The organism is Parvimonas parva (genome assembly GCF_016552165.1).
GTDB classification, from domain to species: Bacteria; Bacillota; Clostridia; order Tissierellales; family Peptoniphilaceae; genus Parvimonas; species Parvimonas parva.
Genome location: NZ_JACVDA010000017.1, coordinates 1 through 43324, shown reverse-complemented (window position 1 = coordinate 43324; position 43324 = coordinate 1). Strand labels below are relative to the sequence as shown.

39 protein-coding genes are annotated in these 43324 nt (G+C 29.0%); 2 read left to right on the top strand and 37 right to left on the bottom strand.

Annotation, left to right across the window (positions count from 1 at the left end; all coding sequences use genetic code 11):
- Positions 1-72: 72 nt before the first annotated feature.
- The 9 genes from purD to IBJ83_RS06395 all read right to left on the bottom strand — a co-directional run bounded on the left by purD (position 73) and on the right by IBJ83_RS06395 (position 11841).
- Positions 73-1314 carry a phosphoribosylamine--glycine ligase gene (gene purD / locus IBJ83_RS06435; protein ID WP_201275824.1) on the bottom strand — a complete coding sequence of 414 codons (1242 nt, stop codon included), beginning with the start codon at positions 1312-1314 and terminating at the stop codon, positions 73-75.
- 9 nt (positions 1315-1323) lie between these two features.
- Complete coding sequence (gene purH / locus IBJ83_RS06430) at positions 1324-2853, bottom strand: bifunctional phosphoribosylaminoimidazolecarboxamide formyltransferase/IMP cyclohydrolase (protein WP_201275823.1); 1530 nt, start codon at positions 2851-2853, stop codon at positions 1324-1326.
- Position 2854: 1 nt separating this feature from the next.
- Positions 2855-3478, bottom strand: coding sequence for a phosphoribosylglycinamide formyltransferase (gene purN, locus IBJ83_RS06425; protein WP_201275822.1), 624 nt, complete (start codon positions 3476-3478; stop codon positions 2855-2857).
- 57 nt (positions 3479-3535) lie between these two features.
- Positions 3536-4981 (bottom strand): amidophosphoribosyltransferase, encoded by a 1446-nt coding sequence (purF, locus tag IBJ83_RS06420; protein ID WP_201275821.1) that lies wholly within the window; start codon positions 4979-4981, stop codon positions 3536-3538.
- Positions 4968-5675, bottom strand: coding sequence for a phosphoribosylaminoimidazolesuccinocarboxamide synthase (gene purC / locus IBJ83_RS06415; RefSeq protein ID WP_201275820.1), 708 nt, complete (start codon positions 5673-5675; stop codon positions 4968-4970). Before purC ends, purF begins: the two co-directional genes overlap by 14 nt.
- Position 5676: 1 nt before the next feature.
- Complete coding sequence (locus IBJ83_RS06410) at positions 5677-9345, bottom strand: phosphoribosylformylglycinamidine synthase (RefSeq protein ID WP_231698893.1); 3669 nt, start codon at positions 9343-9345, stop codon at positions 5677-5679.
- 17 nt (positions 9346-9362) lie between these two features.
- Complete coding sequence (purM, locus tag IBJ83_RS06405; RefSeq protein WP_201275818.1) at positions 9363-10388, bottom strand: phosphoribosylformylglycinamidine cyclo-ligase; 1026 nt, start codon at positions 10386-10388, stop codon at positions 9363-9365.
- Between the two features lie 15 nt (positions 10389-10403).
- Positions 10404-10883: a 5-(carboxyamino)imidazole ribonucleotide mutase gene (gene purE / locus IBJ83_RS06400; RefSeq protein WP_068472107.1), complete on the bottom strand. Its 480-nt coding sequence runs from the start codon at positions 10881-10883 to the stop codon at positions 10404-10406.
- 280 nt (positions 10884-11163) lie between these two features.
- On the bottom strand, positions 11164-11841 hold the full coding sequence (locus tag IBJ83_RS06395; RefSeq protein ID WP_201275817.1) for a phosphoribosylaminoimidazolesuccinocarboxamide synthase: 678 nt from the start codon (positions 11839-11841) through the stop codon (positions 11164-11166).
- A 418-nt stretch (positions 11842-12259) separates the two neighbouring features.
- Between IBJ83_RS06395 and IBJ83_RS06390 the strand changes: the two genes are divergently transcribed.
- Positions 12260-14020, top strand: a complete 1761-nt coding sequence (locus IBJ83_RS06390) for a glycerophosphodiester phosphodiesterase family protein (protein WP_201275816.1) — start codon at positions 12260-12262, stop codon at positions 14018-14020.
- A 69-nt stretch (positions 14021-14089) separates the two neighbouring features.
- Here the strand turns inward: IBJ83_RS06390 and glyA are convergent, their stop codons facing one another.
- Entirely contained in the window at positions 14090-15328 is a 1239-nt protein-coding gene (glyA, locus tag IBJ83_RS06385) for a serine hydroxymethyltransferase (protein ID WP_201275815.1), read from the bottom strand.
- A gap of 240 nt (positions 15329-15568) precedes the next feature.
- Between glyA and IBJ83_RS06380 the strand changes: the two genes are divergently transcribed.
- The gene (locus IBJ83_RS06380) at positions 15569-16501 is read left to right on the top strand and encodes a selenium metabolism-associated LysR family transcriptional regulator (RefSeq protein WP_068472099.1); all 933 of its coding nucleotides are present in this window, start codon (positions 15569-15571) and stop codon (positions 16499-16501) included.
- Between the two features lie 49 nt (positions 16502-16550).
- On the opposite strand, the gene IBJ83_RS06375 is transcribed toward IBJ83_RS06380, so the two are convergent.
- The 27 genes from IBJ83_RS06375 to IBJ83_RS06245 all read right to left on the bottom strand — a co-directional run bounded on the left by IBJ83_RS06375 (position 16551) and on the right by IBJ83_RS06245 (position 43276).
- Positions 16551-17948, bottom strand: a complete 1398-nt coding sequence (locus tag IBJ83_RS06375) for a hypothetical protein (RefSeq protein WP_201275814.1) — start codon at positions 17946-17948, stop codon at positions 16551-16553.
- Positions 17938-19416, bottom strand: a complete 1479-nt coding sequence (locus tag IBJ83_RS06370) for a sensor histidine kinase (protein WP_201275813.1) — start codon at positions 19414-19416, stop codon at positions 17938-17940. The genes IBJ83_RS06375 and IBJ83_RS06370 overlap by 11 nt, the downstream gene beginning before the upstream one ends.
- A complete protein-coding gene (locus tag IBJ83_RS06365) occupies positions 19401-20084 on the bottom strand; it encodes a response regulator transcription factor (protein WP_068472091.1) in 684 nt (227 codons plus the stop codon). Before IBJ83_RS06365 ends, IBJ83_RS06370 begins: the two co-directional genes overlap by 16 nt.
- A gap of 130 nt (positions 20085-20214) precedes the next feature.
- Positions 20215-22968 (bottom strand): formate dehydrogenase subunit alpha, encoded by a 2754-nt coding sequence (gene fdhF / locus IBJ83_RS06360; protein ID WP_201275827.1) that lies wholly within the window; start codon positions 22966-22968, stop codon positions 20215-20217.
- Between the two features lie 25 nt (positions 22969-22993).
- A complete protein-coding gene (locus IBJ83_RS06355) occupies positions 22994-24589 on the bottom strand; it encodes an NADH-ubiquinone oxidoreductase-F iron-sulfur binding region domain-containing protein (RefSeq protein ID WP_201275812.1) in 1596 nt (531 codons plus the stop codon).
- A 10-nt stretch (positions 24590-24599) separates the two neighbouring features.
- Complete coding sequence (locus IBJ83_RS06350; protein WP_068472085.1) at positions 24600-25085, bottom strand: NADH-quinone oxidoreductase subunit NuoE family protein; 486 nt, start codon at positions 25083-25085, stop codon at positions 24600-24602.
- Between the two features lie 664 nt (positions 25086-25749).
- Entirely contained in the window at positions 25750-26025 is a 276-nt protein-coding gene (locus tag IBJ83_RS06345; RefSeq protein ID WP_068472083.1) for an HPr family phosphocarrier protein, read from the bottom strand.
- Positions 26026-26220: 195 nt separating this feature from the next.
- The gene (rplA, locus tag IBJ83_RS06340; RefSeq protein ID WP_068472081.1) at positions 26221-26916 is read right to left on the bottom strand and encodes a 50S ribosomal protein L1; all 696 of its coding nucleotides are present in this window, start codon (positions 26914-26916) and stop codon (positions 26221-26223) included.
- Positions 26917-26961: 45 nt separating this feature from the next.
- Positions 26962-27387, bottom strand: a complete 426-nt coding sequence (gene rplK / locus IBJ83_RS06335) for a 50S ribosomal protein L11 (RefSeq protein WP_201275811.1) — start codon at positions 27385-27387, stop codon at positions 26962-26964.
- Positions 27388-27485: 98 nt separating this feature from the next.
- A complete protein-coding gene (gene nusG, locus IBJ83_RS06330; RefSeq protein ID WP_068472077.1) occupies positions 27486-28025 on the bottom strand; it encodes a transcription termination/antitermination protein NusG in 540 nt (179 codons plus the stop codon).
- 34 nt (positions 28026-28059) lie between these two features.
- The gene (secE, locus tag IBJ83_RS06325; RefSeq protein WP_201275810.1) at positions 28060-28263 is read right to left on the bottom strand and encodes a preprotein translocase subunit SecE; all 204 of its coding nucleotides are present in this window, start codon (positions 28261-28263) and stop codon (positions 28060-28062) included.
- 22 nt (positions 28264-28285) lie between these two features.
- Positions 28286-28435: a 50S ribosomal protein L33 gene (gene rpmG / locus IBJ83_RS06320; protein ID WP_009372623.1), complete on the bottom strand. Its 150-nt coding sequence runs from the start codon at positions 28433-28435 to the stop codon at positions 28286-28288.
- A 291-nt stretch (positions 28436-28726) separates the two neighbouring features.
- Entirely contained in the window at positions 28727-29398 is a 672-nt protein-coding gene (locus IBJ83_RS06315) for an ABC transporter ATP-binding protein (RefSeq protein ID WP_231698892.1), read from the bottom strand.
- A 1-nt stretch (position 29399) separates the two neighbouring features.
- Entirely contained in the window at positions 29400-30605 is a 1206-nt protein-coding gene (locus IBJ83_RS06310; RefSeq protein ID WP_201275808.1) for an ABC transporter permease, read from the bottom strand.
- Positions 30606-30628: 23 nt separating this feature from the next.
- Complete coding sequence (locus IBJ83_RS06305; RefSeq protein ID WP_201275807.1) at positions 30629-31087, bottom strand: DUF4418 family protein; 459 nt, start codon at positions 31085-31087, stop codon at positions 30629-30631.
- A gap of 22 nt (positions 31088-31109) precedes the next feature.
- On the bottom strand, positions 31110-31511 hold the full coding sequence (locus tag IBJ83_RS06300) for an FMN-binding protein (protein ID WP_068472069.1): 402 nt from the start codon (positions 31509-31511) through the stop codon (positions 31110-31112).
- A 121-nt stretch (positions 31512-31632) separates the two neighbouring features.
- The gene (locus IBJ83_RS06295; protein WP_068472067.1) at positions 31633-32310 is read right to left on the bottom strand and encodes an ABC transporter ATP-binding protein; all 678 of its coding nucleotides are present in this window, start codon (positions 32308-32310) and stop codon (positions 31633-31635) included.
- 3 nt (positions 32311-32313) lie between these two features.
- Positions 32314-33513 carry an ABC transporter permease gene (locus IBJ83_RS06290; RefSeq protein ID WP_231698891.1) on the bottom strand — a complete coding sequence of 400 codons (1200 nt, stop codon included), beginning with the start codon at positions 33511-33513 and terminating at the stop codon, positions 32314-32316.
- Between the two features lie 7 nt (positions 33514-33520).
- Positions 33521-34801 carry an ABC transporter permease gene (locus tag IBJ83_RS06285; protein WP_201275805.1) on the bottom strand — a complete coding sequence of 427 codons (1281 nt, stop codon included), beginning with the start codon at positions 34799-34801 and terminating at the stop codon, positions 33521-33523.
- Between the two features lies 1 nt (position 34802).
- Complete coding sequence (locus tag IBJ83_RS06280; protein ID WP_231698890.1) at positions 34803-36128, bottom strand: Fe-S-containing protein; 1326 nt, start codon at positions 36126-36128, stop codon at positions 34803-34805.
- 152 nt (positions 36129-36280) lie between these two features.
- Positions 36281-36997 (bottom strand): iron transporter, encoded by a 717-nt coding sequence (locus IBJ83_RS06275; protein WP_068472061.1) that lies wholly within the window; start codon positions 36995-36997, stop codon positions 36281-36283.
- A gap of 75 nt (positions 36998-37072) precedes the next feature.
- Positions 37073-38239: an FTR1 family iron permease gene (locus IBJ83_RS06270; protein WP_201275804.1), complete on the bottom strand. Its 1167-nt coding sequence runs from the start codon at positions 38237-38239 to the stop codon at positions 37073-37075.
- Positions 38240-38762: 523 nt separating this feature from the next.
- Positions 38763-39515 carry a TPM domain-containing protein gene (locus tag IBJ83_RS06265; protein WP_201275803.1) on the bottom strand — a complete coding sequence of 251 codons (753 nt, stop codon included), beginning with the start codon at positions 39513-39515 and terminating at the stop codon, positions 38763-38765.
- A 9-nt stretch (positions 39516-39524) separates the two neighbouring features.
- Complete coding sequence (locus tag IBJ83_RS06260; RefSeq protein ID WP_201275802.1) at positions 39525-40592, bottom strand: hypothetical protein; 1068 nt, start codon at positions 40590-40592, stop codon at positions 39525-39527.
- A 30-nt stretch (positions 40593-40622) separates the two neighbouring features.
- A complete protein-coding gene (locus IBJ83_RS06255; RefSeq protein ID WP_201275801.1) occupies positions 40623-41960 on the bottom strand; it encodes an SPFH domain-containing protein in 1338 nt (445 codons plus the stop codon).
- A gap of 127 nt (positions 41961-42087) precedes the next feature.
- Positions 42088-42711: a response regulator transcription factor gene (locus IBJ83_RS08525; protein ID WP_269902526.1), complete on the bottom strand. Its 624-nt coding sequence runs from the start codon at positions 42709-42711 to the stop codon at positions 42088-42090.
- Positions 42689-43276 (bottom strand): sensor histidine kinase, encoded by a 588-nt coding sequence (locus IBJ83_RS06245; RefSeq protein WP_201275800.1) that lies wholly within the window; start codon positions 43274-43276, stop codon positions 42689-42691. The genes IBJ83_RS08525 and IBJ83_RS06245 overlap by 23 nt, the downstream gene beginning before the upstream one ends.
- Positions 43277-43324: the final 48 nt, after the last annotated feature.

Below are 43324 nucleotides of genomic sequence, written 5' to 3'. Positions count from 1 at the left end.
CTATCCTAAAAAAATATTCAATTACAAAACGCCTAGAGAATTATTTTTATGTGGCTAATTTATTCTTGCAATTTAGTTTTTTCCGATATCTTTTCTATATTGTTTTGTTTCAAATATTATTTTTTCAATGTTTTTATAAACTTTTTCTCTTATTTCATCATAAGTATTTCCAAATCCTGTAACAGATAAAACTCGACCTCCATCAGTCAATATTTTGCTTCCGTTAACCTTAGTGTTATTATGGTAAACATAAATATCTTCATCAACTGAATCAATTCCTATTATTTCTTTTCCTTTTTCATAATTTTTAGGATAACCTCTAGAAGTTAAAATAACTGTTAAACATTTTTCACTTTTCCATTTTAAATCTTCTTTTTTAAGTGTTCCATCTAAAGATTTTTCTATCGCTAAAAGTAAATCACTTTTCATTCTAGGTAAAACAACTTCAGTTTCCGGATCTCCAAATCTTACATTAAATTCTAAAACTTTAGGCTCTTCATCAATCATAAATCCGATAAAAAGTATTCCTGAATAATCTAATTTTTCTTTTTTCAATCCTTCTGAAATTTTCTCTAAAGTTTTTTCTATTTTTAATTTTAATTCATCATTGAATAATTCACTTGGAGAATAGCAACCAACCCCTCCAGTATTTTCACCTTCATCATTATCAAAAATTCTCTTGTAATCTCTTGCACTTTCCATAGGAATTAAATTTCCTTTTGATACAAAACAAAGTAAAGATGCCTCTTTCCCTTTTAAAAATTCTTCTATGACAACAGTAGTTCCCTCTTGTCCAAAAATTTTATCTTCAAAAAGTTCTGTAAAATATTCCAAAACTTCCTCTTTAGAATTACAAATTCTAACACCCTTTCCTGCACAAAGTCCATCAGCTTTTATAACTATTGGATATGAAAAACTTTCGATAGCTTTAATTCCCTCTTCTTTTGATTTTATAGTTTCATATTTTGCAGTTGGAACATCATATTTTTTCATAAATTCTTTTGCAAAATTTTTACTTCCTTCAAGTCTTGCGCTTTTTTTATTAGCTCCAAAAACTTTTATATTACTTTCAGAAAATAAATCAACTATTCCCTCACAAAGAGGTGCTTCAGGTCCAACTACTACAAGGTCGATATTATTATTTTTTGAAAATTCAAAAATTTCTTCATTAGAATTTAATACTATATTTTTAGCATATCTAAGAGTTCCTGCATTTCCTTTTGAACAGAAAAGTTCAGTACATTTACTACTTTCAGATATTTTTTTACAAATGGCATCTTCTCTCCCACCATTACCAACAACTAAAACTTTCATATCTTCCTCCTAATGTCTAAAATGCCTTGTAGATGTAAATACCATTGCTATTCCATATTCATCACATAATTTTATTACATTTTCATCTTTTATAGAACCACCCGGTTGAATTACAGCCTTAATTCCATTTTCTTTTAGTAATTCAACAGTATCTTCAAAGAAGAAAGCATCTGATGCTAAAACTGCATCTTTAAGATTTTCTTTCGCTCTTTCCAATCCCTCTTGGACTGCCCAAGAACGTCTAACTTCTCCTTGGCCGATTCCAATAGTTGCATTATCTTTTACAATTACAATACCATTTGAACAAACTGTTTTACAAGCCTTAAAACCAAAAATTAAATTTTTTAATTCTTCTTCAGTAGGTTTTCTCTTTGTAACAAATTTTAATTCTTTAGTTAATAAAGTATCGTCATAATTTTGAACAACCAATCCATTTAAAACTTCTTTAGTCATAATGTTTGGAAGTTTAAATTCTGATATATTTTCAACTTCGATTAATCTAATATTTTTCTTTTTAGTCAAAATTTCAATAGCATCTTTTGAAAACTTATTTGCAATTACAATTTCAACAAAAAAGCTATTTATTTTTTCGGCAATATACTTAGTAACTTCTCTATTCAAAGCAATGATCCCACCAAAAATTGAAACAGAATCGCAAGCATAAGCCTTATCATAAGCATCATCAATATTTTCAGCTATTGCAAGTCCACAAGGATTGTTATGCTTAACAGCAACAACACAAGGTTCTTCAAACTCTTTTACAATTTTTATAGCAGAATACATATCTGTTAAATTATTGTAAGATAATTCTTTTCCATGTAATTGTTTAAACTCAGTTTTTTCTTCATCTTTAACATAAACTTTTTCATAAAAAGATGCTTTTTGGTGTGGATTTTCTCCATATCTTAAATCACTAACTTTTTTATAAGTTGTAGTTAATTTTTCAGGAAATTCAATATTTAATAAATCATTGAAATAACTTGAAATTAATGCATCATAATAAGCTGTATAATTAAAAGCCTTACAAGATAGATATAATCTAAAATCTTTATCCAATCTATCTTCTTTTAGTCTTTCAATAATTTCAGAATAATCACTAGGGTCAACAACGATAGAAACATCATTATAATTTTTAGCAGCAGCTCTAATCATTGAAGGTCCACCAATATCAATATTTTCAATTAAATTTTCATGTGTTTTATTTTCGCTATTTAAAACTTTTTCAAAAGGATATAAATTATTTACAACCATATCTATTGAAGAAATACCAATTTTTTCAATAGTTTCAACATGACTTTTTTCATCACGTCTATATAAAATTCCTCCATGAATAAATGGGTGTAAAGTTTTTACACGTCCATCTAAAATTTCCTTAAAATTAGTTACCTCATCAACTTCAATAACATTAAGTCCACTTTCTTTTAAAATTCTATAAGTTCCACCGGTTGAAATAATTTCCCAACCTAAATTTACAAGTTCACTTGCAAATTCAACTATATTATCTTTTTCAAAAACACTAATCAATGCTCTTTTTGTCATTTTATTCCCCCACTATGAATGCTCTATTTTCTTTAAAAACAATTTTATTTTCACAAAATGCTTTTATCGTCTTTACCAATATTCTATGCTCAACATCTAAAACTCTTTTAGCTACAATTTCAAAATCATCATCTATAAAAACAGGCACAATATCTTGTAAGATTATAGCTCCAGTATCTACATTTTCATCAACAAAATGAGTAGTAGCTCCGGTGAATTTTACTCCCGATTTAATAACGGCTTTATGAACATTTTCCCCGTGAAATCCCATTCCACAAAATGAAGGAATTAAAGAAGGATGAATATTAATTATTTTTTTAGAATATTTAGAAATCAACTTTGATGATAAAATATTTAAGTAACCTGCAAGAACTATTAAATCAATATTTCTTTTTTCAAGCTCCTCAATAAGCCTTTCATCATATTTTTCATTACTTGAAAATTCTTTTTTATTCAAATAAAATGTATCAATATTTTCATTTTTCGCCCTTACAAGACCATAAGCGTTTTTTCTATTAGAAAAAACCAACTCTATCTTTCCATTAATTTTATTTTCTTTAACAGCATCAATTATGGCTTGTAAATTTGTTCCTCCACCGGAAATAAAAACAGCTATATTTAACATAATTTACCTTTCTATAACAAAATTTACCACAGCTCTAAAAAGAGCTATGGTATAAAATTATTTATTTTTTCTTTTCAAAAATTCTTTTTGAATTTCAGTTAATGAATTATTAAAATCTTCTTCATAATCATATAATCCGGCAGAATAATCTCCATTGAAACAGTCCATACACAAACCACTATACGGTGCATCAAATTTAAGTCCTATTGAATCTATAAGACCCTGTTCACTTAAATATCCCAATGAATCCGCTCCGATTATCTCTCTTATTTCTTCTAAAGTTTTATTAGCAGCAATAAGCTCTCCTGAAGTAGAAATATCTATTCCATAAAAACTTGGAAAAACAAAAGGTGGTGATGCAATTCTAACATGAACTTCTAAAGCTCCTGCATCTTTTAAAAGTTGAACTATTCTTCTGGAAGTAGTACCTCTAACGATAGAATCATCAACCATTACAACTCTTTTTCCTTTAACAACACCTTTTACTGCTGATAATTTCATTCTAACACCTTGTTCTCTAAGCTCTTGAGTAGGTTGAATAAAAGTTCTTGCAACATATTGATTTTTAATCAATCCCATTTCATAAGGCAGACCACTTTCTTCAGCATATCCACTTGCAGCAGAAAGCGAAGAATTGGGAACCCCTATTACTATATCTGCCTCAGCAGGGCACTCTCTTGCAAGAGTTTTTCCCGTATTTTTTCTTGCAGTATGAACATTAACACTTGCAATATTTGAATCCGGTCTTGCAAAATAAACATATTCCATAGCAGCGATAGAAATTCTTTCAGGAGTTGTATAGTTTTCTATTCTAAGACCATCTTTATCTATAATAGCTAATTGACCTGCCTTTACATTACAAACAAATTCTGCACCAATAGTATCTATTGCACAAGTTTCACTTGCCATAACATAAGCACCATTTTTTGTTTTACCAATTACAAGTGGTCTTAATGAGTTAGGGTCAACAGCTCCATATAAAGTATCTTTAAGTAAAACTAAGTAAGTAAAACCACCTTTTACTGTATTCAAACTCTCTTTCAATTTTTCTTCAAAAGTTGCTTTTTCACTTCTTCTAATCAAATGAATCAAAACTTCAGTATCTGATGAAGAATGAAAAATTGCTCCCTTTTTCTCTAATTCAAATCTTAAAGTTTTTGCATTTACCAGATTTCCATTATGACAAATACCAACACTCATATCATAAAAATCAAATAGAAAAGGTTGAACATTTCTAACACTATTATCTCCAGCTGTTGCGTATCTAACATGACCAATAGCCGAACTTCCAACTAAATTATAAAGTAATTCTTTATCCTTAAAAACTTCAGAAACCAATCCTAAATTTCTATAACTGTATAAATTTTCTCCGTCAGAACTTACAATACCTGCCCCCTCTTGACCTCTATGTTGTAAACTATGAAGTCCAAAGTAAGTTAATTTTGATGCATCATTATGATTGAAAATTCCAAAAACTCCACATTCTTCATTAATTCCACGCAATTGTTATTCTCCTTAAAACTTCTTCATAAGCATCCATTACTGAACCTAAATCTCTACGGAAACGGTCTTTATCAAGTTTATCCATAGTTTCTATGTCCCACAATCTACAAGTATCCGGAGAAATTTCATCAGATAAAATTATCTTTCCATCACTTGTTTTACCAAATTCTATTTTAAAATCTACTAAAATCAAACCTGCCTTTAAGAAAAATTCTTTTAAAAGCTCATTAATTTTTGCTGTTTCTTTTTTTATAAAAGCAAGTTCTTCTTCAGTAACTATTTCTAAAGCAATAGTATGGTCATCATTTATCAACGGGTCATTAAGCTCATCATTTTTATAACTTAATTCAAAAACAGGTTTTTTTAATTTTCTTCCCTCTTCTAAACCATATTTTTTAGCCATTGAACCTGCAACAATATTTCTTGTAATTACTTCTAAAGGAATTATTTTGACATGTTTACAGATTTGGTCTGTATCATTTACTTTTTTTATAAAATGAGTTTCTACTCCGTTTTTTTCCAAATATTCAAAAATAAATGAAGTAATTGCATTATTTAAAACACCCTTTTTATTAAATTCTTCTTTCTTTTTCCCATTGAATGCAGTTGCACTATCTTTGTAATGAACATATATTTCTTCATTATTTTCACATTCAAATAATTGTTTTGCTTTTCCTTCATATAAAAGTTTCATACTATTTTTCTCCTTTAAAATAATTTACACCATTTTTAAATATATTTTGTATTCCTTTTACAGTTTTAGTTTTATACAAATCAGTTCCATAACGTTCGCTATGTCCCATCTTACCTAAAACCAATCCATCTTCACTTACTAATCCCTCAATAGCATACAATGAACCATTTGGATTGAACTTTCCGTTACTAGTTGCATTTCCTTCAAAATCACAATATTGAAAAGCACATAAATGTTTGAATTTTTCAATATTTTCTCCAACAAGTTTTCCTTCTCCATGGCTAAACATTACTTCATGTAATTCTCCAATTTCAAAATCCCATGTCCAAGGAGAATTTACATTTGCAACACGAGTTATTGCACTTGTTGAAATGTGGTGATAACTATCATTTCTATACAATGTTAAATCGTCTTTTGTTAAATCTTTTATTCTTCCATAAGGTAAAAGACCTGACTTAATTAAAGCTTGAAATCCGTTACAAATTCCTAAAATTAATTTTTTATCATCTAAATGTTTATGAATTGCATTTTTTACTTTTTCATTCTTCAAAACATTTACAATAAATTTTGCACTTCCGTCAGGTTCATCTCCACTTGAAAAACCTCCTGGTATCATAATGATATGTGCATCTTTTATTCCATTTACTAAATCTTCTATTGACTTTTCAATATCATCTTCTTTTTTATTTCTAAATACAATAGTTTTTGTTTTAGCTCCTGCATCAATAAATGCTTTTTCTACATCATATTCACAGTTTGTTCCAGGGAATACAGGAATAAGAACATTTACATCTTCAACATATTCCTTGTAATATCTCTTTTCTGCCTTTCCACTAGATAAATTTTCATACCTTCCCTTATCTTTATTTTGATATAAAGGATAAATTTTATCTAAAGTATTAGTATAAGCATTGTAAATTTCATCATATTCAAAAGTAATTCCATTTACAACAATCTTTTCACTTACTTCACCAATTTTTTCAAAAGGTAATTTGGAGTTTGACTCAATAACCATTGATGCTGGGTCAAAGTTTAAAATATTCTCTTTATTAACTGTAAAACCTAAACCATTACCAACAGCCATTTTTACTAGAGAACTTACAACACTTCCCTCTTCTTGAACATATACAGATAAAACTTTTTTATCTTTTATAAGTTCATTTACTAATTCATAATTCTTCAAAGTTTCTTTGATATTTGGATATCCTTTTGAATCTTTAACAACTGGAATATAGTATAAATAATTTCCAACTGATTTTAATTCAGGAGAAATTACATTTTTAATTTTTACCGGAGTACAAGCAAAAGAAATTAAAGTTTCAACTACATTTAAGTCGTTAAATGTTCCGGACATACTATCCTTCCCACCAATACTTGCACAACCAATTTCATTTTGCGCATAAATACTTCCAAGTAAACTTTGAGTAACTTTACCCCACTTTTTACTATCTTTTCCAAGTTTTTCAAAATATTCTTGGAATGAAAGATATAAATTACTTCTATCTCCACCAATAGCATAAACCTTAGCAACAGATTCTAAAACGGCATATATAGCTGATAAGAATGGTGAATAATGAGAAATTTTAGGAATAAATCCATAACTCAAAATCGTAGCAGTATCACTTGTTGAATGAATTGTTGGCAACGCTTGAACTCCTGCTTGAACAGGTGTTAATTGATTTTTACCTGAAAATGGCATTAACACAGTAGTAGCTCCAATTGAACCGTCAAATCTTTGAGCAATACCCTTTTGACAAGTTACATTTAATGAAGATAATTCATTCAATACATTTTCTTTAGAAAATTCTTTATTTTCAAAAGGATTTACTCCATTATTATCTACTAAAGTACTATTTGAATGCTGTCTAACTCCACTTGTTGCTAAAAAGTCTGCGCTTAAATCCATAACTTTTTCATCATAGTAATACATTTCAAGTCTTCTTCTATCAGTAATAGTTGCAACTTTCGAATATTCTATATTTTCTTTTTCACACTCTTTAACAAAAAATTCATAATCATTTGGAGAAATCACAATCGCCATACGTTCTTGAGATTCACTTGTTGCAATTTCAGTCGGATTCAAACCTTCATATTTTAGCAAAACTTTATCTAAATGAATTTCTATTCCTTCAGATAATTCTCCGATAGCAACACAAACACCGCCCGCACCAAAGTCATTACATTTTTTAATTAACTTTGTGACTTCAGGTTTTCTAAATAATCTTTGAATTTTTCTCTCTTCAATGGCATTTCCCTTTTGAACTTGACTTGATGCAGTTTCTAACGAATCATTTGTATGAACTAAACTTGAACCGCTTGCACCTTGAATACCATCTCTACCAGTTCTTCCACCGATTAACATTACAATATCATCTTTAACAGGTGTTTCTCTTTTAAAATCTCCATACTTAACAGCACCTACAACAGCACCTACTTCCATATGTTTAGCAACATAAGAATCATCATAAAGTTCTTTTACATAAGTTGTTGCAAGTCCGATTTGATTACCATAAGATGAATAACCACTTGTAGCCTTTGTTGAAATATCAACTTGTGGTAACTTATGCTCTAAAGTTTCTTCCCTACTTTGTAAAATATTTCCGCAACCGCTTACTCTCATCGCTTGATATACATAACTTCTTCCGGACAATGGATCACGAATAGCTCCACCAACACAAGTACTTGCACCGCCAAAAGGTTCAATTTCTGTTGGGTGATTATGTGTTTCGTTTTTGAATTGAATTAACCATTTTTCAGTTTTTCCATTATTTTCTATATCTGTAAAAAATGAGCAAGCATTTATTTCTTCACTAACTTCAATATTTTGGTCATTCAATATTCTTCTATGATATTTTCCGATTACACTTGCCATATCCATTAAAGTTATTGGCTTTGTAATATTCAATTCTTTTCTGATATTTAAATAAATATCGAAAGCATCTTGCATTTCTTTTTGGAAAAGTTCAGATTCAATCTTAACTTCATCTAATATAGTTTCAAAAGTTGTATGCCTACAATGGTCGCTCCAATAACAATCTAAAACATAAATTTCTGTTTCAGTAGGAGTTCTTCCCTCTTCTTTAAAATAATTTTGAATAAAAATCAAATCTTCAATATCCATAGCTAAAGACATTTCTTTTTTCAAAGAAATCAATTCTTCCTTTGAAAAGTTAGAAAATCCTGTTAAGTCTTTCATTTCTTTCATTTCAGAATTCATTGAAAAACTTAAAACACTCATATCCTTAACTCTTGATTCAATAGGATTTACTAAATATTTTTTTACATTTTCAAGTTCATTTTGACTTAAAACTTTATCAAAAATAACAAGTTTCCCACTTCTTACAGTTATCTTTGAAGAATTATCTAAAAGAGATACACATTGAACAGCACTATCTGCTCTTTGGTCATATTGAGCAGGTAATGTTTCATAAGCAAAATATTTTCCATCCTCTAATTTAATATCTTCAACAACTTCATCAATCATAACTTCTGAAAAAACAGAATTTTTAGCTAATTCATAAGTTTTTTCATTGATATCATAAATATCATATATTATATAAACTTCTAAATCATTTATTCCTAAATTATATTCTAAATTTAAACTATCTTTTAAATCTAAAGCCTCTTTATTGTATCTGGCTCTTTTTTTAACAAAAATCCTCTTATCCATAATTCCTCCAAAATTCACTAGCATAAAATTACTTTGGAACTTCCTTCAACAACTTTTCCAACTTCATAAATCTCTTCATTCATTTCTTTGAATAATTCTTTTATTCCGTTTACATCATCTTTTTCAACAAAAAGCAACATTCCTATTCCCATATTAAAAGTTCCATACATTTCTTCTTTTGAAATTTCTCCCCATTTTTGAAGAAGTGAAAAAATTTCTTTTGTTGGAATATTTTTTTCAAAAATTTTAGCATCAACATCATCGCCTAAAACTCTTGGTACATTTTCGTAAAGACCTCCACCTGTTATATGGCAAAGTCCATTTACATTAAATTTTTCTAATAAAGCCACTACTTGTTTTGCATAAATTCTTGTAGGAGTTAAAAGCTCTTCTCCTAAAGTTTTTCCAGTTTCAATAACATCATCTAACGAAAAGTTTTTGTGGTCAAAAATTATTTTTCTAACCAAAGAAAAACCATTACTATGAACTCCGGAAGATGGTAAAGCTAAAATAACATTACCTTTTTTAACATTTTTCTTTCCGTCAATTATTTTATCCTTTTCAACAACACCAACACAGAAACCTGCAATATCATAATCTTCTTCTTTATATATTCCAGGCATTTCGGCAGTTTCTCCACCAATTAAAGCACTACCTGCTTGAATACAACCCTCTGCAACACCTTCAACAATACTTGCCATTTTTTCAGCAACAAGTTTTCCTGTTGCAATATAATCTAAGAAAAATAGAGGTTTAGCTCCTTGACACAAAATATCATTAACACACATTGCAACACAATCTATCCCAACAGTATTATGAACGTCCATCATTTGTGCTAATTTTACCTTAGTTCCAACTCCGTCAGTTCCGGAAACTAAAACAGGATTTTTCAAATCTTTTCCCAACTCAAAAAGTCCGGAAAATCCTCCTAAATCTGAAAGCACTCCATCTGTATAAGTATTTTTAATAAATTTTTTGATTAAATTTACCTCATTATACCCTTCGTGTTTATTTACTCCTGCTGATTCATAAGTTAATGCCATTAAAATATCCTCCATTTATAAACTAAGTTCATTATCCATTTGTTTAACTTGTTCTTTCATTTTTACTTTATACTCTTTAAGTTTTATCTTTAATTCATCATACTTTAATGAAAGAATTTGTGCTGCTAAAATTCCGGCATTTTCTGCCCCGTCTATTGCAACTGTAGCAACAGGAACCCCCTTTGGCATTTGAACAGTTGAAAGTAAAGCGTCAAGTCCGTCAAGAGTTGATGCCTTTACAGGAACACCGATAACAGGTGTAGTTGAAATACCGGCTAATACCCCTGCTAAATGAGCAGCCTTACCTGCAAACGCAATTATTAATTCTATATTTTTTTCTTCCATACTATTTACAAAATCTACTGCAAAATCTAAAGAACGATGAGCAGAAATAACTTTTGCCTCATATTCTATTCCAAATTCTTTTAAAACATCACAAGTCTTTTTAGCAATATCTTTATCAGAAATGCTACCCATAATAACAGCTACTTTCATAATTACCTCCAAAAATCAAATAAAATAAAACTAATTACTGACTAAACTTTCAAAAAAACAACCAAAACATCATCTTTAGCGAAGTGCGTAGCACGAAGTCAATCTAGCCCTAACTTGTTTGCTTTAAAACATAGTAGGTCTGACGCAAAGATTGTCCAAATCTTTGATTTGGGAACAATCGACTGTGAACATCTTCACGCATCGTACTTTACTTAATTTTAGCAATTTTAATTAGTGTTTAGTATAAAACAAAAAGCCGGGATATTCTTCCCGGCTAAAATTATTTAAGCAAAAAAGAATATAAATCAGTTGGTGCAACAATTTCATCTCCGTTATAAACTCTCATATTGCCACCAGATATTTCATCAATCAATACAACTTCTCCACAAGTTTTACCAAACTCCAATTTAATATCGTACAGAGTAAGTCCCTTTTCTTTTAAAACATCTCTAATAATAGTACAAATTTCCTTAGTAAGTGCTACTAAATCTTCATATTCTTTTTCAGTCAATATATTTAACATTACAAGTGCGTCCTTAGTAATTAAAGGGTCGCATCTTTCATCATCTTTTAATGTAACTTCAACGTAAGTATCTAAATCATCATTCATATTTGCATATAAACCATATCTTCGGATAAAACTACCAACAGCCTTAAATCTGCATATAACTTCTAAGCCTTTACCAAAAACCTTACAAGGCTTAACAGTCATAGTATTCTCATTCAAATCACAATCTATATAGTGAGTTCTAATTCCTTTTTCTTTTAAAATCTCGAAGAAATACTTAGTAATTTTTAAACCCTCATGACCTACCCCTTCTATAGATAGACCAACAGTATTAGCACCAGGGTCAAAAACTCCGTTTTCTCCGGTAACATCGTCCTTAAACTTTAAAACATAATTTCCATCTTCGCTCTTATAAATATCTTTTGTCTTTCCAGTATAAATTTTTTCCATAAAATACCTCCTAAATTTAACATAAGAAATAAATAAGCCCAGCAAGTAGGCTTCAAGCGAAACCTACCTCCTGGGCTTTTCTCCCTTAGGTGTAATACTTTAAAAAGTACTCGTATCGCTCGGACCAGCAAATAAATTCGGAACCCTAGATACTCTTTCTCTTATAGATTTTATTTCATTTAAGTCATTACAATTTAACTTACACCTAAATAATAACAATAAAATCTATTTTTGTCAATACAATTTTTAAAAAAATTTTACTAAAAAATTATTAAAATATAAAGTATTTTTCCGTAAATTTTTATTAAATATATTTTAAGCATATACAATTAAGCAATGTTTACATAAATAATTCTTTATATTTTCTTTGATTTGTGCTATTATTATTCATATAAAAAAACTCAAAGAAGGAGTTATCATGTTTAAATTATTAAAAAATAGAAGTTTTCAAAATTTATTGATTTTTGATTTATTATATCAACTAGCTTTTATTGTTATTTTATTGCCTTTTTCAAAAGAATTTTTTAATTTTGTTCTTAGATTAACTAAATTCGGATTTTTTTCGATAGAAAGTCCTAGCCTTTTTGTAAAGTCGCCAACTAAGATTGGGATTATTTTGATAGTAACTTTTTCGTTTGCAATCATAAAGCTCTTTGAAGTGAGTAGTTTTGTATTTACTGCAAATCAAATAAGGCTTGGAAATAAAGTTTCTATTTTAGAAATTTTTAACAATTCATACAAGCAAATAAAATCCAAATTAAAAAAAGTTCAAAATTATTTAATTTTGATTATGGTAACTATAAATATTCCTATTTCAACATCAATTCACAAAGGAATTAAAATACCAACATTTATTACAGAGCATATTTTAAGTACTCATACAGGGATAATTTTATTTGCTCTCATAACTTTTATAGCTATTGTACTTTCAATATTTTTGCTTTTTATTTATCATATATTTTTCTTAGAAAATAAAAATTTTATCGAAAGTGCTAAAATAAGTTTTAAAAGACTTAGAAAAAATAAACTAAAAAGTATAAAAACTTTAATTATCGTGGCTATTAAGAATTTAATTGTTCAATTTTTTAAAATACTTAGCTTAATTTCTATAATATCCATATTCTATATGCAAACAAGTAATAAGACGCTAAGCAATATGGGAATAATCACATATATGTGCATTGCAACACTATTAAAAATATTTACAAATGTATTATCAAATTATATAACTTTTTCAGGAATTTCTAAATTTTATTTTAGAACATCGTTAGATGCGGAAATTTCAGAAAGTATTTATCCTACAAATAAAATGAGATTAAAAATGTCTTTAGTTATGCTGTTTTTAGTTTTTGCAGGAATTTTTAGTAAATATAGAAATTCAAGCGAAGAAATAAAATTTTATCACGCTTTTAGAAATTTAAAACCGGATATTATAGCTCATAGAGGTAGCACAAAAAACTCTTTAGAAAATACATTAGAGTCTTTAAATGAGGCTATAAAACTAGGAGCAGAATTTGCTGAAATTGACGTCGTACTCACTAAAGACAATGTTGTAGTTTTATCTCATGACCACAATTTAAAAAGATTAACAGGTAAAAAAGAAATAATTGAAAATTTAACTTTTGAGGAATTAAAAAAGTATAAATTGATAGATAAAAGAAATTCTAAAGAATATAATTTTGTAGATTTAAAAACAGTTCTTGAAAAAACTTCCGGAAAAATCAAATTAAATATAGAATTAAAGCCTTTTAGGAATAATGATAAAAAATTGGCACAAGAGGTTGTAAAGTTGATAAAAGACAAGCCTTATGATGTTATTGTTTCTTCCCTATCTCCTAAGGCTCTAAGAGAAGTTAAAGATTTAGAACCTTCAATTTCAACAGGACTAATATTAGCTTTTAGTTATGGAAAATTTTATAATTTAAAATTTATAGATTTTTTCTGTATAGAAAAAGAAATAGTAACAAATGAGCTTATTAGAAAAATACAAAAAAACGGAAAGAGAGTATATGTTTGGACAACAAATACAAATGATGATATTATAAATGCATACTCAAAGGGTGTAGATGGTATTATAACAGATGAAGTTACTCTTTCAAAAGAAATATTAGAATCAGAAAAAGGAAATATTAACTTTGATGATTTAATAATAAATAAAATAATTTCACTCATTCCGTAAAAATCTAATATAATTTTTTAAAAAAATAAAACGCCTATTAAGACGTTTTATTTTTTTATATTAATGATACTATTTTAGAGGGAATCTCTTAGTTAATTCATTAACTATTTCTAATGCCCTTGTTTTACCTTCTTCTCCGTTTTTAACAACTCCAGCGATTGCTTCTGCTATTAAATCCATTTCAGCCTCTTTTAAGCCTCTTGTAGTTATAGCAGGAGTTCCAAGTCTTATACCGCTTGTAACAAATGGTGATCTAGGATCATTTGGAATTGTATTCTTATTGCAAGTAATATGAACAGAGTCTAATGCTTTTTCTAATTCTTTACCACTCATATCATAATCTCTTAAATCAACTAACATTAAATGATTGTCGGTTCCGTTTGATACAAGTTTAATTCCTCTATCCATTAAACCTTTTGCTAATGCTTGAGCATTTTTCAAAACTTGTTTTTGATATTCTTTAAATTCAGGTTCTAATGCTTGTTTAAAAGCAATCGCTTTAGCAGCTATAATGTGTAGTAATGGTCCACCTTGTGAGCCAGGAAATACAGCTCTATTGAAATTGAATTTTTCGTTTGCAGCAGCACTTGAAAGAATAAGTCCACCTCTTGGTCCTCTTAATGTCTTATGTGTTGTAGAAGTAACTACGTCAGCATAAGGGATTGGTGATTCATGTAATCCTGCAGCAACAAGTCCTGCTATATGAGCCATATCTACCATTAATACTGCTCCTACTTCATCACAAATTTCTCTAAACTTTTTAAAATCTATTTTTCTTGCATAAGCAGATGCTCCAGCTAAAATTAATTTAGGTTTGCATTCTTTTGCAATTCTTAAAACTTCATCATAATCTATATATCCATTTTCATCAACTTCATAAGGAACCGGATTATATATCTTTCCTGAATAGTTAATAGGATTTCCATGTGTTAAATGTCCACCATGGTTTAAATTCATACCCATGTAAGTATCACCAGGATTTAAAATAGCAAAAAATGCTGCAAAGTTAGCTTGAGAACCTGAATGAGGTTGAACGTTTGCATATTCACAACCATAAAGTTCTTTAACTCTTTCAATAGCTAATCTTTCTGCATCATCTACTACTTCACAACCACCGTAATATCTTTTTCCAGGATATCCTTCAGCATATTTATTAGTTAATATACTTCCAGCTGCCTCTAAAATCGCATCATTTACCCAATTTTCAGATGCTATTAATTCAATATGACTATTTTGTCTTTCGTACTCTTTATCCAATATTTCAGCAATACTTGGATCAACTTTCTTTATATTCTCGTTTGAAAACATTTTACATACCCCCTAACAAAGATATATTAACATATTTTATTTCTTAAGTCAACACGTTTTCTGTAAATTTTTAAATAAAATTTATCTTTAATATACAAAGATTGAAACTTCAACATTTTATCAAAAACATTCTCAATAAATTCATTATATTTTATTAATATTTACTTTTTGTTAAAAAAATGTTATAATAAATAAAAATATATATATTATAAATTTAATATGTATTTTATGGAGGATATTATGGATTTTAAACAGTTAGAAACTTTTATTACAATAGTTAAAACAAAATCTTTTACTAAAACAGCCGATGTTTTATACATAACTCAACCGTCTGTAACAAATCATATACAAGCACTTGAATCAGAACTTAATACTTCCCTTTTTGTTAGAACTAGAAGAAGTGTTACTCTAACTCAAGCAGGAAGTATAGTATATAAACATGCTCTTAATATATTATCTTCTTATGACGAAATTATAAGAGATTTAGATATATATTCACAAAACCTAAAGGGAACTTTAAATATCTGTGTGTCTTCTGTTCCAAGAAAGATTATATTACCGGATTTAATTGAAAAATTTTCAAATTCATTTCCTGATATTTCGTTTAATATAAGTAATGATGATTCAAGAACTGTAATAGACAGCATTTTAGTTGGAGAAACAGACTTCGGTATAGTTGGATTGAAAATATCTAACCCTAAATTGATTTACACTCAAATTATGGATGACCACATAGTGTATGTTGTTAATAAAGACGCATATCCTGATTTAAAAAATTATTCAGTAATAAGTATTGACGATTTAAAGAATGATAAAATTATTTTAAGAGAAATAGGTTCAGGTACTAGACAAATAGTAGAAGATGAGTTGAAGAGAAATAATGCATTAAATGTAATTTCAAATAGTGTTGCCATAATTCACGATACAAACACAATTTTAGAACTTGTAACAAAAGGCGTTGGAAGTGGATTCGTTTCTCAAAGAATGTTAAATATTTCTCCTTTCAAAGATAAGGTTAAAATTTTAAATATAAAAAATATTTATTTAAATAGAAAATTCTATTTTGTTTACAATAAGAATTTACAATTTTCAAATGTAAATAAAATATTTAAAGACTTTATGGTGGAAGAAATAAATGAATTAAAAAAAGGATTAGACATAAATTCAATTTAAGAACAAAATATTATAACAAAAAAATCTCTATATTATTCATAGAGATTTTTTATATAGTTTTTTTCAATTCTAATTGTTTAATTTTTAAAAATTCATTATAAGTTAATTCACTACTAATCGCGCTTTCCCATTGAAAATTAACAACTTCTCTTCTACTATTTAAGCTAATTGTAGAAATTGGCAAAGTTTCGATTTTCTGATTTTTTATCCCATATACGGATATATCATCTGCAGTCAAAATTACTATCATACTTTCATCAGGAGAAATAAAATAATCTAAAACATTTTTAGCCTTTTCTTTTACTTTTATTTTTGAAATTTTACTCGATTTATTCGAAAAAATATTAACTTTAGGTATTAAATCTAAATTAATCTCACTAGAAATAAAATTATTATGTGAATAATTATTTAAAATACCTTTAAAAACCCAGCCAAAATTATTTCTCTTAACTCCAAAATTTCTCATATCAAAAGAAGTGATATTTTCACTTGAATACCCAAGTTTTCTTATCTTATTAAAATATGCCTGTTCTCCTCTATCTCCGGCAATATCTTTTATTGAAATTTTATTTTCATCAGACAAGCTATTGATATTATATATAGAATAATTTTTTTTGCTCGTATCTGTATTATAAGATTCAACACTTATATAATTTTCACTTAAAAAATTTATAGTAGCGTTTTTTATATCCAATATCTTTTTTTCAGAATTATTTTCATAATCATCAGAAATATAAATTTTATCGCCAATCGAATTAGCGATAAAAAATTTATTTTTATTATTTATAAATAGCCCTGACGCCTTGTTTATAGTTATCTTTTTTTCTCCATTTTTTCTAATTAACAAAGTTTCATAATCGACATTACCCGTTCCTACACTTTTAAGACCTATCAAAAAAGATATATCTTTTTTCTTAGAAACATCTTCCGTGCCGGAATCTCCAATCAATTTTTCTTCAACATCAAAAGAAACTCTTTCAAAAACATAATATTTCTTATTGTAAATTGTAGAAATTTTATTTTCATCTATAACAATAAATTCTTTATAAAAGTTTTTTTCATCTCTTATAGAAACAACGGTAACTTCGTCTGAATCAATTTTAATTTTATCAGTAATAACCCCGTTATACAATAAATAATTTTTAAAATTCAATCTTCTAAATTTAAACTTAGGATTATTTGTAGAAATTTTTTCAAAAGAAACAAAATTTTTGCTAACATACAATTTATCATCTTCACTTGTAGATTCACTTCCGTCGCTTATAGTGGTAACCGACTCCAACTTCCAAGTACCGGATATCAAAAGTGAATCAGACTTTGGCTCTAAAATCATAGAGTTTATATCTGTATATTTAAAAAAATTAGCTCTTAAAACGAAAAACAGTAAAACAATTAATCCCAATAAGCTTATTCCTATACTGCTAAGTATTAATTTTTTATGTTTCATTTTGAATATCTCCTTTTTCAAGTGGTAACTCAACCCTAACTACTGTTCCCTTTTCTAAAACACTTCTTATAATCAAATTACCATTATGAGCTTTAACGATTTCTTCACAAATAGATAAGCCAAGACCTGTATGCGAATTGCTGTTTGACCCTTTATAAAATTTTCCTGTTACTAAAGAAATTTCTTCTTCCGAGATACCACAACCATTGTCTATAACTTCAACAACAGCCTTTTCACCTTCAATCTTTATATCAGTTAAAACAACTCCACCCTCATCAGTAAATTTCAAAGCATTATCTAAAATATTTATAAGGACTTGCTTAATTCTATCCCTATCAGCCATAACCATTACACTATTAGACTCATCATAATTTAAAATCATATCTATATTTTTAGCACTAGATTTTGGCATTAATTGTTTATTTATAAATACACCAAGTTCATTAAGGTCCAACAATTCCTTATTCATTATGAGTCTTCCACTACTAAGTTCCGAGAAGTCCAAAAGCTCAGTAACCATATTACCAAGTCTATCACTTTCTTTTTCTATGATAATCAACCCATCCTCTAAAAGTTTATTCCCTTTAGCCTCAGATTGTAAAGTAAAAGCCCAACCTTTTATTACAGTTAGAGGAGTTCTAAGCTCATGGGAAATACTTGAAATAAAGTCCTTTTTAAGTTGTTCTTTTTTAATCAAGTTTTCACTCATTAAATTCATTGTACTTCCAAGTTGAGAAATCTCATAATCCCCAACTTCATCGGCTTTTTCGTGTAGCCTACCGTCAGCCAAATTCAAAGCTACATTAGTAAGTTTTTGAATAGGATAAACTATTTTACCACTCATAAAAACACTTATACTTATAGCGATAACTAAAACAAAAAATCCAAACAAGAAAAATACCAGATATCTTTGAGTAATCATATTATCTATATTTTCCATTGATATTATAAATCTTGCAATACCAATCTGTTCACTACCATTATTAAGTGGAATAGATACAGCTAATTCATTATTTTTAGAAATTAAATTTTTATAAATACTAGAACCATTACTTCCATTTTTAGCAGAATCAACATCGCCACTTGTTAAAACTTTTCCTATCTCATTGCCATTAACAGTATCCAATAGTACTTTCCCTGAGTTATTCAAAATCTGAACTTCTGCATTTACTTCACTATAAAACTCTTCAGAATCATCTAAAACCAACTCAGACAGACTGGAATTAGCCAAATGAATTTCATATAACTTCGCACTATATTTTGCCTGACTTTGAATGATTCCTGTAACTCCGGAATAATAATAATTTTTTATTGTAAAGACTAAAAAAATTTCAAAAAATATTACAATTAAAGCAATAATCCAGAAAAATTGAGTCATTATTCTAATTCTTAAAGATTTCTTCAAAAAAAGTTCCTTAAGATTACTAAATTTTTCAACTAATTTACCATATCTTAGTTTGAATTCCATCTATAACCCGTCCCCCAAACAGTTTCAATATACTTTGGTTTACTTGAATTATCTTCAATCTTAGCTCTAAGACGTCTTATATTAACATCTACTATTTTAATATCCCCTTCGAAATCTTCACCCCAAGTCATATTCAAAAGTTCATTTCTTGAAAATGCTCTTCCCGGATTAGAAACAAAAATAGTAACCATTGCAAGTTCTGTTGGTGTAAGTTCTATTTCTTTACCTTCTTTATAAAAAGTTTTAGAATACAAATCCAATTTAAAAGGATAAATATTAATTAAATCACTATTATTTTGGATTGAATCTATACGTCTTATCAAAGATTTAATTCTCAAAATAAGCTCAACCGGATTAAATGGTTTGCTTAAATAATCATCAGTACCATTTTCTAATCCATTAATTCTATCAACATCTTGAGTTTTTGCGGTAAGCATTATTATACCAATCTTAGGAAGTTTTTCTCTTAAAATTTTACAAACTTCAAAACCGTCTATTCCAGGTAACATTATATCTAAAATAACAACTTGTGGATTGTATTTTAAAGCAAGTTCTACACCCTTTTCTCCACTTTCAGCCTCTAAAACTTCAAAACCTTCTCTTTCAAGATTTATTTTTGTAAATAATCTAATATTATCTTCATCTTCAACTAATAAAATCTTATTCATAATCTTCTCCTCAAATAAAAATAAATATATTACTATAAGTATATATCAAATCTACACAAGTTTCAACAAAAAACGGATTTAAACATAAAAAAAGTTGAAGAACAAGTCTTCAACTTTTAATACTTTTCAATTAAACTATTTCTTCAACCAATTCATTTAAGTCAACGAATTTTTCACTTTCCAATCCTTTATCAAGTTTATTTACTTTCTTGATATTAACAGCAGTTACTTTATATTCTGCTGTTTTTGAGATTGGATCATAGTGTGAACTTGTTAGTTGGTTAACCGGTGTTTCAGAGAAGTGGAAAGTCATATACATAAGTCCTTCTTTTACTCTGTCTGTAATTTTAGCTCTACCAACAACGCTTCCTCTTCTTGAAGTTACTCTAACAAAATCTCCATTTTCTATATCATGTTTTTCAGCATCTTCTTTTGAAATTTCAATCAATTCATGAGGTTGAATAGAATCTAATGCATTTGAATATCTTGTCATTACATTGTAATGATATAATACTCTACCTGTTGTAAGAATGATAGGATATTCTTCATTTTCAAGTTCTTTTGGTCCTTCATATTCAACTGGTACCATAAGAGCTTTAGGACCTCTCACAAATTTACCTTTGTGTAAATATGGTGTTCCTGGATCATTTTCATCATAGCATGGCCATTGAATACCATTTTCTTTATCTATTCTATCATAAGTTATACCTCTGTATGTAGGCATTGCTTTTCTTATATCATTAAATACATCTTCAGATGTTTTAAAATCAAATCCCTTAGCTCCAAGTCTTCTTGCTATATCAGCTAATATTTCCCAGTCAACACGAGCTTGTCCCGGAGCGTCAACAGCTTTTCTAACTCTTTGTAATCTTCTTTCAGAAGCTGTAAATGTTCCATCTTTTTCTGCATAACATGTAGCTGGTAATACAACATCTGCAATTTTTGCAGTTTCAGTTAAGTTAATATCTTGAACTACTAAAAAGTCCAAATTACCCATAGCATGTTTAACATGGTTTGCATCAGGGTCTGAAAGTATTGGATCTTCTCCCATTACATACATCGCTTTAAGTTTTCCTTCAACAGCTTCATCTAACATTTCTGGAATTCTAAGACCTAATTTTCTATTTAATTTAGTTCCCCAAATTTCTTCAAATAATAAAGCATCTTTTTCTTCAACAACTTTTCTATATCCAGGATAATAATTTGGAAGAGCTGCCACATCACATGCTCCTTGTACATTGTTTTGTCCACGCATTGGGTTTATACCGCCACCTTTTTTACCGATATATCCACAAACAAGTCCAAGGTTTGAAAGATTCATTACATTAGAAGTACCTGTTGTATGTTCTGTTATTCCAAGTGTATAGTAAATTGCAGCAACATTTACTCCTGCGAACATCCTTGCAGCTTTATAAATTTGTTCAACTGGAAGAGTTGTAATTTTACTTACAAGTTCAGGAGTGTACTTTTCTACAATTTCTTTAACATTTTCAAAGCCTTCAACTCTTTCTTTTACATATTCTTTATCATAAAGTTCTTCTTTTATGATGATATGTAACATTCCATTTATTAAGGCAGCATCTGTACCTGATTTTAAAGAAAGGTGTAAGTCTGCTTCTCTTGCAATCTCAGTTTTTCTAGGATCAACAACTATAAGTTTAGTTCCTTTTCTGTGAGATTGTTGCATTTTATTTCCAATTATAGGGTGGGCTTCTGTTGAGTTTGACCCAATAACAAACATTAAATCTGTATCAAAAACTTCATTAACGGTGTTTGTCATTGCTCCTTCTCCAAGTGTTGTTGCAAGACCTGCAACTGTAGGAGCATGTCAGGTTCTCGCACAGTGGTCAACGTTGTTTGTTCCAACAGCCACACGCATCATTTTTTGGAATGTATAGTTATCTTCATTACAAGTTCTAGCAGAAGATAATCCAGCAATAGCATCTGGTCCGTAATTTTGTTTTATTTCGTTAAACTTATCAACAATTAAATTAAGTGCTTCATCCCAAGTTGCTTTTTCAAAAACACCATTTCTTTTAATCAATGGGTCAGTAAGTCTATCTTCACTGTTTATTAAGTCAACATGAAATCTTCCTTTAACACAAAGTTGTGTTCCATTTATAGGAGAATCTGGATTTGGAGTAACACCAATAACTTTTCCAGTTCTAGTATTAACATTTAAATCAAAGTTACAACCAGTACCACAGAAAGGACAAGTTGTTCTAACTTTTTTAATTTCCCATGGTCTAGTTCCCATTAATTGCTTATTAAGTAAAGCACCTGTTGGACAAACGCTGATACATTGTCCACAGAATCTACAGTTTTCTGTATTTAAATCTAAATTTTTATGTGTTCCTATATGAGCAACAAAACCTCTATCTACAAAGTCAATAGCACCTGTAACTTGAACATCTTGACAAACTCTAACACATTTACCACAAAGGATACATTTGTTTTGATTTCTAATCATAACAGGATTGTTAGCATCAATTTCATGATTTTGAACTTCACCAATCCAAGTACCTTTTTTCATTCCATATCTATAACAATATTCTTGTAATTTACAATTACCAACCATATCACAAGTTAAACAATCACTTGGGTGGTTAGAAAATAGTAAATCTAAAATATTTCTTCTTATTTTTGTTAATTTTTCACTTTCAGTATTAACAACCATACCTTCTTTAGCAAGTGTAGAACAAGCAGTTTCTAGCTTTCTGCTTCCTTCAATTTCAACAACACACATTCTACAACCAGCAAAGGCAGTAAGGCTTTTTTCATAACATAAGTTAGGAATATCAACTCCAACTTTTTTAGCAGCCTCAATGATAGTAGTTCCTTTTTCAACACTAACATTTTTGCCATTTATAGTTAAATTAATCATATTAGCCATAATATACCTCCTGAACCTATCTTCTGATTATAGCATTAACTGGACAGGCATCTTCACAAGAGCCACATTTAACACATTTAGAAGGTTCAATAACATGTAATTCCTTTTGAACACCAGTAATACAGTCAACTGGACAAGCTTTAGCACATTTAGTACAGCCAACACATTTGTCTGTAATAAAGAACTCAAGAAGTGATTGACAAACTCCAGCAGGACATTTCTTATCATAAATATGAGCCTCATACTCATTTCTAAAATAATGAAGCGTACTTACTACTGGGTTTGCAGCAGTTTGTCCAAGACCACAAAGAGATGCAACAGTAATAGTTTCTGAAAGGTCTTCAAGTCTTTCAATATCTCCGTCTTCACCTTTACCGGAAGTTATTTTTTCCAGTAATTCTAACATTCTCTTTGTACCTTCTCTACAAGGAACACATTTACCACAAGATTCTTCAACAGTAAAGTCCAAGAAAAATCTAGCGATGTCAACCATACAGTCAGTTTCGTCCATAACAACCATACCACCTGAACCCATAATAGAACCGATTTTCGCAAGAGAACCGAAATCTACCGGAGTATCAAAGTAATCAGTCGGAATACAACCACCTGATGGTCCACCAGTTTGTACAGCTTTTACTTTTTTATCATTACCGGTACCACCACCGATACCATATACAATTTCATTAATAGTAGTACCCATAGGAACTTCAACAAGACCTGCATTTGCAACCTTACCTACAAGAGCAAATACCTTAGTTCCTGAACTATCTTCTGTTCCGATTGATTTATACCAATTAGAACCCTTATCCAAAATTTGTGGAACATTTGCAAAAGTTTCAACATTATTTAAAACTGTAGGTTTTTGGAATAAACCTTTAACAGTTGTTCTGTAAACCTTAGTTCTAGGCATACCACGTTTACCTTCAATAGATTCAATAAGAGCAGTACCTTCACCACAAACAAACGCTCCAGCACCAAGTCTTAATTCAACATGGAAACTAAAATCTGTTCCCATAATATTATCGCCAAGAAGATTTGCATCTTCAGCTTTTTTAATAGCCTCTCTTAAGTTTACAACAGCCTTAGGATATTCAGCTCTAACGTAAATAAAACCTCTATCAGCCCCTATTGCATAACCACAGATTGCCATTCCTTCCAATACTGAATGTGGGTCGCCTTCAAGGATAGACCTATCCATGAACGCACCAGGGTCACCTTCATCGGCATTACATACAACATATTTTTGTCCTGCAGGTTGTTGCATAGCACCTTCCCACTTTCTACCAGTAGGGAAACCTGCACCACCACGTCCTCTAAGACCTGAATTTTTCATTTCATTAACTACATCTTCAGGAGTACAACTACTAATAACCTTAGCTAAAGCATAGTAACCACCTAAAGCAACATATTCTTCAACACTATGTTCATCAACAATACCAAAATTCTTTAAAGCAATTCTAGTTTGTTTTTCAAAAAACTCCCCTTTTAGACGAATACCGTTTTCGTCAACTATGTACTTTTCAGGTTCTTGTTTTAACCTTTCAATTAATAGAGGATAGTTTTTTTCTTTGATAGTATCTAGTACTTTCATATCTACTTGAGTCTTTATCATAAAATCACCCCTATTTATACTTTCTCATTATTCTTCTAATGTCTGCCTTTTTAATATAAGCATAAACATCTTCATTTATTGTAACTACAGGAGCTAAGTTACATTCCCCGATACAACGAGTTTGAGCCACAGAGAATTTTAAATCTTCACTTGTTCCGCCAACAGCTACCCCTATTCTATCGCAGAACTCATCTAAAATTTCTTGAGCACCTTTTACATAGCAAGCAGTTCCCATACAAACAGAAACTTGGTACTTACCTTTTGGAATGAATGAAAATTGTGAATAAAAAGTCGCCACTCCAAACACTTTAGCAGGAAATATCTTCATTCTCTTTGCTATCAAATCCATAATTTCTTCTGGAAGATAACCAAAAATACTTTGAGCTTCCTGTAAAACCGGCATCAACGCTCCAGGAATGTCTTTTTTCTTATCGATAAATTCACAAAGTTCATTTATTTTGTCTTGATTTTCTTCAACATTAAAAACAAAAGCCATAATTTGCCTCCTTTTAAAAAGTTTAGAAAAACCATATAAAGAATATAAAAAATAAATAGTATATGTTTTTTTAAACATTAAGTATTAAATTGTAAAGTCTAAAAATATAAATATGTACTCATTCTAGTATATAACTAATATACGGTTATTCTTTGTGAAATATAGTCAGTAATTAGACTATTTTACACTTAAAGTATAGCAAAATTTATAAGATTTTTCAAGCATTTAGCCTATGAAGTATTAAAAATTTTGACGTTTTTTCAAAAGAAATATTTTATCCGAACCGTTATTTTGTTAATTTTAATAACAATTAAATTTAATTTAGTTTTATAGACAATACAAAAACTTAAATTTTTATCAAAACAAAAAAATATTTTTTACTAATTTTTTATATTATTAATAAAAAATTTTTATATAAAAAATCTAAATTATTTTTAAAATATATTCATTTAAAATACCATACTATATCTATCTAATAGTAATAAGACACAAAATATGGGCAAAAAAAATACTGGGTTAACCAGTATTCAGAGTGCATACAAAGCATTAGTTTTGTCTGAACTCTAAAAATCCCTTTTTAGGGATTTTTTTTATGATATAAATTTAAATTAATTTAAGTTATCTTAGCAGAAATTTTTTTACTATATTTTAATTTATATGTAGATTAAATAGTATAATACTCTCTCAAGTCTTGTTTAAAGAAAGCTGTTAAACAAACTATTGCTTGTTTCTCGTCATCTCCTGTTATTTCTATTTCTATCTCTTCCCCATTTCCTACTTGCATGGATAAAATACTTAAAATACTTTTTCCGTTATATCTATTATTATCTTTTATTAAAATAATATCTGAATTGAATTTTACCGAATTTCGTAAAAACATAGAAGCCACTCTAGCATTAAGCCCAATCTCTGAATTAACTACAACCTTTTCCTTTAACATATTTTCCTCCTTTATTTTTTAATTCTTTAATTTAGATTATATCAAAAAAATATAGAAAAGTCCATATATAAAAAGAATATTTTTCAAAAAACTTTTTGATAAATTTAAAATATATTTTTTAATAATGTTTTCATACTAAAATCATCATCTAAAATTTTCACATAAAAAAAGACACCCTAAGGTGTCTTAATATAATTATTCTCCTAATCTTGTAGAAGCTAATTTAATTCCAGGTCCCATTGTTGTAGCAATAGAAACTGATCTTAAATATTTTCCTTTTGCTGCGGCTGGTTTAGCTTTAATAATAGCAGAAATTAATGTTCTTAAGTTTTCTTCAATCTTTTCTGCTCCGAAAGAAACTTTTCCTACAGGGCAGTGAACGATATTAGCTTTATCAACTCTGTATTCTACTTTACCAGCTTTAATTTCTTTAATAGCATTAGCTACATCAAATGTAACTGTTCCTGATTTAGGGTTTGGCATTAAACCTTTAGGTCCTAAAACTTTACCAATTCTACCAACAACACCCATCATATCAGGAGTTGCAACAATTACGTCAAATTCAAACCAGTTTTCATTTTGAATTTTTTGAATGTAATCATCTCCACCAACATAATCAGCACCGGCATCTTTAGCTTCTTGAGCTTTGTTTTCTTTACATAAAACTAAAACTCTTAAAGTTTTACCAGTTCCGTGAGGTAATACTACTGTACCTCTAACTTGTTGGTCAGCGTGTCTTGAGTCAACACCTAACTTAACATGTAATTCTACTGTTTCATCAAATTTTGCAGTTGAAGTTTTAATCGCTAAATCACATGCTTCTTTTAAATCGTATAAATTTGTTTTGTCTATTAATTTTAAACTTTCTAAATATTTTTTACCTTTTTTCATTTATATCCTCCTTGTGGTGTTCGCTTATTTTGCTCCCACTTAATATTACTCTTCTACAGTTATTCCCATACTTCTAGCAGTACCTTTAACCATACTGATAGCTGCTTCAATGCTTGCTGCATTTAAGTCCGGCATTTTAACTTCTGCTATTTCTCTAACTTGTTCTTTAGTTAAATTACCAACTTTATCTCTGTTTGGTACTTTTGAACCTGATTCAATACCTAATTTTTTCTTAATTAATACAGGTACTGGTGGAGTCTTAGTGATGAATGTAAATGATCTATCTTGGTAAACAGTCAACACAACCGGAATAATTAAACCAACTTGGTCAGCTGTTCTTGCGTTAAATTCTTTTGTAAATTGCATTATATTTACACCATGAGGTCCAAGTGCAGTACCTACTGGTGGAGCAGGTGTTGCCTTTCCTGCTGGAATTTGTAATTTTACTAATGCTTGTACTTTTTTAGCCATTTTATAGTTCCTCCTTAAAAACTAATGTGGTTTTCGGGTGCTAAACCCCTCCCACTCTCGTATATCTCTGTTTTGAATATTTCAAATTATCTTCAAATTTAATTTTTTACAACGTCGCTAAAGTCTAATTCAGCAAGTGTATCTCTTCCAAATAAAGAAACGAAAGCTTTTAATTTACCATTTTCTGGAGATACCTCTATTACCTTAGCAGTTAAATCTTTAAATGCTCCATCTATAATTGTAATAGAATCTCCTTCGTTTATATCCACATCATTATATGGTTTTGTTGAAACTCCTAAAGCCTCAACTTCTTGTTCTGATAATGGCACAGGTTTATTTCCTGAACCAACAAATCCAGTTACTCCTCTAGTATTTCTAACTAAATACCAAGAAATATCTGTAATTATCATTTTTACTAAAACATATCCCGGAAATAGTTGTCTTTCTTTAATCTTTCCAGTTTCTGTTTCTTCCTTAACCGTTGGAACAACAACTTCAAATATATCAATGTCATTACCACGATTAATAACTAATTTTTCGATATTAGCCTTCACTTTGTTTTCGTGTCCAGAATATGTATGTACCACATACCATCTGGCCTCTTTTTCTTTAATATCCTTTAATTCTTCTGTTGTCATATAAAGCGGACTAAAGTCCTTCCCTCCTTAATAATTAATGGATAATTAAACCTAACAATCTTTTTAATACATTATCTAATCCCCAAATCATAGTTGAGCTGATTATAGATATTGCAACTACTGCAAGGCTATAATAAAAAACACTTTTTTTAGAAGGCCAAACAATTTTTTTGAATTCATGACGAACTCCACGCATAAAGCTAGACTTTGCTTGCTTTTGTTCAGTAGTTTTTGCCATACTACTCTCCTCCATTTCCTAACTATTTTGTTTCTCTGTGAAGAGTGTGTTTTTTACAAAACTTACAATATTTGTTTAACTCAATTCTGTTAGTAGTAACTTTCTTGTTTTTCTTAGTATTGTAGTTTCTGTTTTTACATTCTGTACATGCTAATACAACTTTATCTCTCATGGAAACACCTCCTTGAAAACCAAATTTGAACATAACTATACATCATATTCCTCATAAGATAATAACATAAAGACATTACAATGTCAAGTATTTTAGATTATTTTTTATAACACCTCATAATACAAAACACGAATTAAAATTACTAAAGTTAAATAAAGTATCATGCTTGAAGGTGTTCAAGCAAACAAGTTAGGGCTAGATTGACTTCGCTACGCTCAGCATGACTCTTACGAGTACCTTAAAGGCATAAAAAACTGATTAATTTTGAATTAATCAGTTTTTTAAATCATATTAAATATTTTTCCCTTCTGTTATTTTTCCTGAGGACATTGTGTATGTTTTGTCTGAATATTCTAAGCAAGCAAGGTCGTGTGTAACAAGTATGATTGTAGTGTTATTGTCTTTGTTTATCTTTTTTAAAATTCCCAAAACTTCTTTTGTGTTTTCTATATCCAAATCGGAAGTCGGCTCATCTGCAAGAATTACTTTTGGGTGGTTCATCAAAGCTCTTGCGATTGTAACTCTTCTAAGCTCTCCTCCTGATAGTTCTCTTGGATAAGAATTTTCTAAATGTTCTATTCCCAATTCTTTTAAAAGATATCTTCCACGTCCAACAACATCGCCTTCTCTTTTACTTAAAAAGAAAGGTAAACAAACATTGTCCAAAACATTAAGTGTTGATAATGTTACCGTTGATTGTGGAACAAATCCTATTGAATCATTTCTTATAAATGACTTTTCATCATCTGAAAGAGCACTTATCTCCTTATCGTCAAGAAATACTTTCCCACTTGTTGGACTTAATATTCCTGAAATTATATTTAGAAGAGTTGATTTTCCACTTCCGGATTTACCAATAATTGTAATAAATTCACCATCATTTATTTCCAAATTAACATCATCTAAAGCATTAAATTCTTTTGCTCTAACATAAGTTTTATATAAATTTTCAATCTTTAGCATATTAATCATTCTCCCTCATTGTTAAGTAAGCATCTGTTTTACTAATTTTTCTAGTAGCATTTATTGAAGATAAGCAACCTACTACTGTTCCAACAAATAAACTAAATAATGAAACCAAAAGCAAATTCATTATTGAAGGAGTTAAAAATGGTAAATTCAAATTCTTTTGAATTATTGGTATTAATGAAAATACTGTAATCATTCCAACAACTATTCCAAGAACTGAACCGTAAAATCCTATATATAATGATTCATACATTATAATACTAGCTAGCTTTTTCTTTGATGCTCCTAAAACTCTTAAAATGCTAAGCTCTTTCTTTCTTTCATTAAGTATAACAGAGAATACAACAGCTAAAAGAATCATTGACATTATCCAAATTATTGATATTGAGATATAAATATAGCTTGAAATAACTTTTAAGTTTGAAGAAACTTCATTTACAAACTTTTTACTAAACATAGCAAAAATTCCATCTTTAGCATATTCTTTCATAATCTTGTTTGAAACTTCTGATGCACTATAATTTGGCTTTAATTTTAACAAAATAGTAGAAACTTTTTCTCCCTCAGATGCAGGATTTTTTTGTATTCTTTCACTTGCTTTTGCAAGTTTTCTAGCAGTTTTCATATTAACAAAAACTGTTGCATCAAAACCCATTCCTGTTTGTTCAAGTTTACCAACTATATCAAGTTCTTCTTCGAAAAATTTAACTTTAGAATTTTTTTCTCCAACTATATGATTTCCAACAATAACTTCATCGTCCTTTAACTCACGATTAAGAGTTTTTTGTAACCAAGGCTTAATCAAAAAGTCTGATTCATAATCTATCCCAATTATTTGAACCGGATATGAACAGCAAGACGCTGAAAGTGTAGCTACATAAAGTTGAGGAGTTACAGATTCTATACCTTCTATTTTTTTTATTTTTTCTAAAGAATCATTTGGAAGATAAAATTCACTTGGCTCACCTTTTAATAAAACACTTTCAATATTTGCTTTGTATCCTTCAGGAACGACAATAATATCTGCACCAAGTCTGTTTGAAAGGTTGTTTACTCCTCCTGAAATACTTGATGATAAAATAGTTCCACAAAATAAAAACAAAACAAAAATAGCAATTATACTAATCAAAGAAATACTTCTAAGTGGTTTTTTTCTAATATTTTCTTTTGCTAAAAATTTAACGTCAATTTTTTTACTCATTTCCACACTCTCTTTTATCTAAATTAATTTTCTCTTTTTATAAAAATGTAACAAACATAAATAAGTGAAATAACAGCTATTGCAATTCCTAAAGCAGAAACTATTGTAAATGTATGATTTGAAATACATTTCATAGTATCTTTCATACAATATCCCATAAATTTTGGACTTCCATCTTTTTTTGCCCCAATAACAATTTTAATAATTTTATGTGGTATTAAGTGAACAGAAAGTCCGGCAAGTATATTAACAATGTTCAAAACAATATTAACAACCTTATTATTTACAAAAATTGAAATTAATGAGGTAATAACTATACCAATTCCAACATAAGTAGCAAGTAATCCACTATAATAACAGCTCATTCTCATTCCATTCGCCATTGCCGGACAAACAGGAGCTATAACAAAAGGTGTTAATGCCAAAATTATACCTAGCACTAAAACTACTATATTTACACATTTTTCTTTTAAAATTTTCATAAAAAATCCCCCTATTAAAAAATTATTTATTCAAAGCGTCTTTAACTGCACTCTTAAATCTCTTGTAAGAAACAGTTGCTCCGCTAACTGAATCAACCTTATCAATATCTTGAACTTCTACTAATTTCTTAGCATATCCTTGACTGTTTTTTACTGCTTTTTGAGCTTGTTTGTAATTAAAGTCTGCATCATCTTTGCCATAACTTTCATCTTTTATCTTATTAGTTTTATTATCTCTTTCTTCTCTAATACAGTCAACAATTTTTTTATCTTTAACAGTAATAACTACTTTAACAGTAGAACTGTCATCTTTATAATTTCCTTCAAACGTTCCGTCTTTCAATTCTTTTTTACCACCACAAGCTGTAACAAACATTGTAAATAAAATTAGAATTGTACTTAATTTAAAATTTTTCTTTTTCATATCCACCACCAAATAAAACAAATTGTTCTTCAAATTTTAAAATTAAATTAACTAAAAACGTGATGAAATAAAATTTTATATAACATACTATCATCACGTTTTTTAGTATATCATCAAGCAACTAGATTGTCAATAATTTATCATCCACAATTTTCCCATAATCTAAAGTTATTTTTCTCATTGCTTCATCTCCAACCTCAGGGTCGTGAGTAACAACAATTATAGTTGCTCCTTCTTTATGAAGTTGCTTTAAAATATCTATGACCATAATTTCATTTGCCTCATCTAAGTTACCAGTCGGTTCATCTGCTAAAATAATTTCAGGATTATTTATCAAAGCTCTTGCGATACAAACCCTTTGTTGTTCTCCACCAGATAATTGACTAGGCAAATGCTTTGCTCTATCTGCAAGACCAACCTTTCTAAGAGCCTCTAAAGCCTCTTTTTCATCAATCATACTGTGATAATACTGAGCAACCATTACATTTTCAAGAGCAGTTAAATAACTAATCAAATGGAATTGTTGGAAAACAAGTCCAATCTTTTCTCTTCTAATCTTTGTAAGATTCTTTTGGCTTTCTTTAGAAATATCAACTCCGTCAATTAAAACTTGTCCATTAGACGGTCTATCCATACAACCGATTATATTCATCATAGTTGTCTTTCCTGAACCTGATGAACCCATTATAGCAATCCAATCGCCTTTTTTTACTTTTAAATTTATATTGCTAAGAGCATTAACTGATTCATAAATTTTAGAAACATCTTTTAGTTCTAATATTACTTTATCATTTTCCATAGTTTATTCTCCTTTTAATACTAAAGCCGGGTCTATTTCAACAGCTTTTTTAACCGGTAATATACAACCGGCAGTAGTTACTAATACTGAAACAACAATAATGACAGGAATTAATAAATATTGGAAAGTAATTGTTCTGCCAAAGACACTAAGACTAACTCTTTGTGCAAACAAAAATCCTAATCCAACGCCTATAATTCCACCTATCAATCCAAGTAATACACTTTCTCCAATAAAGTCCATAATTATTTCTTTATTATGAGCACCAAGCGCTTTTTTAAGTCCGATTTCTTTTCTTCTTTCAGCAATTATTGCCATCATAGTTGTAGAAACGGATATTGTTGTTAAAACTAAAATTACAACATTTACCAGTAATATAAGTGCTGTTAATTTATTCAAAACAGTATCTTGAGATTGAGTAACCCTTTTTACAGCTGTACCAAAAACATTTGGTAATTTTCCATTCAAATCTTTTGCCAAACTATCTAATTCATTATGATTTGCCTCAATACTACATTCAATAGAGTCAATCTTTGTACTATCTTCAACAATTTCATTAAGTTTAGCTAAATTAAGAAATATAAAAGATTCTTCTTTACCACCTGTAGTTACAATTCCCTTTACGGTCAAAGTTACATCGTAAAAATCATCACCTGTATCTTTATTTTTACTTTTTTCAGCAGAGTCATTCACATCAGATGCAATAGCACTTTTCCCATGCTTTACCCCTGCGACTTTAAATTTATCTCCAACTGAAAGTCCTAAAGTATTGGCAATTTCCTTTCCAACCATAACTTCATTTGTATCACTATTAGTTGACCATTCTCCCTCAATATACCAAAAAGGACTATTTTTCTTCGCACCATCCATTTCAGTACCTGCAAGAATATAAGGCTTTTGATTTATCTTTGTCGTTTCATATCTATAAGGAGCAATCCCTACAATTTTTTTATCTTTTATAAGCTCTTTAAATTTATTATAATCTTCTTCACTAATTTTCCCTTCATTAGGCAAACAAACAAAGTTAGCTCCATAAGACCTAAACTCTTTTCCTAATTGTCTAGGAATATCAAAATATATTGTAATAAGTCCGGACATAATTGTTGCTCCAATTATTACTGCTAAAAGAGCTACTACCATTCTTGATTTTCTTCTAACGAAAGAACTTAAAATCATCTTTAAATACATTTTTCTTTTAGTCATTACAATCCTACCTTCCATGAAGAACTTCTGTCGGTTTAAGTTTAAATAGATAATGAATAGCTGGAATACTTCCTATTAAAGAAACTCCTATTACTAAAGCAATATCTATCGGAATAACCATAACAGCAGGTTCAATATATGAGCCAAAAACAGTAATACCAATTATCTGAGTAAAACCAAGTCCTATGAAGTATCCTGCTATACCACCAATAATTCCGGTTATAACCGTTTCAGTCAGTATAAGCAACATAATTCTTAAATTAGAACCACCTATCGCCTTTATAAGTCCAATTTCTTGACTCTTTTCCATTACAGTAGCTGTAACAAGATTTGAAATTCCAAGAGCTGAACCTATTGAACCAAGTGCAGTAATTAAAATCATAAGTAATTTTGTTTTATCCAAAATTTTACCCTCTGACTCAGCAACTTGTCTTATAGGTTTAGCAACACTATCCTCTACAACTTCTTGAATTTGATAACAAATAGAACTTACATAAGCAGTACAATACCATGTTTCATATTCAGTAGGTGTTAAACTATTAGGGTCTCTTGTAGCTTTCTTAGCTAAATCATTATCCGGAGTTGTTAGAGCGGAAACTTCTATATTTGAAATTTTTCCTTCAATACAGAATAAATCCTGAGCTGTCTTTAAAGTAGAAAATATATTTAAATCTTCATTTCCACCGGACTCAAAAATCCCCTTTACTTTATATGAATTAGTTTTATTTCCACTACTAACTTCAATTTTATCTCCAATTTTTATTCCATTTTTACCAGCAAAAAGACTACCGACCATAACACTATCGTTATCGTCCTCATTTAACCATTCACCATTTATTTTCCACCAATTTTTAAGATTTTTCATACCTGTATCTATTTTTTCACCGGTTGATAAATCCATATGTTTAGAAAACCAAGTTCCGATAAATTTAGTCTTTTGATTATTTACTTTTGCAGTTTTTTCAAGATAAGGAGTAAAATCAACAATAGAAAATCCCCAAAATATTTGCTTAATCTTTGGTAAATCTTCTTCCTTTAAATACTTGTCACTTGTTGCAGTTTCAGAATTTTCCATTTCATACAAATCAGAAATAAGAGATGCCTCTTTAGAAACTACATTTATATTTGCACCGTAAGTTTTAAGCTCTTTATTTACTTTATCTCCAACGCCAAGCATTACATTAAGCATTCCTGTTGCAAGTGAAACACCAAGTGCAACTGTGAATGCAATCATAAACATTTTTTTTCTTTGTCTAATTACAGTTCCAAAAACCATTCTCCAAAACATATTATTCACCTATTGGAAATCTTTCTTTTTCTTTATCTAAAACACTTTTATCAATTATAATCTTTGAATTTTCAATTTTATATTCAAAAGGAATTGGGTTACAACCACCTTTAAAACCTATTGTTGCCTTATTCATAACAACATCACATCTTTTACAAACTATATCATCTTTTCTTTCAAAATATCCTGCAATCCCACAGATTTGACAAGCATCTAAACCTAACCCATAAGAAGTACTATTAGGTTTTTTTACAACTATAAATCTAATATCATGTCCATCTTTATTATAAGAAAATCTGTGTAAATGTCCGTCATCAACTTCAGTTAATGGAATTATAATATTGTTTCCTTCTTCTTTATAAGGTTGTGCCGCTGTCAATTCAACGGGTTTTGTAAGTTGGTAGTTTAAGTATGTTACAGAAAATAACATAACAAAAGATAAAACAGTTGTAAAATATGCCCATCTTCTATTAACAATTAATCTCCATTTTTCTTTTCTTAAACTTGCTTTACTTTCAAACTCACCTTTAACTTTAAAATTGCTATATACAAAATATAAAACACCTATAAATATAATAGCAAAGGCTATTGCTATGAAATAAGCATCACTTTTATCTTCAAAAATCATCAAATCAAAAGTCTTTATTCCAAAAACTTTACTATTTTCAGTTAAAATCGGTCCCATATTAAAGTCTTTTTTCAAATATTGTTTAAGTCTAACAATAGAAGTAATTCCTCTTAAAGCATATTCTAAAAATGTATTAATAAAAATTAGAGTAAAAATTATAAAATATTGTTTTTTACTACATCTTATTAAAAATTTATAGAATGCCAAAACAAGTAACACTCCAGTTAAAATACCTAAAATATAGCCACTAACCCTAAATAAAGTCATTGTACTTACAGAGTCCTCTCCAAATGCAATAAACTCCATAGCTTGAGTTAAAAGTCTTGGTATTATTAAGTAAAGCATACAAGAAATTGATGTAAACATAAAAGCTAAATCTAAAGATTTCATTACTTTAGATATTTTTTTGTTTTTTACAAAAAAACTTATTATTAAAGAAATACTCATTAAAATAAAAATAAATAAACATAATACCAAGACGTATCTATTTAATTTTGCAACTGTGTGCACCATTTCCTTTTTATTCTTTACTCTAAGAATATGTATGTATAAACCTAAAAAAATTCCTACAGCTAAGATTGAAAATGAAATTATTTTATTTGCCAAAGATATATTTTTCTTTAAAAAAGATAAAACTAATGCAAAGAAAAAAGAAAATGTGCATATAGCAAAAATTACATCAACATAAAATTTTCCCAAAATAAAACCTCTCTTCTAAAAAGAATCCACTATTTCACGATAAAAAGCAAAGAGTGGCTCTTATTATTTCATAATATGGCAAAACCTCTCTTAAGTTTTTAAGAGAGGATTTGCCTATTTGTCATAATTAAATTAAATTCAAAATTTAAATATTATTTATTTTGTAATTGTTCTCCTGTATAATTCCATTCGAATTCAACCGTTTGTTTTTCATAATATTTAGATGCAGCAGCTTTTCCTCCATCTTTAATTACAGGAACACCTGTTTCTTCATCAGTGTGTAATAAGTAATCAGCTGATGGTTGAATTTCAATAACCAATTTATATTTTCCTACTTTAACAGTATTTTTCTTGATATTTACTCCGTAGTGAGCACCGTCATCAGCATTCATTGGCATCATTGAACCAGCAGTTACTTCTTTTCCGTCTTCTGATAAAACTTTGTAATTTACTGTTAAGTAAGCTGGCCAAATATCTTTTCCATTACCAAAACCATATTTTTTACCAGCTTCCTTAGTTAAATGAATATCAGCTTCTAAATGCATATCTGATTCAGCAGCGCTTGGTTGTCTGCCTTCAGGAATCATATCAACACCTTGGAAATAAACTGCAGCAACTTGGAAAGGTCCTACAATTTTTTCTTCTCCAATATTGATTTCCTTAAATCCTGATTCACCCGGTTTTTCAGGTTCTTCTTCCTCTTCTTCACCAGCTTCTTTTAATTTTTCAGTTAATTCAGCAATTTTTTTGTCTTTTTCTTCAACTGACTTTTGTAATTCATTTACTTTTCCAGTATCATTTTTTTGACAACCTACTAAACCTACTGATGCTAATAATGCTAATGTTACAACCATTCTTGACTTTTTCATAAAATAAATCCTCCTAATTTTTTATTTTTTTGTAACAACAAGTTTTTTAAATCCCAATAAAAACTATTAGAATAATTAACTTTCCTTTTTAATTTTTCTTAATTTTGAATAATGTCCTACTAATATCCAAACAGTTATTATTAATAACATAATTTGTGGAATTAAAGTTTCAGCTCTATCGTAAATATTCAAAATTGGAATACTCCAACCTTGCATTACAGGTATAACTGTTGAACCTGAAATAACTCCAGCCTCAGTTAATTCTATAACTCCTTTTCCCATAAATGAGATACACATTAGATATAATAGTACACTTGTAAATAAGAAAAATGGTTTAAGTGGTAATTTAACAGATGTAAATCTAAAAACAAAAAATACAATCACTAAAACAGCTAACGCTGCTAAAAAACCACCTGCAGGATATAAAATTTTACTCCCACCTGAAAATGCAGCTTTATAGAACAATATAAGTTCTGCACCTTCTCTTAATACAGCTAAAAAAGCTGCAAAAACTAAAGTCCACTTACTTTTATTATCTATTGATTTTTGAACTTTAGACTGAATATAATTCTCCCATGCCTCTTCTTCAGATTTTGATAAAATCCAGTTACTAACATAAAATAAAACAATAACTGCTAAGAACATAGTCCAACCTTCAAGTAGCTCTTGTCCAACTCCTCCTAATAAATAATTTATCATTATAGCTAAACCAAAACTACATAAAACAGCAGCACCCATGCCTATGTAAACTGCTTTACAAAGATGTTTATTTCCTGTTTTTACAAGATAAGCAATAATTGCAACACAAACTAAAATTGCCTCCAATCCCTCTCTAAGCATCAAACCAAATGATGTTAAAAAGTTTTGAATATTCTTTGCTTTTTCATCACCTTGTTTAACTTCAGCATTACCGAATACAACTTTTCCTTCAGAATCTGGAGCACTTTTTGGAATTACCTTATCTAAAACAAGTGCATCTTTATAAACTTTCATATCAAGCTCATCTATTGAGGCTTTTGTCTTTTCAATAGAACCACTTGAATTTCCTAAAAAAGTATGTTTAATCTCTCTAAACATTGCCTCTATTTCATTTACTCTGCTATTAGAAATTGCAACCATAACATTTTTTTCAAAACCTTGAACTTCATAATAGTCAAAATAAGCAGAATTTACAGCTTCATAAGCCTTTTTCAAATCTTTTTTATCGGCATACTCTTTAGCCTCTGTAAATTTTATATGCATATCTTTAGCAACTTCTTGCCAGTTTGAATATTTTTTCTTTTCAACTTTTGCATCAACATTACCAATATTACATACAAATAATACACTACAAAGGACTAGAAAAAAAGAAAATAACTTTTTTATAACTTAGCACCTCCTTAAAAATAACATCTTATGATAAAGATAATACCTATCGTACATTAAGCAAAAAAGTTAAGCATTAACTATAAAAATTAATGCTCCCCCTTAGTATTAACTTATCAAATATATATTAACATATTTTTTTATTTTTTTCAACAAAATAATAAAAATTTTCATTGTTATTATAAATTTTTATCGCGAAATACCCATTAGATACCAAACATCGTAGAAATATTTCTAATCGGTTATTTTTTAGAGCCTTATAAAAATAATTTTATATATTTTAATAAAATCTATACTATTTATCTTATCAGCTATAAGCTCATATAAAATTTGGATTTATTGGAATAAAAATTAAAAAAAATCTGCGTATCAAAACACAGATTTTTTTGTAACATATATTTTAAAAACTTCCGTCAGAAGAATCTCCATCACTACTTGAACCACTTGAAGATTTAGATCTTGCAGTTTTTATGATTTCATTTCTAATAAATATATCATCTCTATTTGTAATTTCTGAATCCAAAATATAATTATTAGCTGATGTTTCATTATGAACATTATTTAATTGTGATTTATAATATGCTCCGATTCCATAAGCAATTAGAAATCCTGTAACTAAAGAGCCTGCTATCCAAAGCAAATTATTCTCTTTTATTTTATTTTTTTGAGAATATGGTTCGCCCTTTGATCCTTTTTCTAAAAATTTTTCAACATTTTTGTTATATTCTTTTATAGCTTCGAAATAATCACTTTTTGATAAATATGATTTTATTTTTTCTATAGTATATTCTTGACAATAGGAATCAAAATTTATTTTCCCTTTTCCAGAAGCTTCTATTGCCCATTTTCTATCTTTTTTTGAAATTACAAAAACTATATTATCTTTAGTTTCAAATTCTTTTATATAACCTTTAGCCGTAATTTTTGCATCTTTATCAATTAAAGCTACAAAAGTTCCTATTTTATATTTTGAAGAAATTTCTTTTAAATTTTTATTCAGTTCTGATATTTCATTATCTTTTAGTGTGCCAGTTTCATCTAAAATATAAGTTTCTTCTTCCTGAGTAGCCATTGAGGAAAAAGATACAAATACACAAGACGGTAAAATCATAGAAAAAATCAAGGTTAAAACAAGTAAAAATTTATTTTTCATAATTTCCTCCTATCTAAAAAAGTTTGCAATAAAGTATATTATCACACTAAATATTGGCCATAAGATTAATACCATTTTCCAAAATGCAGTCTTATCTAAAGGCAGACTTCCAACAAATTTACCTGTTTGCCCATTCATAGCAAATGTATAAGTTTCTCCATTCCAAGAAGTATTCAAAAACCAAACCGGATAAAGAGCGTATTTTACTTCTGCATCACTTAATTCAATATTTTTTTCTCTAACAGTTACATTTTTATAATCATTAGTACTTGTTAAAAAATATTCTTCAACGCTACTGTATATTCTACTATTTATATTTTCAGTACAATCCTCATAAGAAACATCATACTTTTCAGCTAGATATCCTGATAAATACGGCATTTTAAAATCAGTCAATTCATCATTGTAAAAAGGTTCAATAGACTCTGTAATTACATTTTCAATTTTACTTGAACCGTCTATTGGAATATTTTCAAAATTCATATATCCTTCACGCAATAATTTATAATAATCTACACTCTTATAATCATATTCAGAATCGGACCATCTTTCTACTATTTCTCCATCAAAGGAAATATCTGCATTAGCATCAGTCTTAAATAGCCAATATGGAACATATATACCTTTTATTTCATCAATATGATTTTCATCTTTAAATATTTTTGGTACAAATTTTTTACTATTTACAAAATTTTTCAAAGATTCTTTTGCAGATTTTTTATCCAGTTTAAAAGGAATGATACAATCAGGTTTTAATTCACCACTAATTTTATCTCCAATTACAACAGGATTATCACAGAAAGGACAATTTGTAGCAGCTAATGTGTCATCTCCAATTATTTCTCCACCACAAGCACTACAAACAAAAGTTTTAACACCATCGGCATTATCAAAACTTTCTGTTGAAGTTTTTTCCCAGGCCGTTCCTTTTGAGGCTTGTTTTTCTTCTTCAAGTTTTTCAAGAGTTTCTATATCACAAACAGTATCACAATAAGGACATTTCATCTGTTGACTTGCACTATCAAACTCAAATCTTCCTCCACAACTAGGACATTTATAATCAGTTAAATCAGACATAATATCACCTCTTATCTTAACTATTTCAAACTAAATTTTATCATTTTCGTCAAACACATCGCCACATTCTGGACAGAATTTTGGTGGATTTGATGAATCTTCAGGTTCCCAACCACATTTATTACACTTAAATTTAGAATTTTGTGGCTTAGGACTACCACATTCTGCACAGAATTTTCCAGAATTTGTTGCTCCACAACTACAAGTCCAATTTCCTTTTGGTTCAGGCTTTGGAGTTCCACATTCTAAACAGAACTTTCCACTATTTACAGTTCCACAATTACATTTCCATTCATTTGGATTTGGAGCTTGTTGCTGTTGTTGAGGCTGAGCATTTTGTTGCACTTGCGCCCCTGCATTTTGTTGCCCCATTTGGAACAAGTTTTGTGCATTCATTCCACCGGCTTGTCCTGCCATATTCATTCCCATAAAGCCCATCATAGCTCCATTAGGATTATTTGCAGCAGATTTCATAGCTTCTGATTGTGCTCCTACAAGAGTTGCAGCTGCCATAGTCGGATCTCTAAACATAGCATTTCTTTGTGCTTGTTTAATCATATCTGCATCTTCTTCAGGTAATGTTATAGGATTCATTGCAATAGACACAACTGAAATTCCTCTAAGTTCATTCCATTTTTTAGTTAAAACTTCATTCATAGCCTCTGAAAGTTCTTCTGCATGAGCAGGAATTGAACTTGGTCTAATTTCTAAATCGGAAATTTTTGCAAATGCAGGTTGTAAAGCGCTGACAAATTCAGTCTTTAATTGTCCATCTATTTCTTCTCTATCATATTGATTAGCAACATTTCCACAAACATTTGTATAAAAAACTATCGGGTCTGTAATTTTATAAGAATAAACTCCATTACATCTAATAGATACATCTAAGTCCAATCCAATTTTGTTATCTACGACTCTAAAAGGAATCGGATTTGCTGTTCCAAATTTATTGTCTATAATTTCTTTTATATTAAAATAATAAACCCTTTGGTCTTTTCTGGTATCTCCACCATGAGTAAATCTCTTTCCAATAGTTGCAAAACTTTGTTTTATACTATCTCCAAGTTTACCACTAAAAATGCTTGGCTCAGTTGAATTGTTATAAGTAAATTCTCCAGGTTCGGCGCATACTTCTACAACTTTTCCCTGCTCGACAATAATCATACATTGTCCGTCAGCTACTGCTATTCCTGAGCCGTTAGAAATAATATTGTCACTTCCTTTCGTATTTGATGACCTTCCACCAATGCTTTTTTGTCCTTTCATCATAAGTACATCTTTATTTAATGCCTCACAATAAAAAAATTCTTTCCACTGGTCTGCCAATACTCCACCGGTTGCACCGGCAATTGCTTTAATAAGTCCCATAACATACTCCTTTCGTTTATTTACATTATTTCATTTTTACAATTTTATATTAACAAAATTTTATTTTTCTTAATACACCCTTTTAGGTAGTTAAATCTTTACAAAAAAATAGAACTTTGCAGTTCTATTAAAATTCCGGTAATATTAACTTTTTATTTACAACATCTATAACTAATTGCATCGAATTGGTATATCCGGTCTTTGAAAGTAAATTTTTTATATGGAACTTTACTGTATTTATACTTATATCCAAATTTTCTGAAATTTCCAAATATGTACTACCATTTACCAATTCTCTCAAAACTTCAAGTTCTCTACTTGTAAATTCATAACTTTTTGCCAAGCCGATTTCAATGGTTGGAGTTCTATCCGGATAGATTTTTTCTCCATTCAAAGTTTTTTCCACAACTTCTATAAAAGAAATTTTATCAAAATCCTTATACCAAAAACTATCGCAACCAATATCCTTAGCTTTCTCGATAAAACTATGTTCAGGCATTGAAGTTACAATTATTATTTTTATATTTGGATAATATTTTTTTATATTTCTTGATGCCTCAAGACCACTTTCTCCATTAGCAGTGCATATATCCATTATAATTAAATCAATTTGTCCATTGGAGCAAAACATTTCAGCCATTTGTGCATTCTCAATGGAATTAACTATTTTTATATTTTCAAGCTTTTCCAAATTTAATTTTATCATTTCTCTAACCATTCTTTGGTCATCAACAATTAAAACTTTTATCATAATAATCCTCCGATAAATTCAAACTGATATGAAGTTCTATGCCATTATTTATTTTTATTTCAAAAGTTCCACCATTTTGTTCAATTCTTTTTCTAAGTGAAGAAAGTCCAACCCCTTCTTTGATTTCAGAAACTTCACTATATCCATTATCTCTGATAATTCCAGATAATTTATTTTCACTTTTTATAATATTCAAATTTACTTCATCAGCATTCGAATGTCTAACTGCATTGGTTATAGATTCTTTTAGTGCAAATATAAAGATATAAGGTAATTCATTTCCGTCTTTTATATCTCCTGACAAAACAACTTTACAACCAAAAGATTTTGCTCCTAAAACCAATTCATCATATAAATTACTTTTAGGCTCTTCAGCTAAATTGTTTTCTATCTTTCTTATAACTTCAATCCACTGATTTTTAGCAAAATTTATATATTCAAAATTATCTTGTGAATCTTTAGAATTTTTAAAATATAATTTTGTAGCTAAAACAGACTTTCCAAACTCGTGATGTAACTTTGATTTTGAAATTAAACCTAAATTGCAAGAATAAATTAGCCACATAAAAATAATTCTCTAGGTGTTTTGTAATTGAATATTTTTTTAGGATAG

Bases quoted from the DNA above. Each gene is read 5' to 3' on its own strand.
- purD (WP_201275824.1), bottom strand. From the start codon at position 1,314: ATGAAAGTTTTAGTTGTTGGTAATGGTGGGAGAGAAGATGCCATTTGT.
- purH (WP_201275823.1), bottom strand. From the start codon at position 2,853: ATGACAAAAAGAGCATTGATTAGTGTTTTTGAAAAAGATAATATAGTT.
- purN (WP_201275822.1), bottom strand. From the start codon at position 3,478: ATGTTAAATATAGCTGTTTTTATTTCCGGTGGAGGAACAAATTTACAA.
- purC (WP_201275820.1), bottom strand. From the start codon at position 5,675: ATGAAACTTTTATATGAAGGAAAAGCAAAACAATTATTTGAATGTGAA.
- IBJ83_RS06410 (WP_231698893.1), bottom strand. From the start codon at position 9,345: ATGGATAAGAGGATTTTTGTTAAAAAAAGAGCCAGATACAATAAAGAG.
- purM (WP_201275818.1), bottom strand. From the start codon at position 10,388: ATGGCATTAACTTATGAATCAGCAGGAGTAAATAAACACGAAGGGTAT.
- purE (WP_068472107.1), bottom strand. From the start codon at position 10,883: ATGAAAGTAGCTGTTATTATGGGTAGCATTTCTGATAAAGATATTGCT.
- IBJ83_RS06395 (WP_201275817.1), bottom strand. From the start codon at position 11,841: ATGGAAAAAATTTATACTGGAAAGACAAAAGATATTTATAAGAGCGAA.
- IBJ83_RS06390 (WP_201275816.1), top strand. From the start codon at position 12,260: ATGTTTAAATTATTAAAAAATAGAAGTTTTCAAAATTTATTGATTTTT.
- glyA (WP_201275815.1), bottom strand. From the start codon at position 15,328: ATGTTTTCAAACGAGAATATAAAGAAAGTTGATCCAAGTATTGCTGAA.
- IBJ83_RS06380 (WP_068472099.1), top strand. From the start codon at position 15,569: ATGGATTTTAAACAGTTAGAAACTTTTATTACAATAGTTAAAACAAAA.
- IBJ83_RS06375 (WP_201275814.1), bottom strand. From the start codon at position 17,948: ATGAAACATAAAAAATTAATACTTAGCAGTATAGGAATAAGCTTATTG.
- IBJ83_RS06370 (WP_201275813.1), bottom strand. From the start codon at position 19,416: ATGGAATTCAAACTAAGATATGGTAAATTAGTTGAAAAATTTAGTAAT.
- IBJ83_RS06365 (WP_068472091.1), bottom strand. From the start codon at position 20,084: ATGAATAAGATTTTATTAGTTGAAGATGAAGATAATATTAGATTATTT.
- IBJ83_RS06355 (WP_201275812.1), bottom strand. From the start codon at position 24,589: ATGATAAAGACTCAAGTAGATATGAAAGTACTAGATACTATCAAAGAA.
- IBJ83_RS06350 (WP_068472085.1), bottom strand. From the start codon at position 25,085: ATGGCTTTTGTTTTTAATGTTGAAGAAAATCAAGACAAAATAAATGAA.
- IBJ83_RS06345 (WP_068472083.1), bottom strand. From the start codon at position 26,025: ATGTTAAAGGAAAAGGTTGTAGTTAATTCAGAGATTGGGCTTAATGCT.
- rplA (WP_068472081.1), bottom strand. From the start codon at position 26,916: ATGAAAAAAGGTAAAAAATATTTAGAAAGTTTAAAATTAATAGACAAA.
- rplK (WP_201275811.1), bottom strand. From the start codon at position 27,387: ATGGCTAAAAAAGTACAAGCATTAGTAAAATTACAAATTCCAGCAGGA.
- nusG (WP_068472077.1), bottom strand. From the start codon at position 28,025: ATGACAACAGAAGAATTAAAGGATATTAAAGAAAAAGAGGCCAGATGG.
- secE (WP_201275810.1), bottom strand. From the start codon at position 28,263: ATGGCAAAAACTACTGAACAAAAGCAAGCAAAGTCTAGCTTTATGCGT.
- rpmG (WP_009372623.1), bottom strand. From the start codon at position 28,435: ATGAGAGATAAAGTTGTATTAGCATGTACAGAATGTAAAAACAGAAAC.
- IBJ83_RS06315 (WP_231698892.1), bottom strand. From the start codon at position 29,398: ATGCTAAAGATTGAAAATTTATATAAAACTTATGTTAGAGCAAAAGAA.
- IBJ83_RS06310 (WP_201275808.1), bottom strand. From the start codon at position 30,605: ATGAGTAAAAAAATTGACGTTAAATTTTTAGCAAAAGAAAATATTAGA.
- IBJ83_RS06305 (WP_201275807.1), bottom strand. From the start codon at position 31,087: ATGAAAATTTTAAAAGAAAAATGTGTAAATATAGTAGTTTTAGTGCTA.
- IBJ83_RS06300 (WP_068472069.1), bottom strand. From the start codon at position 31,511: ATGAAAAAGAAAAATTTTAAATTAAGTACAATTCTAATTTTATTTACA.
- IBJ83_RS06295 (WP_068472067.1), bottom strand. From the start codon at position 32,310: ATGGAAAATGATAAAGTAATATTAGAACTAAAAGATGTTTCTAAAATT.
- IBJ83_RS06290 (WP_231698891.1), bottom strand. From the start codon at position 33,513: ATGACTAAAAGAAAAATGTATTTAAAGATGATTTTAAGTTCTTTCGTT.
- IBJ83_RS06285 (WP_201275805.1), bottom strand. From the start codon at position 34,801: ATGTTTTGGAGAATGGTTTTTGGAACTGTAATTAGACAAAGAAAAAAA.
- IBJ83_RS06275 (WP_068472061.1), bottom strand. From the start codon at position 36,997: ATGAAAAAGTCAAGAATGGTTGTAACATTAGCATTATTAGCATCAGTA.
- IBJ83_RS06270 (WP_201275804.1), bottom strand. From the start codon at position 38,239: ATGCATATAAAATTTACAGAGGCTAAAGAGTATGCCGATAAAAAAGAT.
- IBJ83_RS06265 (WP_201275803.1), bottom strand. From the start codon at position 39,515: ATGAAAAATAAATTTTTACTTGTTTTAACCTTGATTTTTTCTATGATT.
- IBJ83_RS06260 (WP_201275802.1), bottom strand. From the start codon at position 40,592: ATGTCTGATTTAACTGATTATAAATGTCCTAGTTGTGGAGGAAGATTT.
- IBJ83_RS06255 (WP_201275801.1), bottom strand. From the start codon at position 41,960: ATGGGACTTATTAAAGCAATTGCCGGTGCAACCGGTGGAGTATTGGCA.
- IBJ83_RS08525 (WP_269902526.1), bottom strand. From the start codon at position 42,711: ATGATAAAAGTTTTAATTGTTGATGACCAAAGAATGGTTAGAGAAATG.
- IBJ83_RS06245 (WP_201275800.1), bottom strand. From the start codon at position 43,276: ATGTGGCTAATTTATTCTTGCAATTTAGGTTTAATTTCAAAATCAAAG.